The sequence below is a fragment of the Citrobacter sp. Cf118 genome (assembly GCF_030334095.1).
GTDB classification, from domain to species: domain Bacteria; phylum Pseudomonadota; class Gammaproteobacteria; order Enterobacterales; family Enterobacteriaceae; genus Citrobacter; species Citrobacter freundii.
Genome location: NZ_JAOWES010000083.1, coordinates 61,681 through 119,351, shown reverse-complemented (window position 1 = coordinate 119,351; position 57,671 = coordinate 61,681). Strand labels below are relative to the sequence as shown.

Here is a 57,671-nt window from a genome sequence, read left to right as displayed (position 1 = left end):
GAAAAGAATTACGGTCCCAGTACTAATATGGGCATAGGTATTGGCAGTGCTCAATATAGGCAACAGCAAAGATGGTATGATGAGAGGTAACGCCCACCATCTATCTCTCATACAAATATAATTTTTATTGAGTTTCATAGATGCTCAGTAGAATCCCGCACATCCTGCAGGGGGTATTCAGACAGGCATCCCACCTGACTCTAAAACGATGAAGTTAAATACATTACTATGTCTCATCGATTTTAGTTATCAGTAAAGGGTGACGTTTGATATATATCAAAAAAAAAGCCCCTCATTAATCAATTATTACTATTTTCATCGTTTCTTATCGTTAATTCATTATTAATGCAAATAATAATATTAATTTTCATAACATATGAGGATAAAACAACTGAAGCAATTTTACATAACGAAAAATTGACCATTGCCTCACAGTATGCCTTAATGTGAGTATCGCCCTCAGTTGGGTACACTACAAGGAACCTTTTGTGAGCCAGGTTACCAGCCTACGCAAACGACACCGATTTAATAGTCGCATGATCCGGATCGTACTGCTTATCAGCTTTCTCTTCTTCTTCGGACGCTTCGTCTACTCCGCTATAGGTGCGTGGCACCACCACCAGAACAAAAAAGACTCTCAGCAGATCACCCAGCCGCAACAGGCATCTCCTGCTCAAACCGACGTGCGCTGATCGCTCGCGCCTGTAATATCTCAGCATTAAGATTCCTTACCGGATGGCTAATCGCCTGACATTTAACCATCCGGTAAGGGATTTGAGTGATGAAACAATACGCTGCCTTACCCACCACACGCACGGATTTATCCGATAATAGACCGTGTTTTTCGCACAAATTCACAATCTTTTAATCCCACTTCACTGCACCATTCGCGCTCATTTTTACGTTCCGATTTACTGGGTATAAAAAGACACACTGTGTTCAAATAGACGTCAATTAATATCACCAGAAAATATCACAGATGAAAGCATTAATATTGTTTATGAAATTAAATGCTTATTTGAATCATTACCATTTTAAATTCTACAGGGTAATACCATGAGTGGTTTTTCATTATTTCCGAAAATAAGCAGCGGTCTTGAATGGATCGCTGGACACAGCGATGCGGTTATTCAATTCGGCTGGAATATCGTTGCCGCCGTAATTTTACTGTTTGTCGGTAAATTTGTCTCTCGCCTGATCTCCAGTGGTCTGGAAAAATTACTGTTAAAACGTAAAGTTGACCGAACCATTATCCAGTTCTTCACCGCGCTGGTACGTTACATTACCCTCGCCTTTGCCGTTGTTGCCGCATTGGGTCGCGTCGGTATCGAAACATCCTCCATTATTGCCGTCATTGGTGCCGCCGGGTTGGCCATTGGACTCGCGCTACAAGGATCACTTTCCAACTTTGCCGCTGGCGTATTATTGGTCTCCCTGCGTCCATTCCGCGCCGGAGAAGTGGTACAAATTGGGGCAGTTACCGGAACGGTGGAAAAGGTGCATATTTTCTCCACCACCTTGCTCACCGCCGACAGCAAAGAAGTGGTCATTCCAAACGGTAAGATCATCGCTGACAATATCATTAACTATTCCCGCCACCCTTTCCGCCGTATCGATCTGGTGATTGGCGTCGGCTATCAGAGCCGGATAGCCGACGTTAAGCGCGTGATTAACCATATTATCGAGCAGGATACCCGCATCGATAAGCAACGTGGGGTAACCGTTCGTCTGGGCGAACTGGGCGCTTCAGCATTGAATTTTTACGTCCGCGTATGGGTGCCCAACATCGAATACTGGAATACCTATTACGATCTGCTGGAAAACATTAAAGAAGCCCTGGACGCCAACCATATCTCCCTGCCGTATCCGCAGATGGATATTCGCGTTGAGAACGTAGCCCCCCAATCTCAACCCCAGCTACAGTTGGTTGATTAATTCACAGCGCTTCGGTATGAGCGCAATAAAAAACCCTCTATAAAAAGAGGGTTTTTTTACATATTACCGGTTCAGAAACCGCTAACAGAAAGGGCTATTATTCCCACTCAATGGTAGCCGGCGGCTTACCGCTGATGTCATACACCACGCGGGAAATGCCGTTCACTTCGTTAATGATGCGGTTAGAGACACGGCCTAAGAAATCATACGGCAGGTGTGCCCAGTGCGCGGTCATAAAGTCGATGGTTTCTACTGCACGCAGGGAAACGACCCAGTCGTACTTACGACCATCGCCCATGACGCCAACGGAACGTACCGGCAGGAACACGGTGAACGCCTGGCTGACTTTGTTGTACAGGTCAGCTTTGTGCAGTTCTTCAATGAAGATAGCATCCGCGCGACGCAGCAGGTCGCAGTACTCTTTCTTAACTTCGCCAAGCACACGTACGCCCAGCCCCGGTCCCGGGAACGGGTGACGGTACAGCATATCGTACGGCAGGCCCAGTTCCAGACCAATCTTACGCACTTCGTCTTTGAACAGCTCACGCAGCGGCTCAACCAGACCCATCTTCATCTCTTTCGGCAAACCGCCCACGTTGTGGTGAGATTTGATGACGTGCGCTTTACCGGTGGCGGAAGCGGCAGATTCGATCACGTCAGGGTAGATGGTGCCCTGTGCCAGCCACTTAACGTCTTCCAGCTTCAGCGCTTCTTCGTCGAACACTTCAACGAATACGCGGCCGATGATCTTACGTTTCGCTTCCGGGTCGTTCTCGCCTTTCAGCGCGTCGAGGAAACGCTGTTCGCCTTCAACATGAACGATGTTCAGGCCAAAATGGTCACCAAACATATCCATTACCTGCTGGGCTTCGTTCAGGCGCAGCAGACCGTTGTCGACGAACACGCAGGTCAGGTTTTTTCCGATTGCACGGTGCAGCAGCATCGCAGTCACAGAGGAGTCAACGCCACCGGACAGACCGAGGATAACTTTGTCATTGCCAACCTGCTCACGAATGCGGGCAACGGCGTCATCGATAATTTTTGCCGGCGTCCACAGCGCTTCACACTGGCAGATATCGCGCACAAAACGCTCCAGCATGCGCATGCCCTGACGGGTGTGGGTAACTTCCGGGTGGAACTGCACGCCGTAGAAGCGTTTTTCTTCGTGCGCCATGATAGCAAACGGGCAGCTGTCGGTGCTGGCAACAGTCACGAAACCTTCCGGAATGGCAGTCACTTTGTCGCCGTGGCTCATCCACACATCCAGCAACGGTTTGCCGTCTGCGGTCAGGGAGTCTTCAATACCGCGGACAAGCGCGCTGTCGGTCTGCACTTCAACCTGCGCATAGCCAAATTCACGTTCGTTAGAACCTTCAACATGACCACCGAGCTGCATTGCCATGGTCTGCATGCCGTAGCACACGCCGAACACCGGCACGCCCGCATTGAAAACGTATTCCGGCGCACGCGGGCTGTTTTCTTCGGTGGTACTTTCCGGGCCACCGGAAAGAATAATACCGCTTGGGTTGAATTCGCGAATTTGTGCTTCCGTAACATCCCATGCCCACAGTTCACAGTAGACGCCCAGTTCACGTACGCGACGTGCAACCAGCTGAGTGTACTGCGAGCCGAAATCGAGGATGAGAATGCGATGTTTATGAATATTGTCTGTCATTGACGCTAATTCCGAGGCAAGTGAAACAAATTCGCCCGGCATATAGCCGGGCGCGGAAACTTATCAGGAGCCCATGCGGTAGTTAGGGGACTCTTTGGTGATGGTCACATCGTGGACGTGACTTTCCTGAATACCCGCACCGCTGATGCGTACAAACTCTGCTTTCGTTCGCAGCGCGTCGATAGTACCACAGCCGGTCAGCCCCATACAGGAGCGCAGGCCGCCCATCTGCTGGTGAATGATCTCTTTCAGGCGACCTTTATAGGCTACGCGGCCTTCGATACCTTCCGGGACCAGTTTGTCAGCGGCGTTATCGCTCTGGAAGTAACGGTCAGAAGACCCTTTGGACATCGCGCCCAGAGAACCCATACCGCGGTAAGATTTGTAAGAACGGCCCTGGTACAGTTCGATTTCGCCAGGGGATTCTTCAGTACCCGCCAGCATGGAACCAACCATCACTGCGGCAGCACCAGCGGCAATCGCTTTAGCGATGTCGCCGGAGAAACGAATACCGCCATCGGCGATAACTGGAATACCGGTGCCTTCCAACGCTTCAACGGCATCAGAAACGGCGGTGATCTGCGGAACACCGACGCCGGTCACGATACGGGTAGTACAGATGGAACCAGGGCCGATACCCACTTTAACAGCGCTGCAGCCAGCTTCAGCCAACGCGCGAGCACCTGCGCCCGTAGCAACGTTACCGCCGATAATCTGCAGATCAGGATATTTAGCACGAGTTTCACGAATACGCTGCAGTACGCCTTCAGAGTGGCCGTGAGAGGAGTCAATCAGCAGTACGTCAACGCCCGCGGCAACCAGCGCGTCAACACGCTCTTCGTTACCAGCACCTGCGCCTACAGCTGCACCAACGCGCAGACGACCATGCTCGTCTTTACAGGCGTTAGGTTTACGTTCAGCTTTCTGGAAATCTTTAACGGTGATCATACCGAGCAGATGGAAGCTGTCATCAACAACCAGCGCTTTCTCAACGCGTTTTTCGTGCATTTTGGCGAAAACGACATCGCGCGCTTCGCCTTCACGAACGGTCACCAGACGCTCTTTTGGCGTCATATATACGCTAACCGGCTGGTTCAGGTCAGTCACAAAACGCACGTCACGGCCGGTGATGATACCGACCAGTTCGTTATCTTCAGTCACCACCGGGTAGCCTGCAAAGCCGTTACGCTCGGTCAGTTCTTTCACTTCGCGCAGAGTAGTGGTTGGCAGTACGGTCTGTGGGTCAGTTACCACGCCAGATTCGTGTTTCTTCACGCGGCGAACTTCTTCAGCCTGACGCTCGATGGACATGTTTTTGTGGATAAAACCGATGCCGCCTTCCTGGGCCAGGGCAATTGCCAGGCGCGCTTCCGTCACGGTGTCCATTGCTGCGGAGAGCATAGGAATGTTCAGGCGAATGGTTTTCGTCAACTGGGTGCTGAGGTCAGCAGTATTCGGCAGAACGGTAGAATGAGCGGGAACGAGGAGGACGTCGTCAAACGTCAGGGCTTCTTTTGCGATACGTAGCATGGGCAATATCTCACCTGGGAGGTTATTAAATATTGCCGCGGCATTATACAGAGCGTAACCGATTGCATCCACACTTTTTTGCAAAAAAACCTTGCGCTCCTCTGTGAGCATGTTACTTTCGACTGAATAACCTGCTGATTTAGAATTTGATCCCGCTCACATGTTATCCTCTCAGACCACCTCAATTTTTACCGTAAGCCGCCTGAATCAGACGGTTCGTTTGCTGCTTGAGCAGGAAATGGGGCAAGTGTGGATCAGCGGTGAAATCTCCAATTTCACTCAGCCGTCCTCGGGTCATTGGTACTTCACGCTCAAAGATGACACCGCTCAGGTTCGCTGCGCGATGTTTCGCAACAGCAACCGCCGGGTAACGTTCCGCCCGCAGCACGGGCAACAGGTGCTGGTGCGCGCCAACATTACATTGTATGAGCCGCGTGGGGACTACCAGATAATTGTTGAGAGCATGCAGCCTGCGGGTGAAGGTCTGTTGCAACAGAAGTATGAGCAACTGAAGGCCAAACTACAGGCTGAAGGGCTGTTCGATCAGCAGTTCAAAAAAACGCTGCCCTCACCGGCCCACTGCATCGGGGTGATCACCTCGAAAACCGGGGCAGCGCTACACGATATTCTCCACGTGCTGAAGCGTCGTGACCCTTCCCTGCCCGTTATTATCTATCCAACCGCTGTCCAGGGCGACGATGCGCCGGGGCAGATTGTGCGCGCTATTGAGCTGGCAAACGCCCGCGGCGAGTGTGACGTATTAATCGTCGGGCGCGGCGGCGGCTCGCTGGAAGATTTGTGGAGCTTTAACGACGAGCGCGTAGCACGGGCGATATTTGCCAGCCGTATTCCGGTGGTGAGTGCCGTCGGCCATGAAACCGATGTGACCATTGCCGATTTTGTCGGCGACCTGCGCGCGCCAACGCCGTCGGCGGCCGCAGAAATTGTCAGCCGCAATCAGCTCGAACTGCTGCGTCAAATTCAGCATGGTCAGCAACGTCTGGAAATGGCGATGGATTACTATCTCGCCAACCGAACTCGCCGATTTACCCAGCTTAATCACCGCTTGCAACAGCAGCATCCGCAGCTGCGTCTGGCCCGCCAGCAGACCGTGCTGGAACGACTGCGTCAGAGAATGAACTTCGCACTTGAGAATAAAATTAAACAGGCCAATCAGCGTCAGCAGCGCATGCTGCAGCGGCTGAACCAGCAGAATCCGCAGCCGCGCATTCATCGCGCGCAGTCACGGGTGCAGCAACTGGAATATCGACTGGCGGAAAATATCCGCGCGCGGCTAAGCGAGCAGCGCGAGCGTTTCGGCAACGCGGTCACGCATCTGGAAGCCGTCAGCCCGCTGGCAACGTTAGCGCGCGGCTATAGCGTCACGACAACAATCGATGGCGCAGTGCTAAAGAAAACCAAACAGGCCAGACCCGGCGACCTGCTCACCACCCGACTGAACGACGGCTGGGTGGAAAGCGAGATAAAAACGGTAACGGCTGCCGGGAAAAAGCGCCAGCCAAAAGCTAAGTAGCCCGCTGCCGCTTGCCTATTCGCATCTATCGCGGGGGAGATACCGTCATCATCGCAGCGGAAGCGTGCGGGTTCGCCAGGCAAACCAGTGCCTGATTATCGCTTGCCGTTTTCGTTGCATTCACATAGCCGCTGGTAAGATCGATGGTCTGGTAATTCTTGCCCACTCGGTCGGAAACCCACCAGGAAAAAGTAGAGCGATCGATCGGCCAGCCAAACCGTTCCCCTATCTGACCGCCAGGGTAGTCACTATACAGCTTTTGCAACTCACTCAATGTCGGCTGATAGTTTTCGGGGCAATCCGATTTACTCGCCATCCCCGCACCGTTATGGTTAAACAGCGCCCAGGTTTCATCACCTATAACGATAGGACCAAAGGTGTTATCATGTAACGGTGCCTCCCTGTCCAGCTGTGGTCGCTTAAAGACTACGCCATCACTGCTGGTCACCGTTTCCGGCATATGCCCCCAGTATTTAGCCTTGTCGCTATCCGGGCTGGTCACTACGGTAAAGATCACGTTAAGCGAAGAGGTCAAATTAGGGTAATCATCCATCTTCGCCGTGATAGCTGTTTTCAGCCCCATCGCAGTGTCCTGACGCAGGCTAAATGTCGCTTTACCGTCCGTCCCCGTTACGCCATGATAGGCATCAAAATAATCATCCAGTAGCACCGTTGTCGCCACTGGTGTCAGTTCCTGCAAAGAAAGATCGTCCGTCACGCCGCCGTTCCCGGTGGTTTTCGCTTCCCCCAGGCGAGACAGACCTTGACTACGCGAAATCGTAAATGCCGCATTCGCAGACGGATTGCCGCTGCTGTCTATCATGGTGACGGTGAGCGGGATCTCTTCGCCTTTTTTGACTTTCACCGCATCGCTTACCGTATCGAGGGCAATACTGGAAGTCAGTTCAATCGTCGCAGGTACCGGCGAATGCGGGTCGACCAGGCAAACCTGCGCCCCTGTATTACTCGCAGAACTGCTTGACGATACGTTCCCCACATCCAGCCGCATAGACTGATAGTTCCCGGTATTCGCCGCGCGATCTACCGCAAACCAGTACCATTTTTCATTCACCGGCCAACCATAACGTTCAAACAACGCTCCGCTGGGATTATCTGCATACAATGTTTGCAGATCGCTTAATAAAGGCTGATATGCCTCGCCACAGTTGGACTTCCCTGCCGTCAGCGTGGTGGATTGATTCCAGTTCGGCCAGCGTTCATTGCCGCTGTTGACGCTGAAAGCGTAACCCGACGTCTCCGCTGCCAGATACGGGCGATGGAATGTAACGCCAGCGCTGTTCGTCACCGTTTCCGGCATATGGCCCCACATGGCGGCCTTATCGCTGTCCGGGCTGGTGAGAACGGAAAAGATCACGTTTTTACTCACCGTGGCTAAACTGTCTCCCTCCACCGTGGCGGTTACCGTCGTTTTCAGGCCGCTCGAATTGTCCTGCGCTAACGTCAATTGCGCTTTACCATCAGCATCCGTCATTCCATACCATTTCGACGAACCGGAATTGAAACTCGTCGCACTCCCCTCAGGCGTAACGGGCGTCAAAGTCATGTAAGCCGGGTTGTTTGATATCACCGTACTGGCGCGCGTGGTCGATGAAGAACGCCCCAGCACCACCACGGTATTGGCCTGTGGGATGCCGGCAGCATTTTTTACGCTAACCGTTAGCGGTAACGTTTCGCCTTTCTTACCCATAAAGCTTGCGTACGCCTCATTCCATGGCGTGGAAGAGTCAAGCGTAATGACATACTCACGTTTTGCCGTCAGACACAGCTGCGTTACGTTGGTCGGGGACGAAGATGTCGTTGTTTTCATGACACCATTACGAAAATTAATGTATTGATATAATGACGTTTGCCCGCTTAGCGTCTTATCACCCGCCCACCACCCATATGAGGCGATCATCGGAAGACCGTAATCAGCGGTTAATGCGCCATCTGGGTGATCGTTATACAGCGACGTTAAATCGGCCGCCGTCGGCATTTGGCTCATCGTGCAGGCCCCGCGTCCGCTATTCACATTTTTCACCGTGTACCACATTTCATTGTTTTGTATGACCGACTCCGTATCCGTGGTTGAATTCAGCTCATACCTCAACCTTGGGCGCATAAATTCCGCGCCGTTGCTGGCGGTGAAAGTCTCCGGCATATGCCCCCACATCTGGGCTTTACTGCTGTCTGGACTGGTGAGTACGGTAAACACTGTCGACAGCGACGAGGTTGCCGCTGGGGTTTTATACAAGCTGGCGTTCAACACCGTTTTCAACCCCGGCCCAGTATCTTCACCTACATCAAGAGACAGCGTGCCGTCCGGGCCGGTGACCCCATAATAGGTGCCGTTATAAAGCCAGGTCTGTGGTGCCTGTCCGGTCAGCACCAGCTCCATGGTTGGTATGGTCCAGGAAGTAAGCGCACTGCTGCCGCGTATCGAACCTCGGTCTCGCGTCAGGGTAAACGCAGCGTTCCCTACCGGGTTACCGGCAGCATCCGTGGTTGTGATCGTTAACGGCACTCTTTCACCCGTCTTCACTTTCACCGCTTGTGCAGTTTCGTCTATTGCCACCGTCGAGGTCAGCGCGATCGTCGTGGCCTGTGCAGCCCCCGTACTCGTACAAATCTGGTACTGCATGGCGCTGGTATCCGTCGCCGACACCGAATGACGACTGCCATCATCCAGATCAACGACATAAAAATCGATGGGCGCTTCAGAAGAAAACTTACTCACATAGCTGCCACTCCAGTAGGAGTAGTCTATCGGCCAGCCCTGTGCCGTCTTGATGCTTCTGTCCGGGTACTGGCGATAAAGCGCGTCCAGAGCGTCGATGGCAGGGTAATACCCGGCCGCGCACATCTCTGCATTGTTCTTGCGGCCATCAGGGCCGTAAAAACGGGACCACGCCTCGTTATCTTCCGTATAGCTCATCACATTGAGGGTATTACTCAGCTCCGCGTACAGCAGCGGCCGGTGGTAGCTCGTACCGTCTGCCGCCGTCAGCGTGTCCGTCATATGCCCCCACAGCGTCGCCTTGTCCGAGTCGGGGCTGGTGACCACCGTAAAGATGGTGTCGAGACTGGCACTCACGCTGGCATTGCCGTACAGCGCCGCCGTTATCGCCACTTTAGTGCCGTGCGTATCCGGGCGGGTCACATTGACGATTTTGCTGCCGTCCACGCCCGTCAGGCCGCCGATTTTCGTCGCCGTATCGTTAACAGATTCGCCGTCAATGACCACCGGCGACACAATACCATCACCGCTGCCAGCGGCATGTTTAACATTCTGTCGGGTAAAACCATCACCACGGCTCATGACAAAAGGTGCTTGCGGCACAGGGTTTCCATTGGCGTCTTTCACCGTGACCTTCAGTTGTAGCGTCTCGCCTTTCTTCACTCTTACCGCATGTACGCTATTAACGTTGTTGTCATACTACTGCGACGCATCCACCGGTTCAATGGTGATGGACGCCGCCGCCGGGTTATCGCTGGTCAGGCAACTGACGTAATCCGAAACATCGCCCCCCGCCGTCACCTCACCACCCAACAACGATATCTGCTGCCAGCTGGACTGGCTGGCGTACGTGACGGACCAGTAGTCAAGCCCCACAGGCCATCCGGCAACCGTATGTATCTCTCCGCCATTGTTGGCATTGTACAAAGTGGTAAGCTGGTCGATACGCGGCAGACGATTAAGTGCACATCCCCCGGCTGCGGTATTTCCCAGCGCATCGGCATGTGTGAGGCGAGCCCAGGTTTCATTCGCTTCATCCTGGGTTCGGGTTGCCCCTGACTCTGCCGCCAGTTTCGGGCGTTCAAACGTGAGATTATCCACTGTTACGGCGTCCGCCATATGCCCCCACATATGGGCTTTTGGCGTATCCGGGCTTGTCGGAACGGTAAACTTCACGCTACGCGAGATAGGCGAGTTCAGCAGTGAATCAATCGGTACTACGCTTAGCGGTGTGATTAACCCCACGCCGCGTGGCTGCTCAAGAATAATTTGCGCGTCACCGTTTGCATCCGTCATCCCCTCATACGTCATTGAAGATGTACCCGCGCCATAGGCAACGCTGTCAAACAGCAATTCCCCCTGGCTTGGGTCAGTAAAGCCGGTGGTCATCCCGCTGCGATTTTTGCCGAGCCCCATGGTGACTGAAAACTTCACATTCGCTATCGTTGCTCCGTTCAACGCATTTTGTGAATGGACGTTCATTTTTATTTGCTCGCCAACTTTGGCGACGGGCAGGCGTAACGAGACATCGTCATTGAAATAGACGCTCAGTTGAGCAACCATTTCATTGGCTGAACAGGTCAGATAATGGGCCACTCCGCCGATACCTTTACTGCCATCGCCCAGATTGAAATACGCCATCTGCATGGCATCATCGGCCATATAAGCATCAGACGCCGTCGGCCAGCCGTGTTCTGTCAGGATTTTATTATCAGGATGTGCACTGTAGAGCGTTTCAAGAGAACCCGTATCAGGTACCTGCCCTGCGCCGCACTGCGCGGTGGCGGAGATCAACGCGTCGAAGGTGGCCCACTCTTCGTTGTTTTCAGTTTGCTGACCGGTTTTATGACTGGTTTCTGACGCCAGCAGCGGGCGCTTATAGAGGTTACCGGACTCCACGATGCCCCGCGCCATATGACCATACATCCTGGCGCTGTCGACGTCCGGGCTGGTTATCACCGTAAAAATCACGTTAAACGGCAATGTGACGCTTGCGCCTTCGTCATCCATCATCACGATACGGATCGGTGTTTCCACCCCCATCCCGCTGTCGTGACTGAATGACAGATGCACCTGCCCGTTCGCGTCCGTTACCCCGGTATAGTGTTCCGGGGACGATGCACGCATATCATCACTACGGACAACGACCCGCAGATTATCCCACTCATCTTTATGCTCCCCTTTACGGTTAGAGGCGGGGTCGACAAACAGTTCAAGATAACGATAAGGCAACGGTTTATTGGTATTCCGGTCAACCACGCTGGCTATCACATCCATCGTCTCGCCGACTTCCGCCTTGTATGGCGCATCGGGAGAAAGCGTGATTTGTGGATACGCTAAAGGCAGCGCTTTATCCACGCAGCTCACCAGTAAAGCCGTACTGTTGCTTTCTCGTATCACCGCCCCGCTCCCCATACTGGTGGCGTAGTGATAAATATCGAGCTGATCTTTCGTGGACGACCAGTAGGTATCAATTGGCCAACCGGGATAGGCCGCCGCGGTGCTGTGGGCGGCCCGCAGCGCCACCAGCTGTTCGGCATCCGGCAAAATGGCACAGTGGTTATCCGCGCTATCCCAGGTCAACTGCGCCCAGCTTTCATTGTTGGCAGCAAAAGTAGCACTAGTGCCACTGGTTTCTGCCGCCAGTTTTGGACGCGTGAAGGTATAGGTGACGCCATCGACGTTTGCCGTAGCGCTTTCTTCCATATGCCCCCACATCGCCGCTTTGTCGCTGTCCGGGCTGGTCAGGGTGGTGAAAATAACATCGAGGCTGTCTTTTAGCGCCGTATTGTTTGCCTGCATCACCGTCAGGGTAGTTTTTACGCCAGGGCCGTTTGCCTGGGTGACGGTTACTGTCGCTTTGCCGTCAGCGCCCGTAACACCGTGGTATTCCGTCGCCGTGGTGGTCAGTTCCGTATCACCAACGTGTACCGGTGCATTATTGTTGACGATGTTCTGGCGGTTAAGCGCATCGCTGCGGGTAATAATAAATGCGGTATTGCCCACCACGTTACCGGCGCAATCGCGGGTGGTAACGGTCAGCGTGATACTTTCCCCTGCTTTGACCTTGGCTGCTTTTAACGTGTCGTCCATCGGCACGGCGCTGAGTGACAGTGGCTCGCCCACGGCGGCAGCTACGTCAATCGCCACTTTTTGTTCGGTTAAAGCAACCGTATTGCTGTTCGGTGTTCCCGTCGACGTAATGAGGTAAAGCGCGGGTAGCGCACTGCTATCTTCCAGCTGCGGCCAGACCACGTAATGCCCGCCGGCCATATTCTGCGCACAGAACGTTTTATTGGCGACCGGCTGCGGGTTAAGCGGTTCATCCGGTGTGGCCGCATCTGCCCAGACTAAACTGATAGCGGGCGCCTGTTCGCTTTCCCAGCGCAGCGGGGGTATGGCGAACAGATCGCCCTCGGTATCGAGCGGATTAGCCAGCTGCAGTGCGCTGGCTGAATCGTCAATGCTGAAGTCGCGGGGCATCGCGCTGAAGGCCACAGCGTGCGCTTCACCGGGAGAGAGCACAACGCTGCCCTGATAAACCGGAACGAACGCGCTGTCCGCCGTCGGCGGGGTGCCGTTTATCGCATCCGTAGCTGTGCGCAGCTCCTGCCATGCCCCACTTTTTAGTGCAGAAAGTACCGGCACTGCACCCATTAACAGAGCTAACGCCAGTAAAGAGCGATTAACTTTATTCACCTGCCAGATCCCCCATCCTTGAGCAGTCACTACCCATTTATTCTGTGTTCGCGTTTCAACACACTTTGCTTAACCCCGAGCTAAACAAAGGGCGCGGAAAAACCGCTCCCCAAGGAAGCGGTCTTGCACGGTTTTATTTACGTTGGTAGTCGATAGACAAGCCATATCCCTGGACGCCATCGTTGCCGAGGGTAACGCCATCGGCATTATCGAAGGCAGCCTTCGCTTCGGCGTTGGTAAGCGGAATAACCAGATCGCTGTTGTTGTAGGTAGCGTTGACAATCCCGCCAGCAGCGCCCAGCTGCAGGCTGGTACCGGTGAATTTCCAGCGGTAGTTATACTTGCTGGTAACATCCTCGCCGGCATCATAAGTACCGTTGGCGTTCGTATCTTTCCACAGCAACACTTTATAGGTGGTGTTGGTTTTAAGTTTGGTGCTCGTGCCCAACAGATTGGTTGTTGTACCCGCTTCGTAAATGACAACGTGGACATTTTCATCGACCACCGGACCTTCCGGAATGTCATCGTCGTCAGAACCACCGCCTGCATTGGTCGACAGATCGTTTAGCAGCAATTCTGTGGCAACATTCGGATCGCCGGTAGTTGTGGTAGGCGTGATTTTAATACCGATGTAGCGATCGGCATCCGCAGCCTGAATTTCATAGGTGTCGCTGCCTTTTGTACCTATCTCTTGTGCATCGCCGCCATTCTGATCGCTATAGCTCATCCACTGCACAGTCGCTTTGGTCGCCGTGTTATCCGCATCCAGGTCACCTTCCGTATCGCCGATAGCCCAGTTGACCGTCACTTTGTCGCCCGCGTGAAACTGCCGGTCACCTTCAGTTGCCACGGTTCGACTACCACGGTCAATCGTCACCGTGACATGTGCTTTATCCGTTTCCGCCGTTTTATCTGCAGCCCGTGTAATCCACGGGATAGTCCCTTGAATAGTACCGGTACTTTCTGTCGCGCTTTGCCACTGACCGGCTTTCAGATTCCCATTAGCCGCGACTGCAGGCACAGCACAATACCCTGCCACAGCCAACGCCAGTGCGACCTTCGTCAGCTGCCGTTTTAATACTAATTGCATCAAGACTCTCCTTTTTCTTCAACATTCAGCGACTGGCTGGTCAGCCACTACGCTGACACTATTTCTGGCTATACACCACGCGTATGCCATAGCCCTGAATACCATCCTGCTCATGAGCAGCGAATTTTTGCGCAGCCTCTCTATTTGTTGCTGGCAACACCAGATCTTCATTGCGGGTATTGGCTTGTGCTCCGGTATTTCCCGTCACGCTTTGCCCGGTAAATTCCCATTGATAGTCATAAAGCGCCATTTCATCTTCTGTCAGTTGTTCTGACATCTGGAAAACGCCGTCTTTATTGGCATCTCGCCACAGTACAAATCGATAGGTATTATTGACGACAGGATGCCTATCTTGTTTGCCGCTCAAATTAACGGGAGAAGATGTGTTCATTTGATAAATGAGCGCATTCAACGCATCAAGCGCATCACCGGTAAACGTCACGTCAACATAGTTACTGTCGCCGTAGGCGTCTTCCTTCGCTTTCCAGCGAAACGTACCAGGAAGCGTACTGGAGAGCGTGACGGTTCCCGCCTTTTTGTCACGGCTGGCAATGAAGACGCAGGGCAATTCGGCGGTACAAGTGGTGGAGGAAAGCGACACCTTTTTGTCATTGCTGTCATAGAGTTCAGGCGTCATAGCCTCATCCACCAGCGCTTTACCGTTACGATCGGTCGTATCCCCAAATGAATCGGTCAGCACCAGGTCCATCACAACACCATCGACGCCATCCGCCAAAGCGCTGGCCTCATGGCTATGATCGGTACGATCGGCGTCGGCGACGTTATCGACAATCAATTCGATTTTACGATCCTGCTGGACGGTAATTTCCACAGCACCCGAGTTTTGCTTATTCCCCTTTTCATCTTCCAGGGTCATGCGCACTTTCCAGGTATTTAACTCTGTACGCTGTGCTTCTGTATCCGCATTGACCCACGCAGGGAGGACCAGATTCCAGCGATTATTATTCCCTTCAGTGAGGGCATCAGCTTTTACCACTGGCATAACTAATGTGCGATTGGCATTATTTTTTGCCTGCCAGGAGGCGGAGATGATTTTGTAGTGATGAGAGAAAAGCGCATTGATCGTCCACTTACATTTCTCCAGTCCCACCGCAGACTCAGGCGTGTCTTCAATTACGCATTCAGGATGGACATTGGTCGCATCGGCTTTGAGCCATAACGCAACATCAAGGGGATCCTTTTCACGGTATTCAAGAACGATAAAATTATTACGCTCGACAAAATCGGTTCGACTGCCCATTAAAGAGCGCTGAATTTTTACGTTTTCCGGATCAAGTTGAGCCGCCAGGGGCGTACCTAACTGATAAGTGACGGTTGCGTTGATGCTAAGGTCGGCGTTTTCTCCAGTGCCGGCTTTGTAATCTGCACCCAACGTGACCATTGGCACAGGCATGTAATTGAGACCAACAGTTACCGCATGGGGATTTTTTTGTAAATTGTCGGTGCCAAATAACGCCACTTCATCGCCATAGTACTGCTCGTAGACTAATTTCCCACCGATCTGTGGATAAAATGACAGCCAGCTTTCCGCCCGAATATCCCATCCCCGGGCGGGGCGCTCTTCATAAAACTCGAAATCCTCAGACTCCTTCCAGTCAGAAAGTGGATGGTAATAGTTGCCAGAGAGCTTCAGATAATCTGTCCATGCCTCAGTGCCCAAACCTAAGCGACGGTGCCCACGGGTAAAATCGTAGTCATAAAAAGCGTTGCCGCCGAGTAACCAATCCCCCACATTTTGACGCAAGCCAAAACCGATATTTCCAATGGTCCTGTCCTCTTTACGCTGCGCGGAGATTTGGCTAAAAATCAATGAATATTGGTTGTCGTATAAGGGAACAAAATAGTCGAGAGAGCTACCATCAAGATCGCCCCCTTCGCCAACAGATAAACTGGTCCGTACTTTTCCGTACGGTGACATTAACCCTTCTATATACGATTGCGTGGAGGAGGTAATTTGATTTTGCAAATAGCTTTGCGCCTGCGATTTCAACGCGTCAGGCGTCAGGTTTTCAAAGCCTTGTGTCGCAGAGTTAATAAAATAGTCGGCACCTTTCTCTTTAATGGATTGTTCTTCGTTATTATGCTGTTCTTTTTGTACCGACTCACTGCCGAGATCGGGCAACGTAGACTCGCTTATGTTATTGGTTGCTGCAGGCGCAACAATATTGTCCCCGGCAATAACTGCGCCAGAAACGAATAGCACAAGCAAGATAACAAAGCGCGCCCTTCGGGCCATAACATGTTCCTGTATTAACAAAGTTGCTGTACAACAGGAACATTATATTTATGATTCACCCTAATGAATGCCTTTATAACCTAAATATAATCCTAAAAAATCAGCTAGATTATCAAAGCAAGATGAAATATTTGTAATAATAATGATTAAAGCTGATTAGCATTCATAATAAATATTAATCAGCAAAAGTTATTCATAATGTAATTTATATTATGACATTATATTCAACGCGTTTCTTCGAAATAAGGCCATGGCCGTTCTGACAGAAATAATCCACCGCTCCGCAGGCTTTTAATACTTGCAGTGGCAGATGGCATTCCGGACAACGCGCTTCCAGTTGAATATCTTTGTGACAATTTTCGCAGTGCGCCACACCATTTTGCGGCTCCAGCTCTGCATGACAATCCGGGCAGGTAATCGACATATCGTGTCCTTATACAGAAAATGTATTGCTGATTTTATTTTAACACCATGCGCTTAATGTGGCCCACGTAACTGCTGCTGCAATGTTAACAGGCACTCCACTTCTTCCAGCCTGCGCTGTGTCGTTTGTCTCACCTCCTGCGGACAACGTTCAAACAAACTTTGCGCTCCCAGAATTTGCTCAGCGAGACAATGGGCGTAAATCGTATCGGTAATGCTCCAGCGTTGTACCGCCTCGCCGTCAATCACTTCCAGTACATCTTCTGTACCGCGTCGGTCATGGCTGATAATACGTCCGTCACGCAGATAAAGCCGTAGACCTTTTTGCCCACCAGTTGGCCCCGCATATTTGTTGAGCCAGATATCCAGTGGAATGCCGCTAATCTGCCCCTGAAGATGCGCCTCGCCTTCTGCCGTGGTCAGATCACTCTGGGAGATATCACGTCCCAGACGGTCTTTAGCACTCACTAACCGCAGCACCATCTCATTATTCCCTCCCAGATACCGTACCGTTTCCCGCAACATTGCTAACACGTGCGTACCGATATCCAGAATCACGCCATCCGGGTGGCGAAGTTCACGCGTGTCCGGTTCACCGGTGGCAAAGTTAAGTGCTATTGGCTCCCCTGCGGCGTTAACTCCACTTGGCTCCTGCAAAAAACCTTCGATTTTCACAATCTCGGCAAAAGTGCTGACCAACCCTCGTTTCACCGTTTCGATGCGCGCCATCCAGTGGTCGAGTGCCAGTACACGATCGGCAGCGCCTGGTTGAGCCAGCAGCATTTTCAGTTTTTCAATTTGGGAGAGCGTGGCGACAATAGGTTTTTCAACCACGATACGTGCGATGGGAGAGGCCAGGGCTTGTTCAAGCACCTCAAGGTGATGCAAGGATGCGGTCGTGATGAACAGGGTATCAAGAGGCTGAGTAAGCAGCTCTTCGAGCGACGTACAACGCGTCACGCCTGCTGGCTGTTTTGTGGGTTGAACATCAAACCCCACACAGCGTAATGAATCACCGAAGAGGCTACGTAATGCGGGCAAGTATGCCGTTTCAACGACTGCGCCCAGCCCAACAAACCCTAACAGCATGTTCTCACCTCAAAAGTTGAATTACCGGGGCATAACGTCTGCCCCGGCATCATCGAGGTGCTATCAGGCGCTAGTTGCCGGTTTAGTCTGTGTATTCTCCAGCATGCGACGAATCGGAACAATGAGAACGATCAGTATCGCGGCGCAGATAAGCAGCGCAATCGAGCAGCGCGCGAAGAGATCTGGCAGCATATCAAGCTGGTCGGCCTTCACATGACCACCAATCAGACCCGCGGCCAGGTTACCCAGCGCACTGGCGCAGAACCACAGACCCATCATCTGTCCACGCATTCTTTCCGGTGCCAACAGCGTCATGGTCGCCAGACCAATTGGGCTCAGACACAGCTCGCCGAGCGTAAGCATCAGGATACTGCCTACCAGCCAGAATGGAGAAACACCCGCGCCGCCATTTGCCAGCACGTCTTGCGCCGCCAGCATCATCACGCCAAAGCCCGCCGCTGCGCAGAGAATGCCGATGACAAACTTGGTGATACTGCTTGGGCGAATATTCATGCTCGCCAGTTTTGGCCACGCCCAGCTGAATACCGGGGCCAGCAGAATGATGAACAAAGCGTTAATCGACTGGAACCATACTGCCGGGATTTCAAAATCGCCGATCATACGGTTAGTGTAGTCGTTGGCGAACAGGTTGAACGAGGTAGGTTTCTGCTCAAAGGCTGACCAGAAGAACGCAGCGGACACCAGCAGGATAAAGCAAACCAGCAGCCTGGCGCGTTCTTTACGGTTCAGCCCCGCAAAGACGAACAGATAGATAAAGTAAAGCGCAACTGACGCGGCAATTACGTACACCAGCATGCTGGCAACCGCGACCGGGTTAATCACAATCACTCCCTGCGCAATCAGGGTAACAACAATTGCTACACCAACTGCCAGCGCCAGCAGCCACGCGCCCACACCATTACGTTTCACAACCGGGCTGTTCCAGGTCGAGTCCAGGCCCACTTCGCTATCGTAGCGTTTCATCGCCGGAACGGCAAAGATACGGAAGATGAGCAACGCCACCAACATTCCGATACCACCGATACCGAAACCCCAGTGCCAGCCGTGAGTTTTAATCAGCCAACCGGAGATCAATGGCGCGATGAAGGAACCCAGGTTGATACCCATGTAGAACAGCGAGAAACCGCCGTCACGGCGCGCATCGCCTTTTTTATACAGCGTACCCACCATCACCGAGATACAGGTTTTGAACAGGCCAGAACCGAGCACAATGAACATCAGGCCAATAAAAAACAGGTTGTCACCCATGATGGCCGAGAGTGCAATCGACAGGTGACCAAGTGCTATCAGGATGGAGCCATACCATACCGCTTTTTGTTGACCAAGCCAGTTATCCGCCAGCCAGCCACCTGGCAGCGCAGCAAGATACATGGTACCGGCAAAGATACCGACAATCGCCGAGGCATTTTCACGCGCCAGTCCCATGCCGCCGTCATAAACGGTAGCCGCCATAAACAGGATCAGTAACGGACGAATGCCATAAAACGAAAAACGCTCCCACATCTCAGTAAAGAACAATGAGCCGAGCGGATAAGGATGACCGAAGAAAGTTCGGCTTTCTTTTTGATTAACAGAGGATTGCATAATTCTCCCGAAAGTTATGTCGTCGTGCGTGTAAACACCGCGATGTACGCCGACCAGTTACGTAGCTGGTCGATTTTTTACATGCGGCGAAGATTTATTTAACCATTTGATAACCTGGCAGTAGTTTTGTCTAGTACCAACTGGGGGACTTTAAGATGAAAACTCGACAATTGTCTACTTTCTTAGATTTATACTTGGTAAAAAACGAATAGTGATTGACATTGCACGGGCTGAGGTTGGCGTTGGAATAACGAAAAAAAACCCGCGACAAGCGCGGGTTTTCATCTGCATCAGCAACGATTACTTGCTTTTTTTAATGTGTTTAATCAAACGCTTACGTTTACGCATCTGAGTCGGAGTCAGCGTATTGCGTTTGTTGGCAAACGGGTTTTCCCCTTCTTTGAACTGAATACGGATCGGCGTCCCCATTACGTCCAGAGATTTGCGGAAATAGTTCATCAGATAACGCTTGTAGGAATCCGGCAGGTCTTTGACCTGGTTGCCGTGAATCACCACGATTGGCGGGTTATAACCGCCCGCGTGGGCGTATTTCAGCTTCACACGACGACCACGCACCAGTGGCGGCTGATGATCTTCTACTGCCATGGTCATAATGCGCGTCAGCATCGCGGTGCTCACGCGACGGGTGGAGCTGTCATAAGCTTCACGGACCGATTCAAACAGATTACCCACACCGCTGCCGTGCAGCGCAGAGATAAAGTGTACGCGTGCAAAATCAATAAAGCCCAGACGGAAGTCCAGCGTCTCTTTGACCTGCTCTTTTACTTCCTGCGTCAGACCATCCCACTTGTTCACAACGATAACAAGTGAGCGCCCACTGTTGAGGATAAAGCCCAGCAACGACAGGTCCTGATCGGAAATCCCTTCGCGCGCGTCAATCACCAGCATCACCACGTTGGCATCTTCAATCGCCTGCAGCGTTTTGATAACTGAGAATTTTTCTACCGCTTCGGTAATTTTGCCGCGCTTACGCACGCCCGCGGTATCGATAAGCACATATTCGCGCTCATCGCGCTGCATCGGAATATAGATACTGTCACGCGTGGTCCCCGGCATGTCGTAAACCACCACACGATCTTCGCCAAGAATACGGTTAGTAAGTGTGGACTTACCTACGTTCGGGCGACCCACGATCGCCAGTTTGATCGGCAAATCCTGCGGATTGAAATCATCTTCAGGCTCTTCTTCGCCATTTTCTTTGGCTTCCAGCTGCGCCCAGTATTCCGCGTCTTCGTCCACTTCTTCCTGCGGAGCAACGTCATCCATCCACGGCAGCAGAACATGCTCCAGCAGGCTGAGAACTCCACGACCATGGGACGCCGCGATCGGATAAATTTCACCCAGACCCAGAGAGTAGAAATCAACAACCGCCTGGTCAGGATCGAGTCCGTCAGTTTTGTTGGCTACCAGGAACGTCGGTTTCTGGCGCGAGCGCAGATGTTTCGCAATAGCTGCATCCGCTGGCATCAGGCCAGCACGCGCGTCCACCATGAACAGTACAACGTCCGCTTCTTCGATAGCCAACAGCGACTGTTCCGCCATACGGGTTTCAACACCGTCTTCGGTGCCATCAATACCGCCGGTATCAATACAGATAAACTCGCGGCCTTCAATTTCCGCACGACCGTACTTACGGTCACGAGTCAGACCCGGGAAATCCGCAACCAGCGCATCTCGGGTGCGAGTTAGACGGTTAAATAACGTGGATTTGCCAACGTTAGGGCGCCCGACAAGCGCGACCACAGGTACCATGTTTAAAGCCTCATTTAAAAAATCATCAGACAACGGGCACATTTTTGCTCCGTTGTTAAAAACAGTAAAACGGCCCCTGCACCAGGAGCCGTTTTTCAAAGCGAGCGGCCGCGACGATTAACGCGTAATAGAGTACAGCGTACCGTCTTTCGCCTGGATCAGCAGTTTACCATCAGCAGAGACCGGCTCGGTCAGGAAACCTGAGCTGTCAACTTTCTGCTGGGCAACAAAACGGCCATCGTCAACGTTAATCCAGTGCAGGTAGCCTTCGCTATCACCGACGACCAGATTGCCGTTATACAATACCGGGGACGTCAGCAGACGGTGCAGCAGATCGCTTTGCGTCCACAGCGTCACGCCGCCATCGGTGGTCAGTGCCAGCACGCGGTCATTCTGGTCAACCAGGTAGATACGGTTACCGTCGACGATGAAATCATTCACCGAGCCCAGTTCGCGTTTCCACATGATCTGACCACTGCGCAGATCCAACGCCGTCAGGTTACCATTATAAGCCAGCGCGTAAACAACGCCATTGACGATAACCGGCGTGGTATCAACGTCGCTCAGACGATCGATTTCCGTTGGGCCTGTCGCCTGAGAGATACGCTGCTGCCAAATCATCTGGCCCTGTTGCATCAGCACGGCGCTTACGCGACCGTTATCACCGCCAACAATAGCTGCGCCAAAGGCGGTTGCCGGAGCGGATTCGCCACGCAGAGACAGAGAAGGCATGTCGAGGTTAACGGTCCATTTGATGGCGCCGTCGGCTTCGTTTAAGGCCTGCAACTGACCGTTGCTGGTGTGGATCAATACCACGCCATCGCTCACAACAGGACGAGACAGCGCTTCACCAGCGACTTTCGTCTGCCATGCGGTAGTACCGTCACTGGTGTTCAGCGCATAAACCTGTGCTTTTTCACTGCCGATATAAACATGACCGCCGGACACGGTGACACCGCCAGAAAGCTGTGCAGATGCACGGGAGAACCAGCCGTCTTTCTCTCCCAGATTCACAGACCAGACTTCTTTGCCGTCGCCTGCGTTCAACGCTTTCACTACACCGGCGCGAGAGGCAGCATAGACAACGTTATCCGCCAGCGCAGGATGAAGATTGGAATAGAAATCACCAATACCGTTTCCTACAGAGGTGCTCCATTCCGTAGACGGAGTAAACTGGTTTTCAACCACCGGTAATGGGGACATCTTAACGACATCTTCTTCGCCACTAAACAGTGAACAGCCGCTCAATAGGGTAACGGAAAGCAGCCCTGGCAGAAGTAATTTACGCAATTGCATCGGGTCCCTCTCAGATGGACAAATTATTGATTTTCATCTGCATCATTTCGCTCAGAGCAGGAGAGGCATCGCTTTTCACACCCGCTTCCCATGCGCTACGCGCACCTTGTTTGTCGCCTTTACTCAGCAACGCTTCACCACGCAGATCGGCAACAATGGCCGCCCACCCTTCACCTTTAATGGTTTCGAGTGTTTTCAGCGCGGTATCAGCCTGTTTAAGCTGAACCTGAACACGAGCCAGACGCAGGTTGATCACTGCTTTGAGATTTTCATCGCTGGTCGCAGCCAAGCCTTGTTGCAGCTGGCTTGCGGCTTTCTCAAGTTCATTTTGGTCAACAAACTGCTGCGCCAGTTCCAGTGAAGCCAGCGCGCCATAGGTATTTTTATTCTCTGCAGCAAATTTCTCAGCGGCAGGAATGCTGTCCGGTTTACCCGCGCTAACCGCAGTCACCGTATTTTGATACGCCAGAGAAGCAGAGCGTGCGGACTCCGTCTGATGGCTGGTCCAGTAACGCCAACCAACCAGCGCGCCAACCCCTAAAATGATCCCAACAGCCAGCGCCTTGCCGTTTTCAGCAAAGAAGCGTTTTACCGCATCAACCTGGTCGTGTTCGTTCTCGTAAATTTCCACGCTGTCCTTCTCCTTAGCCCAGTAAAGTGCGCAAATGCGCGGCAACGCTATCCTGCGCTACTGCCGTTTGCTCACCAGAGCGCAAATCCTTCACTACAACAGTACCGTCAGCCACTTCGGACTCGCCCAGTACCAGTGCAACGCGGGCGCCCCACTTATCGGCACGGGCAAACTGTTTCTTAAAGTTGCCGCCACCGTGGTTTGTCATCAGTTTCACACCAGGAACTTCATCGCGCAGACGTTCTGCAAGCGTCATTGCTGCCGACTGCGTGTCCGCCCCTGAAGCGACCAGGTATATATCGACAACAGGATCTGCGTTAAATTCCGGATTAACTGCCTGAACTAACAAAACAAGTCGTTCCAGACCCATAGCAAAGCCCACGGCAGGCGTTGCACGACCGCCAAGTTGCTCTACCAGACCGTCGTAACGACCACCGGCACACACGGTACCCTGAGAGCCCAGGCTGCTGGTGACCCACTCAAATACGGTGCGGTTGTAGTAATCAAGACCACGAACCAGACGCTGATTGACGGTGTAGGCAATGCCTGCGGACTCCAGCAGTTTGCACAAACCCGCGAAGTGCTCGCGCGAGTCGTCATCCAGATAGTCGCCCAGTGCAGGCGCGTCGTTGAGCAGCGCCTGTACTTCCGGGTTTTTGGAGTCGAGAACGCGCAGCGGGTTGGTGTACATACGGCGCTTGCAGTCTTCGTCCAGTTTCTCTTTGTGCAGTTCCAGGTAGGCAACCAGCGCATCACGGTAGTTAGCGCGGGCTTCAAGCGAACCGATTGAGTTCAGCTCCAGGCTGACATGCTGAGAAATACCCAGCGCGCGCCACCAGCGAGCGGTCAGCATAATCAGTTCCGCATCGATGTCCGGGCCTTGCAGGCCAAACACTTCGACACCCAACTGATGGAATTGACGATAGCGTCCTTTCTGCGGACGTTCGTGGCGGAACATCGGCCCGATATACCACATACGCTGTTCCTGATTGTACAGGAGACCATGTTCGATGCCGGCGCGTACGCAGCCCGCAGTCCCTTCAGGACGCAACGTCAGACTGTCGCCATTACGGTCCTCAAAGGTATACATCTCTTTTTCAACCACGTCGGTGACTTCACCGATCGCGCGTTTGAATAACGGGGTCTGCTCTACAATCGGCAAGCGGATTTCACTGTAACCGTAGCTGCCGAGCACGTTTTTAAGAGTGCCTTCAATGCGCTGCCAGATGGCGGTTTCGCCAGGCAGATAATCGTTCATGCCGCGAATGGCTTGAATGTTTTTTGCCACGTTTATTCTCTTTATGAATATAAAAATGAACCCTCAGCGCTAACCCGAACAATGCGGGCGCCATGCGGGTTCAATCATACACGGGAAGCATGCCGCTTCCCATCACGTTGTTATTTTTCAAGCTGCTGCACGTCGATACGACGCGCTTCGTCCAGAATACTTGCTTTGGCACGAATGCGGGCTTCAAGCTGCGTAATCATGTCGTCGTTATCGAGTCTGTCCTTACGCACGCCGTCTTCATACAGGCCGCTTTTCTTGTTACCACCCGTCACGCCCAGCGTAGAAACCAGCGCTTCACCAGGGCCGTTTACTACGCAGCCGATGATCGAAACGTCCATTGGCGTAATGATATCCTCCAGGCGTTGCTCCAGCGCGTTAACCGTACCGATAACGTCAAACTCCTGACGCGAACAGGTTGGGCAAGCGATGAAGTTGATCCCGCGCGCGCGAATGCGCAACGATTTCAGGATATCGAATCCAACTTTGATCTCTTCCACCGGATCGGCCGCCAGAGAAACACGCAGCGTATCGCCGATCCCTTCAGATAACAGCAGGCCAAGGCCGATCGCGGACTTCACCGAACCACTACGCAGGCCACCAGCTTCGGTGATCCCCAGATGCAGCGGTTGATCGATCTGTTTCGCCAGCAGGCGATAGGATTCTACGGCGAGGAAAACGTCAGACGCTTTAACACTAACTTTGAATTGATCGAAGTTCAGACGATCGAGGTGATCCACGTGGCGCATAGCGGATTCCAGCAGCGCCTGAGGCGTCGGTTCACCGTATTTTTCCTGCAGATCTTTCTCCAGCGATCCGGCGTTGACGCCGATACGGATAGGAATATTTTTATCACGAGCGCAATCCACCACCATGCGAATACGCTCTTCACTGCCGATATTACCTGGGTTAATACGCAGGCAATCAACGCCGTATTCCGCCACCTTCAGTGCGATACGATAGTCGAAGTGTATATCGGCAACCAGCGGGACGTTAACCTGCTGTTTGATAAGCTTGAACGCTTCTGCGGCATCCATTGTCGGTACAGAGACACGAACAATGTCAGCGCCTACGCGTTCCAGCGCTTTAATCTGATTAACCGTCGCTTCCACGTCCGTGGTACGCGTATTAGTCATAGACTGTACGGCGATGGGCGCACCATCGCCGATCGGCACGTTCCCAACGTAAATGCGTGTCGATTTTCTACGTTGAATTGGAGCCTGGTTATGCATTAAAAAATCTCCCGCATTGCCGTCTGTTACTGAGCCGGTGATTGTTCGGCATTAACGGTCAGACGCGCAACCTGGTTAGTTCTGATAAAACGACTCAGATCGACAGGTTTACCCTGGAACTGAATCTGCACTGCCGCCGGAGCACCAATCTTCAGTTTGTACGGTGCCTGACCGGTCAAATTCAGATTGCCATCTTTACGCTGCATCCCGCTGAACAGTTTTTTACCGGTCGCATCGGTGACTTCCAGCCAGCAATCGGCGGTAAAGTTCATCACCAGCGCGTTAGGATCGGCTGCAGGTGTAGTCACACCTGCCTGATCGGTCGGCAGCGGTGCCGCGGTAGCTGGCGCTGCGGTTGCAGTATCGACGTTAGCCTGAGAAGGGGCAACGACGGCGTTTTGTTGCGCATCAGCAGCCGGGGCCTGAGCCGCTGCGGTATCTTGTTGCACTGGCGCTGAATCCGTTACCGCGCCATTTTCAGCAGCCGACGTGGTATCCGGGCTTGCTGCAGCGCTGGTATCTAACGGTACATTCTGCGCACCCTCTTTACCGGCATTCAACTCAGCGGAGGATTGATCGGCCATGGTGGTGATCTCTTCCTGCTGCGCTTTATGGTTCTGCCACCACCAGGCCCCAGTCAGTCCGACAACGACAAACAGTACCAGCCAGGTAAAGGTCATTAACCAGCCGTCGCGTTTCTTACGACGCTTACCGAGCGAGAAGCTCTGCATCGGTGCGACTTTGGCAGGACGAATCGGAGCCTGTTTTTCCAGCCCTGGCAACAGTTCTTCTTCAGGAATATGCACCAGACGCGCATAAGAACGGATATACCCGCGCAGGAATGTTGAAGCGAGATCGGCTGGCGCCTTATCTTCTTCAATATCGCGTACCGTGGAGACCTTCAGGCAAAGTCGCTCCGCGACTGCCTGCTGGCTGAATCCGAGTTGTTCACGGGCATTGCGCAGACGAATGCCGGTGGATAGTGTTTCATTTTTGTCGTGCGTGGCTTCAGTATTCATTCGCTACAGCTGCGTAATATTTGGGTTCTGATGCCGGCGAGCCACAATGCTCACCCACACCGCGAAACATCTGGTCAGTTAACCTTCGTCAGACAGTATAAAACGGTCAGACTATCAATGACAAAACGGCGTAAACCTGAGGGCTAAACACTTGTTACGCCGTTACATACTGCCTTAAAGTCGACAAAAACGCACCGTTATTATTGACCTGACGACGACAACAAAAAACCTCATATGGCTTACGTTGCACTACGGTACAAGAATTATACCGTAGTGCGCCAACATCAAACGGTCTTAATGTCGATAGCGTCGCCCTGCATACGCTTACGCAAAGTACGCTTGGTACGGTCGATAACGTCGCCCGCCAACTGACCACAGGCTGCATCGATGTCATCGCCACGTGTTTTACGCACAATGGTGGTGAAACCATAGCTCATCAACACTTTGGAGAAACGATCGATACGGCTGTTAGAACTACGGCCATACGGCGCGCCCGGGAACGGGTTCCACGGGATCAGGTTGATCTTACACGGCGTATCTTTCAGCAGTTCTGCCAGCTGATGCGCGTGTTCAGTGCCATCATTGATGTGATCTAACATCACATACTCAATGGTCACACGGCCCTGGTTAGCGTTGGATTTCTCCAGATAACGACGAACCGCGCCAAGGAATGTTTCGATATTGTACTTTTTGTTGATCGGTACAATTTCGTCACGAATTTCATCGTTCGGCGCATGCAGAGAAATCGCCAGCGCGACGTCAATCATTTCACCCAGCTTATCCAGCGCAGGGACAACGCCCGAGGTGGAGAGCGTGACGCGACGCTTGGACAACCCAAAACCGAAGTCATCCAGCATGATTTCCATCGCCGGCACCACGTTGGTCAGGTTGAGCAGCGGCTCACCCATCCCCATCATCACCACGTTGGTGATAGGACGCACGCCCGTTGCTTTGACCGCGCCGACGATTTTCGCCGCGCGCCAGACCTGACCAATGATCTCCGATACCCGCAGGTTACGGTTAAAGCCCTGTTGCGCCGTAGAGCAGAATTTACACTCTAATGCGCAACCGACCTGTGAAGAAACACACAGGGTCGCACGATCGTCTTCAGGGATATACACCGTTTCAACGCGCTGATCGCCAACCGCGATAGCCCATTTGATCGTACCGTCAGAAGAACGCTGCTCTTCCACCACTTCCGGGGCGCGAATTTCAGCCACTTCTTTCAGCTTGTTACGCAGCACCTTATTGATGTCAGTCATGTCATCAAAGTTGTCGCTGCAATAGTGGTACATCCACTTCATGACCTGATCGGCACGAAACGGTTTTTCGCCCATCTCTTTGAAGAATTCGCGCATTTGCTGACGGTTCAGATCCAGCAGGTTAATTTTTCCATTTTTATTTGGAACCGCAGGAATGACGACTTCAGAGGTGTTAACTAATTCAGACATAATTTTTTCCGGCCTCGTTGTTACACGTTGTGGCCCGTGGAGGGTTAAAAAGAAACGCCCCGGCAAGCGATCTGCTCTTCCGGGGCGTTGCATTGTACAAAGTCTGGCGCAGGGATGCCACGTTTGCACGAAGCATTAGCGAAAATAATATGTAAATCGCTAATTCATCTCCAAAGGATTTCGCGTCGCAGGAAGGCGGCAAGTTCAAGCATCCCCGGGAGCATAGAAAACTATGTGACCGGGGTAAACGAATGCAGCCAACGCATCTGCGACGTGAAAGACGCGGGAGATTAGCGAGTGCGCGGGCAAACCTCACCTTCACCAAAGAAATAGGCGATTTCGCGCGCCGCTGACTCAACGGAGTCGGAACCGTGAGTACCGTTCTCGGTGAAGCTGTCAGCATAGTCTGCACGCAGAGTACCGGCCAGCGCATTCGCCGGGTTGGTTGCGCCCAGCAGATCGCGATGACGCTGTACGGCATTTTCGCTTTCCAGAACAGAAACAACGATCGGACCGGAGGTCATGAATTCAACCAGACCGTCAAAGAACGGTTTGCCATCGTGCTCAGCATAGAAACCACGCGCCTGCTCAACGGTCAGGTGCAGCATTTTAGTCCCGACGATTTTGAACCCTGCTGCTTCAAAGCGCGCAAAGATGCTCCCAATAACGTTTTTTGCCACCGCGTTTGGTTTGATGATGGAAAAAGTACGTTCAATAGCCATGATAACCTCTGTAATGTGTTCTGTTGTTGTCTATATAGATGTACGACCTGGCGCGGATTATAAAGAGCATCCCGGCAATTGACTATTGACGAAGGTAACATTTCTTTAAAATAAGATGAATTTTAGCAACAAACAGTCACCAACTGGTCTACTGCATCGAAAATCTCACCGTCGCTACCTGGCCTGCATCATCCATCACCAGCAGTTGATAATCCCCTTTAGTCGCCAGCAGTAGCGTAAGACGACGTCCGCGTTCATCCAGCCTTTCACCGTTAAGAAACCACCAGCGTTCACCGCTCCCACCGCTGGTTTGCACCGGCAATGAGGCTTGAGCAGAACCGGGTAAACGCTTCACAATCGCGCCATCACGAATGCCTGTCAACTGCAACGGCTGCGAAGCGTCTTGTCCCAGCGGCGGACATGTGGCAGAAACTGGCGGTAATCTCGCCCCACGACGTTCTGATTCCGGTAGCCATGGCTCCAGCGGCAACGGCCAAACGATTAACGTTTGCTCGTGCGCCTGCGGGCAATCCGCCGCCACACGTTTGCCATCATCATCCAGCCAGACAGGAAAACGAATGCCATTAACCCCTTCCTGCTCGGGCAATAATAACGTTGGCGGCTGACTGCCATCCAGTAACCAGGTTGCCAGACGGCGACGGCAGTTGCTGTCACCGGGGGCAAGAGATTGCCCGCCCGGCCAGCACACCACACCACGACTCACGGATTCAGGGCGTGGATCTTCCGGCTGATTTGTCCCGCGAGAGAGCAAAAGATTGTTGACCTGATTGAGCAACGGCACGGCACTGGCGAAACCAAACTGACCCACCACTGGCGTACCATCGGGCCTGCCGGTCCAGATACCGATCACATAACGCGCATTAACGCCAATCGCCCAGGCATCGCGATAGCCATAGCTGGTGCCCGTTTTCCACGCCAGAGGGACCACTCTGCTCAGCGCGTTATCCGGCAGCGGTTGCGCTTCGTCAGCCATAATGCGGCGAATAATCCACGCCGCGCCCGCCGACATCAACGGACGTTCCAGTAGTGGATCACCCGGCTGCAGACGCAGTTTTCCCGCTTTTCCCTGGCGGGCAAAGGCGCTGTACGCTGCGGCCATATCTTCCAGCCTTGCCCCCGCGCCACCTAAAATCAGCGACAGATTCGGCGCAGCCCCTGCGGGCAGATACAGCGGTAAGCCGACGTTACGTAACGATGCGGCAAAACGCTTCGGGCCATAGGCTTCGAGTACCTGCACGGCGGGTAAATTCAGCGAGCGCACCAGCGCTTCGCTCATGCTCACCGGGCCATGAAAACCGCTGTCAAAATTCCCCGGTCGATAGTCCCCGGTTCGCCGCGGGACATCCTGCAATAACGAAGCGGGATGAATGAGTCCGTCATCCAGCGCCAGGCCATAAACAAACGGCTTCAGCACCGAGCCAGGCGAACGGATCGCATTCACCATATCCACATGACCAAAACGAGAGTCGTCATTCATATCTACCGACCCCACCCAGCCACGCACGCTCATATCGGTGTGATCGACCACGATCATCGCCAGCGAACTGCGCGCAGGTAAGCGCCCCTTCCAGTTTTGTGCCAGCTCTTCCAGTTGACGCTGCAATCCGGCATCAAGGGTAGTCACGATTTTATCGCTTCGGCTTTTTCCCAGCATCATGCGCGAGAATAACGGTGCTAACTGCGGCATTTGCCGGGGCGCCAGCCAGACCGGTTCTTCACTCGACTCCTGCACCTGTCTGGCAGGCCAAATGCCCTGGGTCGCCATACGTTCGAGCACTTTATTACGCGCCGCTTCAGCACGGTCCGGCCAGCGATCCGGACGCAGACGGCTCGGCGCCTGTGGCAAAACAGCCAGCAGCGCGGCATCGGAGTAACTCAATTGCGCGGGTGATTTACCAAGATAAGCCCAGCTTGCCGCCCCCACGCCCTGCAGCGTACCGCCAAACGGCGCGCGGTTGAGATACAGTGTCAGTATGTCGCGTTTGGAGAGATGCCATTCCAGCTGCAATGCGCGCCAGAGTTGGCGAAACTTGCCGCCAAAGGTTCGCGGATGGGGATCGAGTAATCGTGCGACTTGCATGGTGAGCGTACTGCCGCCAGAAACCACACGCCCAGAGGAGAGGTCTTGCCATGCCGCGCGCAGTACTGAAAACGGATTGACGCCGGGATGCTTCCAGAACCAGCGGTCTTCGTAGTTAATTAACGCCTCAAGGTAGCGGGGCGACACCTCATCAATCGTTACCGGATACCGCCAGATACCATCCGCATCGGCGAAGCGCCACAGCGGCGTACCATCATGAGCCACCACGACCCGCGCCGGATCGACTTCGTGCAGCGGCAGCGGCCAGATTTTATCTGCCGCCCAAACCGCCGCCACAAACAATAGTGCAACGGCTGCCAGCCAGAGCCAGCAGCCGCGTTTACCCAACCCGCGTATCATTTACGGTCTGACAATCAAAAGTCCCTCTGTCGCACCGGTCGCGCGCCACTGCGGAACATACATTGATTCCACCTGCGGGACAGGAACCTGGTAGGTCCCCGGCGTTACCGCCCGCGCCAGATACACCAGCGTAACTGGCTGTCCTTCGTTGACCGCCACCGCGGCGACAAAGCGATCGTCACGGAACTCAACGTGCTGGATATCTGCCTGCTGCATCTGATTAAGCAGATTCGCCACTTCGCTGCCGCTATCCTGCAGGCTGGCGCTGCCGTTGGCCAGATTCTGGTTTTCCAGTTCCAGTCCTGCTGGCAGTAAATCGACCACCAGCGCATCCGGCACGTTCTGGCTGGCTTTTACCTCCAGCCAGACCAGCACCAGTTCGCCGCTACGCAGCGAATCCAGCGATTTGCTATTTCCGTCAGTTCCCAGGATTTGCCGCTCAATATGCAGAACGTTGCTGGCAGGCGTCGGTGCGGTTTGTGGATAACCACTCACATCCAGACGCAACCACAGCGGTAGATTACCGGTATTGGTGACGCTCAGCGTAGACAGCGCATCGGCATCCAGATTGCGGGTTAGCGATTTATCCCCTTCTAATGATTGTTCCGAGAGTGACGTTTGCGCCTGCCACGTACCAGGCAAATCCTGTAACGTACGCGCGGCAAGGAACAACGCATTATTTTCCTGAGTCGAGAGCCAGCGCTGTCCAAAGGCCTGTTCTGACAACGTGTTCAGCAGCGTATTCTGCACGTCAGGTTTGATCTTGTTCTCTTCGAGCAAGGCCAGCATCAACGCGTTATCCCGTAAGGCACTGCCGTAATCCGCCATCCACTGTTGCGTATCGCGGCGCGGTGTATTCAGGGCCAGCGTCAACGCCTGTTCACTGCGGTTGGCATCGCCCATATTTTTCAGCGCGATCCCCAGTTGTAACAGCGGTAAACCAGAGGCTGCTTGCGCACGACGCTCCCAGATCTCACGCAATGCGCCAAGCGGAGCTTTTTGCTGATGTGCCAGAACCAACGCGGCGTAGGCTTGTACGGCAAACCGGCTTGCTGAAGAGTCATCGGTATAGCGAATCGACATCATGCCCGGATCCTGCAAATAGCGCAGTAGCCGCTCGTTGCCCCGGTTAATCACCTCTACCGGGACACTGTAGCCCTGTTCATTTGCCCGGACGAGGAAATCCATGACATACGCGGTCAGCCAGTACTCTTCCGACCCGTTTTTATCCCACAGCGCAAAACCGCCGTTATCACGCTGCATCTGCACTAAACGGGAAATCCCAATATCAACTGCCGCACGACGTTTTTCATCACTGTCGCCCACAATACCTAACGCCTTCAATTGCGCAGCGTTGGTGTATAAGGATGGGAACAACCCGCTCGCCGTTTGCTCCAGACAACCGTAAGGGTACGCTTTCAGCTCGCGGATATAGCGCGCCAGGTTTAGCGGCGGCTTACCGCTGAACAGCAGTTGCCCCTGCATCGTCACAGGGGAGAAATTGGTCAGTTCTTCGCCCGGAAGCTGCCAGGTCGCGCCCGGCTGAAGTGCGACACCGTTATTAACGGTTTGCGCCGGGAACGCCGGACGCACGCCAATCTTCCACTGTTTATGCTGAACAGGCAGCGTTTCACCTGGTAAAGTCAGACCGCTAATTTCTGCCTGAATTTCGCCATCGCCAAAACCCTCCCGCGCGCGCACCGGAATAAACAGCGTAGTCCTTACGCCTGGCGCCAGATTTACCGGCGCGGGATCTTGCCCCATCAGCTCCAGTAAACCATTGGCCGCGAGTTTAATATTCAGCGTTTGCGGTTTGTCAGTCAGGTTGGTCACGTCCAGCGTCAGGCGCGAGGTATCGCCTCCCGCCAGAAAACGCGGCATATTCAGTTCAGCAATTACTGGCGCGGCGACAATCACTTTGCTTTCGCTGCTGCCAAAGTCATCCGTCGTCCAGGCCTGCGCCATTACCCGCAGCTCGCCGTTGAAATCACCGATAGGTAACGTCACCGTACCTTCGCCCTGCTCGTTAAGCGTGACCGGCAGCGCCTGTTGCGCCACGATATTGACGTGATTAACCGGTGGCTTACCGCCGCGTTTTAATTCATCGCCATCACCACCAAAGCGCAGCGCCGCCAGGCGTCCTTGCCCTTCGATCACCTGGCCGTAAATATCATAAATATCCGCGCCATAGCGTTTTTGCCCGAAAAACGCCTGCCACGGATCCGGCGTGGCGTAATCGGTAATATTCAGCACCCCGCTATCAACGGCAGAGACCAGCACGTTAACCTGTTTTGGTACGTCGCCATTTTTGACGCTGGCTTTAATCTTGACGGTCAACGGCTGGTTTGGACGTATTTTCGCCGGGTTTTCCAGCGCCAGCGCCAGACGACGGTTTTCGTCACCTAACGGTAAATGCAGTAACCCGACCGCCCGTTTTGGCGTTGCCGAACGGGACTTGTCGCCAGGACGAACCACCAGCGCACTAAGATACAAATCGTGGCGATTCCAGGTTTTATCGATTGGGATGGAGATATCGAGACCATCCGCCGGTACGTCTATTTCTTGCCACCACAACGGGCCTTCGCTGGATTCCACCATCGCATAACCTTTGCCAGCAGCGGGAGCGGCAACGTGCAGCTTCATGGTATCACCGGGACGATAGCTGGGTTTGTCCAGTTTCAGCGTCACGCGATCGGGACGCACAGCCCCACTGCCGTCGCTGTTATCCTGCCAGCTATAACCGGCCCAGAAGCGTACGCTGCTCACCGCATCATTCGGAGCTTTCACTTCCAGACGATAGGCGCCCCACTCAACCGGGAAGCTGACTTTACCGGTTTCATCGGCCTTAAGATCCAGAGTCTGCTCACCTTCAACCAGATCCTTTTGATCGAACTGTGATTGCCAGCCCTCGCCTTCAGACCAGTTCCAGTAATAATCTCGTCGCTCGCGGATCAAACGCACCTGCAAACCGGACACCGCTTTTTTCTCGCCTTGCGCATCGGCATACACAATGTCGAAAGCGGCGTTGCTGTTTTCATCAACGATAGGCTGATTCACGGTAGTATCGGTGCGGTAGTCATAGACGGCTTTCGCTGCAAACTGCGGACGAATGCCCGGCAGCGTATCCGCAGGCCAGATGGCTTGCTCAGCCCGACGCGTCACCGGACGGCCCCCCGACTCCAGCAGACTGGCTTGCAAAACCACCTGTAACGGGGAATGCGTCTCCTGCCACTGGCTGTTGGTGGTCACTTCGCCGCGTCCGTGGTCATCCAGCGTGAGCTGAACTTCATCGAGGCTGCGGGAAAGATTTTCTTCGGCAATATTACCAAACTGGAACCCCGGCAATGCCTGCACCGCTTCGCGCAGCGGGCGCAGGAAAAGCAGCCCTTGCAGAGCATTGCCGTTAGCGGGCGCGCCGTACAGGTAGTAGCCCACTACCGAAAACTTCACGTCATCAGTTGGTGCCACCGGGATCTTATTGGCGGAGAGATTGAGCGCCATCCGCTCAGGCATAAAATCTTCGACGTGGAAATCCCACATCCGCGACTGGTTATCACCGGTATTAGCCCGAATATGCCACATACCCGTTGGCGCGTTGGTGTCCAGCGGCCAGCTAAAGCGGTACAGACCGTTCTCCGGCTGGCTAACCACCGAGCGTAACACTTGTCCGTCGGGCTTCACGACCTCCAGCTTCACCGGCTGGTCGGGCAACGTTTTGCCATCGCTGTCACGCAGTAATCCGTTGAGGATCACCGTTTCGCCAGGACGATAGAGATCGCGTGGGCCGAACATAAAGAACTGCTTGCTGTATCCCGGCGCACCGGCAATATCAAATTCAGCCAGATCCAACGCCGGGAGCTTCAGATCCAGCAGCGTGGTTTGCCCGTCTTTGCGTGCCAGCAATAAAGCCGCGTCTTTATCAGTCTCCAGTTTGACATGACCCTGAGCGTCGCTGGTAGCCTGCGCCAACGTCTGTCCTTTTTCATTGAGTAACGTGACCTCAATCCCCTGCTGCGCGGCGCCGTTTTCCAGACTCTGCGTAAAGACATCCAGTTGATTATGGTAACGGTGTACAGACACACCAATATCGCTGAGCGTGAACAGCGTAGCGGCATTACTGTAGTTGTATTGTCCAGCCTGATTCATCACCGCGATGTAAACACCTGCTTGCTGCAACGGCTTGATATCGCTCAGCGGCAACAGCAGCTTCTCACGGGTGTTGCGCGCAGGATTGAGGTCAAAGCGTCCGGTATACACCAGTTCCGCCATTTTCAGCAGATTGTCAGATTCCCAGTTAGTCAACGAATTGCGGTATTCCCACTGGCTGACAAACGCACCGAGCGACTCAGGCTTCACGCGAAAGAAGTTCACATCTACGCTATTAACGTTAAGGGCCATCACCGGCAGCCCTTCAATCACTTTTCCCGGCAGCAGCGAGCCGCGACTGGCAAACCCTACGCTTGGCTGGACGTCGCGAGTGGTAATGTTTTTTTCATAATCAATAGCGAACGTCGCTTTATTCAGCGCCAGCAAATCACGCTCAATGGTAACAACCAGTTCCCGGTTAGGTTCCAGATGGCGTAAGCGTAGCTCTTTCAGATTTGGCGCCAGCTCCCAGGCACCATCCACTTTGCCGCTTTTTTTATCAACAACGTGCACGACGCGGGAAAAATCTTGTTCCGGATCGAGGGGAATGGAGAAGGTCAACACGAGCGTTGCCGCACCGTCGAGCTGGACCTCTGAGGCATCCAGCAACGTTAGCGACTTGCCCTGGCTTTGCTGCATCAGTTTTTGTAATTGAGCCTTATCTTTTGCTGGCGCTGTCTGTGGCGCAGGCGCATCAGGCTTCGCAGCCGTCGGTGATTTTTCGTTATTATTATCGCACCCGACCAGTGCCAGCATCAGCATGCAGGCCGCTACGCGTAAATGTTTCATTTTTCATCCCTGGCCGTAGTGGCCCGTTAGCTACGTAGAACAACTATTATGCGTCAGATTTCCGGCGGTGGAAGTCAGTAACTGAACAACGTTGTCTTAATTTTAGTGATTAATGTGGATTCACCTGACAAATCAGCCTGTTTTACTTGTCGCTTTACGGTAAACATCCGACAATTTGCCAAAACCTGGTAAAAATGGAGATGCCTATGACCACCGCCTTCTTTGTCGCTGCCGACTGGCTTGCCGAACACATTGACGACCCGGAAATACAAATTCTTGATGCCCGGATGGCACCTCCAGGACAGGAAGATCGCGATGTTGGCGAGGAGTATCGTGCGGGCCATATTCCTGGCGCAGTCTTTTTTGATATTGAAGCGCTTTCCGATCATACCTCACCGCTACCGCATATGATGCCGCGCCCGGAAGCTTTTGCCGTTGCGATGCGCGAACTGGGCGTTGATCAAGATAAGCATCTGGTTATCTACGATGACGGTAATCTGTTTTCCGCGCCACGCGCATGGTGGATGCTGCGGACATTTGGCGTCGAAAATGTCTCCATTCTGGCGGGCGGTCTGGCAGGCTGGAAGCGCGATGATCTAATGCTCAAGGAAGGCGATGAGGATTTACCTGAAGGTGAATTTAACGTGGCCTATACGCCTGACGCAGTAGTGCGCGTTACCGATGTACTGCTGGCCAGTCATGAAAAAACGGCGCAGATCGTCGATGCCCGTCCGGCTGCGCGTTTTAACGCAGAAGTTGACGAACCTCGCCCTGGCCTGAAGCGTGGTCATGTGCCCGGTGCGCTTAACGTACCGTGGACAGAATTGGTTCGTGACGGCGAGCTGAAAACTACCGACGAACTGGATGCTATTTTCTTCAGCCACGGCGTGAGCTTTGACCGCCCGATTATCGCCAGCTGCGGCTCCGGCGTAACGGCTGCCGTGGTGGTGCTGGCACTTGCCACGCTGGGCGTTTCTAACGTCGCATTGTATGACGGCGCATGGAGCGAGTGGGGAGCGCGTAACGATTTACCGGTAGAACCATCTGAGGCTAAATAAAATCTGATTTATTCATCTTTTTCGTCCACAAAAAAACCGCTCAAATGAGCGGTTTTTTTGTGCTGGTCCGGTTCGCGGCCTTTCCAGCAGGCTATGTCACCATAGCAATGCAAGCGTACATCAGTGGGCAAATAGTCCCTTTTAAGGGAGTGAATGTCAAGTTAATTAGCGGCGAAACTATTCACTATTTGAGGTATTATCTTTTCCGGCCCTTTTCGCCGCCTCGCAAGCGGGCACTGGTTTCAGGAAAGGATGTCCCATGGCCGTATATGCAAGCGTACATCAGTGCTTGCTATCACGGCATTATCGCCAGTGGTGCTGTCGTGATGCGGTCTCCGCATGGACCGCGCAATGAAGATACGATACTTCTGTATCGTGCTTGTTGTATCTGGTGCATTGTGTCTTCACGGTGATCGGAGTTACTCAGGTAATTCTGCACGCGTGACGTTCAGCGCCCAGAGCAAGTAAGCCAGGTAGCCGCCTTTCGGGGCGGCTTTCCTTCACTCAGATAATCCGATTCTGTTTAAAGTCGCGCAGGAAACCGCCCCAGCGACGTTCGTAGAACGGTGCGATATGCTCAGTGATAAAGTGGCTCACGCCCTTCTCACCTTTCCTCACCTGGCAGATGTCAATCGGTTCATCACCCGGTAACGTATCCGTTGCAACACTCCCCGTGGCATGAATAATCTCTTCAATATCGCCATCGGCTTCAATGCCAATCAGCAGGTTGGGTTGGGCATCCGGACTTTCTTTGATCGAGCAGAGAAACGCGCGTTTTACCGGCTTAATGGTTTTAAACAGCGTAGTCAGCGAGTCAATCATCTGCGCCGGAGGTTCAGCGACTTCAGAGAGGATCAGCGATTCACCGCCTTCCAGTACTTCCTGGGTGCTGAGCGGATTCCCCTCTTCCCCCATCAGCAGGCTGATTTCACGCGGCATAAATTCTTTGCCGGTCGGCAGTTTCGCGTTGAGAAACAGCGTTTCGCCGAGCGTCATTTCAAACAATGTACGCACCGGCATGACGACAAATGCCTGCTCATCTTCAACCGCCTGCTGCAGAGCTTCCAGGGAGGTGAAGAACGGGATCACGGTGGTGCCGTCTTCTTTTTCCCAGTGCTGAAGGTCGAGGGCGCTGTCTTCAACCACCGCCTCGCCTTCTGCGGCAGTACCCGGCACCCAGACGGTAGACTCCAGTAAAGTACGGAAAAATGCCGGACGATGCGCAGGCTCTGTCGCCGCTTGCTCAAGCAGGGTTTCTAATTCGTTTTTTGTTTCAGACATAAGAACCACAAATTGGATGAGTACGTGTAGGCCGAATGCGCAAAACGCTATCCGGCCATACAGTCATAAATTACGCGGTCAGCAGATTTGCAATCGTGCGCACACCCAGACCAGTTGCGCCCGCAGACCACTGCTCAACTGGCGCTTTGCGATAGGTTGCAGAGCAGTCGATGTGCAGCCAGCCTTGCTGATAGTTTTCCACGAAATGGGACAGGAAACCCGCCGCGGTGCTAGCACCCGCCGGATAGGCCGCACTGCCGGTATTATTCAGCTCGGCAAAGTTAGACGGCAGCTGGCTACGGTGGAACTCTGCCAACGGCAGACGCCAGAACGGCTCGTTTTCTTGCGCCGCGCTTGCCAGCAGACGGGCAGCCAGTTGATCGTCAAAGCTAAACAGCGCATGGTAATCGTTGCCCAGCGCAGTTTTCGCCGCGCCGGTCAGCGTGGCGGCATCAATGATCAATTCTGGTTTTTGCGCGCTGGCGTCGATCAGGCCATCGGCCAGTACCAGACGCCCTTCGGCATCGGTATTCATCACTTCAACTTTTTTACCGTTGCGATAGTGAATAATATCGCCGAGTTTAAAGGCGTTGCCGCTAATCAGGTTATCCGCGCAGCACAGATACAGCTTCACGCGCTTGTTCAGACCACGGGTGATGGCGAACGCCAGCGCGCCGATCACCGTTGCCGCGCCGCCCATATCAGACTTCATCGAGTCCATAAATGCGCTTTGCTTGATGCTGTAACCGCCGGAGTCAAAAGTAATTCCCTTACCCACCAGGCAGGCATAAACCGGGGCTTCTTTATCGCCAGTTGGATTGTAATCCAGCGCCAGCAGCACCGGAGGACGTTCGGAGCCACGACCTACGGTATGCAATCCCATGTAGTTCTGCTCGCGCAGATCTTCGCCTTTAGTGATGCGGTAAGAGACGTTATCGCAGGCAACAGAGCACAGCAGGTCTACTGCGCGTTGCGCCAGCTGTTCCGGGCCCAGCTCTTCTGCCGGGGCGTTAATGGTATCGCGCACCCAGTCAATAATTTTCAGGCGGTTATCCAGCTCTTTGCGCTGCGCCTCATCCAGAGCGGCCCACTCAACTTTGCGGGTGCCTTTTGGCCCTTTGTAGCCCTGCCAGAACGCCCAGCTACGTTCAGTATCCCAGCCTTCACCATCCAGTTGGACATGTTTAATACCCAGGCCGTCAATTTTACGGGCGGCGCGCTGGATAAGGCCGAGGTCATCTTTTCCGTTCAGGTGCAGGGTAATGCCATCATTATTAATGCTGTATGTCGCCTTTTCACCCCAGCGGGCATCAGCGGGTTGCGTGGAAAGCGTAATTTTCATGGCTTCTGTCATTTTATTTATCCTTATTTTCGCGCATACAGGAAAACGGGCCACCCGTGGGCAGCCCGTTGACTTATTCGGCTTCGTCCAGCCAGACCAGCAAAATGGCCTCAAGGATTTTTTCGTTCGATGCCTGAGGATCATCATCGAACTCTTCCAGGTCACAGATCCACTGGTGCAGATCGGTGAAACGAACGGTCTTGGGGTCGAGATCGGGGAACGCGTCGTACAGCGCCTCGCCGATTTCACGGCTATCGGTCCACTTCAGTCCCATACTACCCTCTGTTAATGCTCACGTGCATGATTGATTGTGTAACGTGGGATTTCGACCACTAAATCGTCCTCGGTGACACGTGCCTGACAGCTTAAACGGCTCTCCGGCTCCAGTCCCCAGGCTTTATCCAGCATGTCGTCTTCTTCTTCTGTGCTTTCCGGCAAAGAATCAAAACCTTCACGTACGATGCAGTGGCAGGTTGTGCAGGCACAGGATTTTTCACAGGCGTGTTCAATCTCGATACCGTTACGCAGGGCAACGTCAAGAATGGTTTCGCCGGTCTCAGCTTCCAGAACTGCGCCATCGGGACAGAGATCCTGATGAGGCAAAATAACAATCTTTGGCATATTAAACCTCGTCCACGGAATGGCCTTTCAGCGCGCTACGGACGGACTTGTCCATGCGGCGAGCGGCGAATTCCTGGGTTTGTTTGTCTACGTTTTTAGTGGCTTGTTCTATCGCGTCAACATCGTCACCCTGTGCAACCTCGCTCAAATGCGCGGCGGCGGTGTCGATAGCCTGACGTTCTGCGGCGCTTAACAGCGCGGCATCAGCGTTCAACGCACCGGATAAACTTTCCAGTACGCGTGCCGCTTCGACTTTCTGTTCTGCCAGCATACGGGCTTTAACGTCCTGCTCGGCAAAACTCATCGAATCCTGAATCATGGAGGCGATTTCACTGTCGGTCAGACCGTAGGACGGTTTGACCTGAATTGAGGACTCAACGCCGGTGGATTTTTCCATGGCGGTGACGCTCAGCAGGCCATCGGCATCCACCTGGAAGGTCACGCGGATGTGTGCGCCGCCAGCTGGCAATGCCGGGATGCCGCGCAGCGCAAAACGCGCCAGTGAACGGCAGTCCTGCACCAGCTCACGCTCGCCTTGCATTACGTGAATGGACATCGCGGTTTGGCCATCTTTAAAGGTGGTAAAGTCCTGCGCGCGCGCCACCGGGATAGTGGTGTTACGTGGGATCACTTTCTCCACCAGACCGCCCATGGTTTCCAGTCCCAGGGACAGCGGGATAACGTCCAGCAGCAGCATTTCGCTGTCTGGTTTATTTCCGACCAGAATATCTGCCTGGATTGCCGCACCAATAGCGACCACTTTGTCCGGGTCGATAGAAGTCAGCGGCGTACGGCCAAAAAATTCACCGACGCGTTCACGCACCAATGGCACGCGAGTTGAACCACCGACCATCACCACTTCCAGCACATCCTGCGGCTCCACGCCCGCATCTTTCAGCGCGCGACGGCAGGCCAGCAGCGTACGCTTGACCAGTGAGGAAATGAGTTCATTAAAGGTTTCACGGGTGATTTCACCCTGCCATCCCGCCACGTTAACCGTTACAGAATCAGCGTCGCTAAGCGCGATTTTCGCGGCAATCGCGGCATCCAGCAGTTCACGCTGTACGCGGTTATCGCTACGATCGGCCACGCCAGCCTGCTCGCGAATATAATCGGCCAGCAGATGGTCAAAATCGTCGCCGCCGAGCGCGGAATCACCGCCGGTCGCCAGCACTTCAAACACGCCGCGGCTCAGGCGCAGAATAGAAATATCAAAAGTACCGCCGCCAAGATCGTAGACCGCGATCACGCCTTCCTGACCGGAGTCCAGACCATAGGCAATCGCAGCTGCGGTCGGTTCGTTCAACAGACGCAATACGTGCAGGCCCGCCAGACGCGCGGCGTCTTTGGTCCCCTGACGCTGTGCATCGTCAAAGTAAGCCGGAACGGTGATTACCACGCCATCCAGTTCGCCGGACAGTGATTCGGTTGCCCGCGCGGCCAGCGCTTTCAGAATATCCGCGGAGACGCGCACCGGATTAAGCAATCCGGCAGCGGTTTCAATCATCGGCAAGCCGTTTTCGCTTGCCTGGAACGTATATGGCAGATGCGGGTAACGCGCCTGGATATCCGCCAGAGAGCGGCCCATCATGCGTTTTACCGAACTGACGGTGTTTGCCGTATCCAGCGCAGCATTGGCGCGGGCATCGTAACCGACAGAATAACCCTGCTGCTGATAGTGAACCACTGACGGCAACAGGTGGCGACCTTCATGGTCTGCCAACGTTTCGGCCTGGCCGCTGCGTACGGTCGCAACCAGGGAGTTGGTGGTGCCTAAATCGATACCTACCGCCAGACGACGCTGGTGCGGCGCGGCGCTCAGACCAGGCTCACTAATTTGTAATAAGGCCATTTTCGCTTCCGGAAATTAAAAATCGAGCAGTTTTTCTTCGAGTTGTTCTGCACTGCTTCGCAGTTTATCGAGAAAACGCAGCTTACGCACGGTATCTGCCGCTGCGTCCCACGTCTCGCTATCCAGCTGTTCCACCATCAGTTGATGACGAACGTTATACATTTCGCTGACGCGTTGCATAAACGCATCTAAACGTTGACTGTCTTTTGCCTGTTCAATTTCGTCCAGCTCTTCCCGCAGCTCCAGTTGTTCCATCAGAAACGCGGTATCGCGCACCGTGTGCTGCTCGCTACGGATGTCAAAGCCGTGTAAAGACAATATGTATTCGGCGCGCATCAAAGGATGACGCAGCGTTTGCCAGGCCTGGTTGATAGTGGCGGACTGCGAAACCGCAGCAAGTTGTTCCGCCTGGGAACCGCTGGCAAATTTATCAGGATGATACTGACGTTGTAGATCCTGAAAACGTAGGCTCAGCGCCTGAGTATCGAGCTGATAACGGGCCGGTAAGCCAAAGAGGGTGAAGTAGTCCATAACATTCTCAGGGCATCGATTCTCTGTTGTTCACGGGAGCAAAACCAGAGAGTCAGGTAAAACAAACCCCACGCGCAGGCGACCACGGTGGGGTTATCGGTAAGCGCGTTACACGTGGAAGCTTTCGCCGCATCCACATTCGTCTTTCACGTTCGGGTTAGTAAACTTAAACCCTTCGTTCAGACCTTCTTTGACGAAGTCTAACTGCGTACCGTCGAGGAATTGCAGGCTCTTACCGTCGACCACAACTTTAACGCCTTTGTCTTCAAACACGGTATCTTCAGCCGCCGGCTCGTCAACAAATTCCAGTACATAGGCCATACCTGAGCAGCCGGAGGTTCTCACGCCCAGACGCAGACCAAACCCTTTACCGCGGTTTGCCAGGAAGGTATTTACACGCGCTGCTGCACTGTCGCTTAAGGTAATCGACATAATAAAACCTCAACTCTTAATTATTTTGCTTCACGTTTGCTTTTGTAATCCGCAATCGCGGCTTTAATCGCGTCTTCAGCCAGAATAGAGCAGTGAATTTTCACCGGTGGCAGTTCAAGCTCGTCGGCGATATCGGTGTTTTTAATCGCCTGTGCTTCGTCCAGAGATTTCCCTTTTACCCATTCGGTAACCAGAGAGCTGGAAGCAATAGCGGAACCGCAGCCGTAAGTCTTGAAACGCGCGTCTTCAATGATACCCTCATTGTTGACTTTGATCTGCAACTTCATCACGTCGCCACAGGCCGGTGCACCCACCATGCCGCTGCCCACGTTCTCGTCGCTGTTGTCAAAAGAACCCACGTTACGTGGATTCTCGTAATGATCGATTACTTTTTCGCTGTAAGCCATGCTGAATTCTCCTTATCGGTACCGATTAGTGATGTGACCATTCAATGCTGTTCAGATCCACGCCCTGTTTGAACATTTCCCACAGCGGAGAAAGGTCACGCAGGCGGCCGATGGAGTTGCGAACCAGATTAATGGCGTAGTCAATCTCTTCTTCGGTAGTGAAACGACCTAAAGAGAAACGAATTGAGCTATGTGCCAGCTCGTCGGTCATCCCCAGCGCGCGCAGCACGTAGGATGGCTCCAGGCTTGCAGAAGTACATGCAGAACCGGAGGATACAGCCAGATCTTTCAGCGCCATAATCAGCGATTCGCCTTCAACATAGTTGAAGCTAACGTTGAGAATGTTCGGTGCACCCTGCTCGAGATCGCCGTTAAGATACACTTCTTCCATATCTTTCACGCCGTCCCACAGACGGTTACGCAGACTGCGCAGGCGCGCCATCTCGGTTTCCATCTCTTCTTTGGCAATGCGGTAGGCTTCACCCATGCCGACGATCTGGTGCACAGGCAGCGTACCGGAACGCATACCGCGCTCGTGACCGCCGCCGTGCATCTGCGCTTCAATACGAATACGCGGTTTACGACGCACGTACAGCGCACCGATACCTTTCGGACCATAGATTTTGTGGCCGGAGAAGGACATCAGATCAACTTTCAGTTGGCTCAGATCGATAGGCAGTTTGCCCACGCTCTGGGTCGCATCAACGTGATAGATGATGCCGCGCGCACGGCACATTTCGCCGATAGTCGCGATATCCTGCACCACGCCGATTTCGTTATTCACGTGCATGATGGACACGAGGATGGTGTCGTCACGCATTGCCGCTTCAAGTTCTTTCAGGTCGATAATGCCGTTACGCTGCGGGGCGAGGTAGGTGACTTCAAACCCTTCGCGCTCCAGCTGACGACAGGTGTCCAGCACGGCTTTGTGTTCGGTTTTGCTGGTGATGATGTGCTTGCCTTTTTTCTGATAAAAGTTGGCTGCACCTTTAATCGCCAGGTTATCGGATTCAGTCGCACCGGAAGTAAAGACGATTTCACGCGGGTCAGCGCCCACGAGGTCAGCAATCTGGTTACGGGCGATATCTACCGCCTCTTCAGCCTGCCAGCCGAAACGGTGTGAACGAGACGCTGGGTTACCAAAGTTTCCGTCCAGGGTCAGACACTGCATCATTTTCTCGGCAACACGCGGGTCCACCGGCGTGGTTGCGGAGTAGTCGAGATAGATCGGTAATTTCATTGCTCTATAAACTCCGTACATCGCTTCAATGCAAGGAATCAGGCAACCGGCTGGATGTACGACCGTGTTAACGGGGTGTGTAACACCCCGGCCTGATTCTAAAATACTTTTATTATGCGCGTAACTTAACGTCGATCGCGTCTTGAGCACGATTAGTGCGTGGAGCGTCATGGGTATGCTGGCGATCAGACACATCCAGAACTTCCTGATTATTTACCAGTTCGCCCAACGTAATGTTGTTGAGGAAACCGGTCAGACGATCGCTCAAATCGCGCCACAGCGCGTGGGTCAGGCATTTATCGCCGCCCTGACAACCGCCTTTGCCCTGGCAACGGGTCGCATCTACAGACTCGTCCACAGCGCTGATTACTTCACCTACTGCGATGCTGCCGGCATCTTTACCCAGCAGATACCCGCCGCCTGGTCCACGTACGCTGGAAACCAGACCGTTTTTACGCAAACGGGAAAACAGCTGCTCCAGATATGACAGGGAAATTCCCTGACGTTCAGAAATATCAGCCAACGGTACCGGGCCCGTTTCGGAGTTGAGCGCAACGTCCAACATTGCGGTCACGGCATAACGCCCTTTTGATGTCAGTCTCATGTCTTACTTAGCCTCAAACTCGCCCCTGCCCGGGGTTTTTTATTGTAAAATGGGGGTATTGCATAGCAGGGGCAAGTCTGACATTCCCGACTAAATCAGTCAACTATTTACTTGACTAATTTAGTCAGGTATTTAACCTTCAGTGCCATTTTTACTTGCCGGAGGCGTTACGTTTACTTGCCTTTATTCTGTTGCTCAATTGAAGCTAAAATTCCGCGCAAAATGTTCAGCTCCTGGCTCTCAGGACGCGCACGCGTAAACAGACGGCGCAGCTTATTCATCACCTGTCCCGGATGCCCTTCGCGGATAAACCCGGTCGACAGCAGCGTTTGTTCCAGATGACCGTAAAAACGCTCTAAATCATCGACCAGCGGATACTCAGCTTCTTCGTATTCTGCGGTCTTCTCGCTTTCCTGCGTTGCCAGCCAGGCCATGCGCACTTCATAAGAGATGACCTGCACCGCCATCGCCAGGTTCAGCGAACTGTATTCCGGGTTCGCGGCAATAGCGACGTGGTAATGGCACTTCTGCAGTTCTTCATTCGTCAGGCCAACACGTTCACGGCCAAACACCAGCGCCACCGGCGAATTCGTCGCTTCAGAGACGCTTTTTAAACCGCATTCACGCGGATCCAGCATCGGCCACGGTAGCGTACGGGAGCGCGCGCTGGTGCCAACTACCAGGCTGCAACCTGCCAACGCTTCATCAAGAGTATCGACGATCTGCGCGCTGCCGATTACATCACTCGCACCTGCCGCCAGAGCGATGGCCTGAGAGTCCGGTTTAACCAGTGGATTTACCAGCCACAGATTGGTTAAACCCATGGTTTTCATTGCGCGGGCTACAGAGCCCATGTTGCCAGTGTGAGAGGTTTCCACCAGCACGATTCGAATATTTTGCAGCATTGTATTTCTTCGGCTAAAGATTATTCGGGCATATTATCATAAAACGAAGACATATTCCGAACTCGCTGCTATACTCTGCGCCGTTTTCCCGTTCTTTAACATCCAGTGAGAGAGACCGATGCATCCGATGCTGACCATCGCCGTGCGCGCAGCGCGCAAGGCGGGTAATGTAATTGCCAAACACTACGAAACCCCAGACTCTGTAGAAACCAGCCAGAAAGGCAGCAATGATTTCGTGACTAACGTCGATAAAGCCGCCGAAGCGATTATTATCGAAACTATTCGCAAATCTTACCCACAGCACACCATCATCACCGAAGAAAGCGGTGAGCACGCAGGTGAAGATCAGGATGTTCAATGGGTTATCGATCCACTGGATGGTACTACCAACTTCGTAAAACGTCTGCCGCACTTCGCGGTATCTATCGCAGTACGCATTAAAGGCCGTACTGAAGTCGCCGTTGTTTACGATCCAATGCGTAACGAACTGTTCACCGCCACTCGCGGCCAGGGCGCACAGCTGAACGGTTATCGTCTGCGTGGCAGCACCGCCCGCGATCTGGACGGCACCATCATCGCCACCGGTTTCCCGTTCAAAGCGAAGCAGCACGCCGCTTCTTACATGAAAATTCTTGGCAAAATGTTTACCGAGTGCGCTGACTTCCGCCGCACAGGTTCTGCTGCGCTGGATCTGGCTTACGTTGCCGCTGCGCGCGTTGACGGTTACTTCGAAATCGGTCTGAAACCATGGGATTTCGCAGCAGGTGAGCTGATTGCGCGTGAAGCTGGCGCACTGGTTTGCGACTTCACCGGTGGTCATAACTACCTGGCAACCGGCAACATCGTTGCAGGTAACCCGCGCGTTGTTAAAGCCATGCTGGCTAACATGCGTGACGAACTGAGCGATGCGCTGAAGCGTTAATCTGCTGTGGTGCCGGATGCGACGCTTTCGCGTCTTATCCGGCCTACAAGTCATACCATTCCGCTCACTAACCTAAAACGGTCTTATCCCTCGCCCTACCGGCACCGCGCTCATCCACATCACTACCGCAGCAACAATAAGCACCGCACCACCAGCTAACGCCAGCGTCGTCCAGCCAATCTGTCGCCACAGCACCGGCGCTTTATGCCCGCTAATTTTCACCGCCAATGAGCGAAAGCTATGTACCAGCAAAGCCAGTGACGTAATCGTCAAAGAGGTTCCTGCCGCCATCGCCAACGCCGACGCCATACCCCAGCTAAAGACGCCAACCACTTTACTGAACAGCAGCACCATAATTGCGCCAGAGCAGGGACGCATGCCCATAGAGAGAATAATCATCAACCGGGCGCGCCAGTCATCGCCGCTTTGCAGTTGTTCCGGCTTGGGCAAATGCTGATGCCCGCAGCCGCAGCCCTCGTGATGCACATGGCGCGGCGTAAAGGCGGTGAATTTCGGGCGCATCAGCAGCTGGCGCAATTTCTTCAGCGCACGGACACACAATAAAACGCCCAACACGCCAACCAGCGCATAACTTCCTTTCTCCAGCCAGAAACTGCTCATATGCAGCTGTCGGGCAGGCAGTTGCAGCACCGTGAGCACTACAACCACCAGTCCTATTGCCACCAGCCCCTGCAATAGGGAAGACGCCAGCGTCAGCCCAATGCTCGACTTGAGCTTCGACGGATGCGTCGCCAGCCAGGTCGTGATGACGATTTTGCCGTGCCCCGGCCCCAATGCGTGCAATACCCCATATATAAAGCTAAACAACAGCAGAGATCCGCCCGCACGTGTGGGGTTCGCGGCAACCGCTTTCAGCAACCCGCTCATCTGCTGGTTAACATCGCGCTGCCAGACAACAGTTTGCATCATTACCTGAGGCCAGGCCTGCCACAACCACAGCACCCCGCCTGTCGCCAGCAACAAAAAGACCGCCAGTGGCCATAGCGTGAGCCAACGGCGTCTGGCTGCGCGTTGTTGATAAACTACTGACATTGCAGCGTCACCGTCTGTGCAAACTGTTTACCCAACTCCATATCCTCCGGCGGAGCGTCTTCTTTATCCAGCGACTGCGCAAAACTCAACATGTTTTCATTCGGCGTCGGCGTATGCATTGAAATATGGCATTGCTGGCTTATGGTCTGCGAAAGCCGGGCGTCGCTGTCTTTGTCATAGCTCATATCGACGTAGTAGGTCGGATCGAAGGTTGAAATAGTATATTTTTGACCGCTCAGTGGTTGAGCTTCGGCCAGCGGCAGAACGAACGTCAGCACCGCCTGGTGTTCTTCACGCGCCATGCCATATTCCGTCGGTCTGTTTTTAAACTTTACCTTTTTCCCATCGTGCCACACTTCGGTGAAATAGTGCTGCCCGAGAACGTTGGCCATCATTTCCGCCGCCAGTTTTTTCCAAATTTCATCACCAGGTTTAGCATCCCCCGCGTCGTAAAGCAGATCCGCCGACGTGATTTCATCCATCGTCCAGCGCATTTTTAGCGCGACGAACCGATCATTTTCGCTCACAACTTCGGTTTTCAGATGAATAAAGCTGTGGGGATGCGCACCTGCGCCAAAAGACAGGACAGCGAGAAACAACGTCATAAAGATACGTTTAACGCCTTGCATGAGTTCTCCACGATAAAAATCAACACCGCCACAAATAATGATGCCGTATTTGGCGCAAGTGTGCCGAGGATATCATTGAACGAAAAAAAGTTGAGCACCCTTTTCCGGTATCGATTCAGTTCTCAATTTCGATAATTTCTTCTTCGGGAAATTCCACCCAAACACCTTTTCGGCGTTAAATCTTAAGTTAAATGATAACAAAATGTTAATTAAAAGTTTTATTTTAATGTTTTATTAACACTTAATTTGAATGTCTGAATCTAAAATCATGTTAATTTAACCAATTATTAACCAATTCATTTCCATAAATTAACAATAATGGGCATATATCACATTCTCCAAACTTATGATTCATTCCCTCTTCCATTCGTTGTTAACTTCACGCCGTGACATGTCCTGCCCCCTACGAAAGGTACAACTATGAAATTCAAACTCGCATTACTCAGTGCAACCCTGGTTTCTGCATGCATGTTGTCCGGCACGTCCTTTGCGGCGGAAAAATATGAAATTGCTGTGGTTGCCAAAGTCACTGGTATTCCCTGGTTTAACCGCATGGAAACCGGTGTTAACGAAGCAGCAAAAAAACTGGATGTGAACGCTTACCAGACCGGTCCGTCTACGCCGGACCCGGCACAGCAGGTCAAAGTGATTGAGGATCTGATCGCCAAAAACGTCAACGCAATCATCGTGGTACCAAACGATGCCAAGGTTCTTGAGCCGGTACTGAAAAAAGCGCGCGATAAAGGCATTGTGGTCCTGACGCACGAATCCCCGGACGAGCAAATCGGTCAGTGGGATATCGAAACCATCGATAGTGAAAAATACGCACAAGCCAACGTCGATGAGTTAGCGAAAAATATGGGCGGCAAAGGCGGGTATGCAATCTATGTTGGTTCGCTGACGGTCCCACTGCATAACGCGTGGGCGGATTATGCAATTAAGTACCAGAAAGAAAAATATCCGGAAATGTTCGAGGTCACTTCCCGCCTGCCGGTCGCGGAAAGCATTGATAAATCTTACGCCACCACGCTGGATCTGATGAAAACCTATCCGCAGATGAAGGGCATTATCGGCTTCGGCTCACTGGGTCCAATTGGTGCGGGTCAGGCTGTGCAGAAAAAACGCGCCAAAGATAAAATTGCCGTTGTCGGGATCGCCATGCCAGCGCAGGCTGCGCCTTACCTGATGCGTGGAGATATCAAAAAAGCGCTGCTGTGGGATCCAAAAGATGCGGGCTATGCGCTGGTAACGGTTGCCGATCAGCTGTTGCAGGGCAAAGAAGTCAATGCAGATCTGAGTATCGACGGTTTAGGGAAAGCCGATATCGACACGGAGAAGAAAGTGATCCGCTTTAACAAGATCCTCGAAGTCACCAAAGACAACGCACAATCACTCGGTTTCTAAGGCTTTTGCCAACACCAGGGAAACCATAACGCCGACCGTCTGGTCGGCGCTATCAACCAAACTAACACTCAGCGTCCGTCAGGGCGCTCGCAGGGGTATTGTCCATGGCAGACACCACCGCATTTATCACTCTTGAGAATATCAGCAAACAATTCCCGGGCGTGCTGGCGCTGGATAACGTGAATCTGACGCTGAGAAAAGGCGAAGTTCACTGTCTGGCGGGTCAAAACGGCTGTGGTAAAAGTACCATTATTAAAGTGATCTCCGGGGTTTATCACCCGGAAAAAGGCGCGCAGATTTTACTCGACGGAAAATTGTTCCATCACCTGACGCCGCAGCTCTCTTCCCATTATGGCATTCAGGTTATTTATCAGGATCTGTCGTTGTTCCCCAACTTTAGCGTCGCAGAAAATATCGCGGTCAACCGCTATCTGCCAGGCGGTGATATCTGGGTGCGTCGTGGTGCTATGAAACAGCAGGCGCTGGCAGCCATGAAACGTATCGGAGTGAATATCGATCCCGATAAAAAAGTAGAAAAACTCTCGATTGCCGACCGACAGTTGGTCGCTATTTGCCGGGCAATTGCCGCAGATGCGCGTCTGGTGATTATGGACGAGCCCACCGCCTCGCTAACCCGCCAGGAGGTCAATGGCCTGCTGAAGGTGGTTAACGAACTGAAAGCGGCCGGCATTTGCGTGGTGTTTGTCAGCCATCGTCTGGATGAAGTAATGGAAGTGGCAGACCGTATCAGCGTCATGCGCGACGGCAAACTGGTGGGTACATATCCTGCCAGCGAACTGGACAGTCACGAGCTGGCTTTCCTGATGACCGGACAACGCTTCCACTACAGCCCGCTGCCGGAGAAATCATTCGACGATCGAGAACCCCTGCTGGAGCTGCGCAACCTCAGCCGCAGAGGCAAATACCAGAACATTAATCTGTCGCTGCATGGCGGCGAGATTGTCTCGATTGTCGGCCTGTTGGGCGCCGGGCGTACCGAGCTTTGTTTGAGCCTGTTTGGCATGACGCACCCGGAAAGCGGCGAGATGCGTATTAACGGTCAGCCGGTCACGCTTCGTAATAACCACGACGCCATTAAGCACGGGATCGGCTACGTCTCAGAAGATCGCCTGACGCAGGGGCTGATCATGGAGCAGTCGATTTACGACAACACCATCGTCACGGTGTTTGATCAACTGCACACCGGTAGCGGCTTGCTCGATCATCGTAAAGCGCAAAAGCTGGTCGCCGATTTAATCCGCGAACTGAATATCAAAGTGTCCGATCCGCACCTGCCGGTCAAAACGCTTTCCGGCGGCAATGCCCAGCGTATCGCCATTGCCAAATGGGTGGCGACCAATCCCCGCATCCTGATCCTCGACTCGCCTACCGTCGGCGTGGATATCGCCAACAAAGAGGGCATTTACCAGATAGCCCGCGATTTGGCGGAACAAGGTATGGCGGTGCTGATGATTTGCGATGAAATTCCGGAAGCATATTACAACAGCCACCGCGTGCTGGTGATGCGTCGCGGCAGACTGGTGGCGGAATTTAATCCTCATCACTGCCGTGAAGAGGAGATTGCTGAAGTGGTCGAGGTAATCAATGAATAAGATGCATCTGTCCCGTTTAATCGGACAACATGAATTCTGGCTGGGCCTGCTGGTCGTAGCGCTCGCGGTTGGGCTAAGTGTCAGCACCGATGAGTTCCTCTCGCTCGGCAATCTGACAGATGTGGCCACCAGCTACGCGATTCTCGGCATTCTTGCCTGCGGGTTGTTTGTGGTGCTGATTTCCGGTGGGATCGATATCTCCTTTCCGGCGATGACCGCGATTGCCCAGTATGCGATGGCCAGTTGGGTGATCGGCCACGGCGGCAACTTCGCACTGGCGTTAACCATTGCGATTGCGGTGGGCCTGCTGCTTGGGCTCATTAATGGCTTCCTGGTCTACTGGCTGCGCGTTCCGGCAATCATCATTACCATCGCCACGCTGAACGTCTACTACGGCCTTCTGGTTTACGCCACCAAAGGCACCTGGCTGTACGGTTTCCCTGACTGGTTTATGAACGGCATTAACTGGTTCTCCTTCACCGCGGCAGATGGCTACGACTACGGCCTGACCCTGCCCCTGCTGTGCCTGGCGGCGGTGATCGTCTTTACCGCAGTGCTGATGAACTATACCCGTCTTGGCCGTCAGGTTTACGCCATGGGCGGCAACCGCGACGCGGCCTCACGCCTGGGGCTGAATCTGCTGAAACTGCATTTCTACGTCTATGGCTATATGGGCATTCTGGCAGGTGTTGCCGCCGTGGTTCAGGCGCAAATCACCCAGTCAGTTGCACCCAATTCGCTGCTCGGCTTTGAGCTGACGGTGCTGGCGGCGGTCGTGCTCGGCGGAACCAGCATGAGCGGCGGGCGCGGTACGTTGACCGGAACCCTGCTCGGCGTTGTCTTGCTCGCCTTCTTACAAAATGGTCTGACGCTACTCAGCGTCTCCTCTTACTGGCACACCGTATTCAGCGGCGCCATTATCCTGGTCAGCATCAGTGCCACGGCCTGGAACGAAAAACGCAAACTGGCAAGGGAGCTTTGAGATGAAAACAATCGCCAGATTTTTACCCGGTGATGCCATCATTCGTCTGCAATGCGTGATTATTGTGGTCGTCGCCCTGGTTTTCTCAGCCCTGCTTGGCAGCCGTTTTTTTAGCGTCGCTAACTTCCAGTCGATAGGCTCACAGTTACCGATCCTCGGCATGCTGGCCCTCGGGATGGGTATGACCATGCTGACCGGCGGCATTAACCTGTCAATTATTGCCGGGGCGAACGCCTGCTCGCTGGTAATGGCAGCGATTATCGTTACCCATCCGGATAACCCGCTGTTTCTGGTGCTGGCGCTGCTGGCAGGGGCTGCCGTGGCGGTGGCTATCGGTACGCTCAACGGCGCGCTGATTGCCTGGGTCGGCGTCTCACCGATTCTCGCCACCCTCGGCACGATGACACTTATCTCCGGGCTGAATATTCTGCTCTCCAACGGGACGGTGATTTCGGGTTTCCCGACCGCCATTCAGTACCTTGGCAACGCCACGATTGCGGGTATTCCGGTGGCGCTGTTGCTCTTTTTCCTGGTGGCAATCCTGCTATGGGTACTGCTGGAGCACACCACGCTGGGGCGCAGTCTTTATCTCGTCGGCTCCAATGAACAGGCTACCCGCTACAGTGGTGTGAATACCGTACGGGTACAAATTTCCGTGTACGTGATTTCAGCCCTGCTCGGCTGGGTCGCCGCCATTCTGATGATGGCGAAATTCAACTCGGCAAAAGCCGGATACGGTGAGTCCTACCTGCTGGTCACCATCCTTGCCTCCGTACTCGGTGGCATCAATCCGGATGGCGGCTTCGGACGCATTATCGGCCTGGTACTGGCGCTGATTGTGCTGCAAATGCTGGAAAGCGGCCTTAACTTGCTGGGGGTCAGCAGCTATCTGACGATGGCGCTGTGGGGCGCGGTGCTGATCCTCTTTATCGCATTACAGAATCGTAAAGCCTGATTTCAGGAGAAAAAATTATGGCAAGTTACTTTATTGGTGTGGATGTCGGAACCGGAAGCGCCCGTGCTGGCGTGTTTGATCTCAACGGCAGAATGGTCGGCCAGGCCAGTCGGGCCATCGAGATTTACCGTCCGCAGGCCGATTTTGTTGAGCAGTCTTCCGATAACATCTGGCAGGCGGTGTGTAACGCGGTTCGCGATGCGATTAACCAGTCGGATATCAACCCTATCCAGGTGAAAGGTCTGGGCTTTGACGCGACCTGTTCACTGGTGGTGTTGGATAAAGAAGGTAAACCGCTGACCATTAGCCCGTCCGGGCGCAGCGAACAGAATATCATTGTGTGGATGGATCACCGCGCCATTACTCAGGCTGAGCGCATTAACGCCCTGCATCATCGGGTGCTGGACTACGTTGGCGGTATTATCTCCCCGGAAATGCAAACGCCCAAACTGCTGTGGTTGAAGCAACATATGCCCAACACCTGGGCCAATGCGGGATACTACTTTGACCTGCCCGATTTCCTGACCTGGCGCGCAACGGGCGATGACACACGCTCACTGTGCTCGACGGTGTGTAAATGGACCTATATGGGCCATGAAGACAAATGGGATGCCAGCTATTTCCGCCAGATTGGGCTGGAAGACTTGCTGGAACATGATGCCGCCAAAATTGGTCGCTACGTGAAAACCATGGGCGAACCGCTCGGTCATGGTCTTTCTGCGCGGGCCGCCAGCGAAATGGGGCTGATTCCGGGGACCGCTGTCAGCGTCTCGATCATCGATGCCCACGCCGGTACGCTCGGCACGCTCGGCGCGAGCGGTGTTTCCGGCGAGGTGGCGGATTTCGATCGCCGCGTCGCGCTGATTGGCGGCACCTCTACCGGACACATGGCGATTTCCAAAGAGCCGCGTTTTATCGGCGGCGTTTGGGGTCCTTACTACTCAGCAGTGCTGCCAGAATACTGGCTTAACGAAGGTGGGCAGTCGGCAACTGGGGCGTTAATCGACCACGTTATTCAGTCGCATCCTTGTTACGAAACCTTGTTGACCCAGGCGAAATCTCAAGGGCAGACCATTTATGAAGTGTTGAATGCGCTGCTGCGTAAAATGGCCGGTGAGCCGGAAGATATCGCATTTTTAACCCGCGATATGCACATCCTGCCCTATTTCCACGGCAACCGTTCACCGCGCGCCAACCCAACGCTCACAGGCGCTATCACTGGACTGAAGCTGTCGCGCACGCCGGAAGATATGGCGTTACAGTACCTCGCGACCATCCAGGCCATTGCACTGGGAACCCGTCATATCATTGAAACGATGAATCAAAGCGGCTACACCATCGATACCATTATGGCCAGCGGCGGCGGGACGAAAAACCCGATCTTCGTTCAGGAGCATGCCAACGCCACCGGCTGTGCGATGCTGCTGCCTGAAGAGAGCGAAGCCATGCTGCTGGGTGGCGCCATGATGGGAACTATCGCCGCAGGCGTGTTCGATACCTTCCCGGAAGCAATGTCAGCGATGAGCCGGATTGGTAAAACGGTTACCCCGCAGACTAATCGCATTAAGCAGTACTACGATCGCAAATATCGGGTATTCCACGAGATGTATCAGGATCATATGAAATACCGCCAGTTGATGCAGGAGGACGCATGAGTAACTCCTGGTCTCAGGCCAGCGGCGTATTCCAGCTCTATAGCGATGCCCTGGCGGGTCTGGGGCAGCATCTGACTGAACCTGTCTGGCAGTCGCTGATGGCGGAGCTGCGCGGTTGTCAGGGCAAAATCGTCGTCACCGGCGTCGGTACCTCTGGCATTGCAGCGCGTAAAGTCGCACATATGCTGGCTTGCGTGGAACGTCCGGCGATTTACCTCAACGCGACGGACGCAGCGCATGGCGATCTCGGTTTTTTACGCTCCGACGACCTGGTGATTATGCTGTCACGCGGGGGGAATTCGGACGAGCTCACCCGGCTGCTGCCCGGGTTGGCTGCGAGGAATGTGCCCATCCTGAGCGTGACTGAAAACGCCGATTCGGCCATTGCTAAAGCCTCGAGGCTAGTGATTTCCACCGGTGTACAGCGCGAGGCCGATCCGCTGAACATGTTGGCTACCACCTCTATTTTACTGGTGCTGGCTATCTTTGACGCCGCCTGTGCCTGTCTGATGAGCGAGAGCGGATACTCAAAGGAAACGCTGCTGGCGGTACATCCGGGCGGCGATGTGGGATTAACGCTGAGTCGTGAGAAGTAACGCCAGACAGCTGTTACGGAGGTAATGAATCTGTTGCCTCCGTCGTATTGCTACGTTCACTTTAGGTTTTTCACTTCTCTGAGATAGCATTTTCATACCTCCCTCCGCCAGCATTCCCCCCTCTGGCATTTTTTATATCTCAACAAAAAGATAAAACAGTGAAAAAACGGATTAACGCGCTGCGTTCCACTCCCGCTATCTGTTCCGCACGTTAAAAATTCTGTGACGCTCTCCAGCATTCCTGGTGGAAAGCATTCCATTCCTCAAATCTATGAGCAAACTTTAGCTATTCTTATCAAACATACTTACGGGAGACCCTACAGATGATGTCAACGCTTGCTCCGCCATCTGTACTTTCCGCTCCCCAGCGCCGTTGCCAGGTTCTGCTAACGCTTTTCCTGCCGGGGCAAATCGCGACTACACAAACCTTCAGCAGCCTCAACGGTGTCGATGATGCCACGGTTCAGGAAGATATTATTGGCGCAGGGCTCGAAATCCAGCGCTATCACCGGCTCACGATAGCCACCGCGCAGAATGGTGGCTATGCGATCGAAGGAACCCCGCTAAATCAGCGTCTGTGTCTGTTGCAGTGGCTGCGCCGAGGCCTGCGGATTTGCCCTACTTTTATCGCTCAGCATTTCACGCCCACTTTAAAAATTGCTCTTAAACAACAAGGTATCGCACGTACTCTGTATGACGACACCAATCTGCATGCGCTCATCAATCTGTGCTCCCGGCGCTTACAGAAGCCGTTTGAGTGTCGTGACATCCAGTTCCTGCGCTTGTATTTACAATATTGTCTGCTACAGCACCACGCGGGGATCACCCCGGAGTTTAATCCACTCCAGCAACGGTGGGCGCAATCCTGCGCGGAGTATCCGCTCGCCGAGGAAATTGGCCGCCACTGGCAGCGCCACGTCATGCAAAGTGCGCCGCTGGGCGAATCGCTGTTTATGGCGTTGTTATTCTCAATGATCCGCATCCCCGACCCGATCCGCGATAATCACCAGCAGGATCGCCGCCTGCGCCTTGCTATTGCGCGGCTGGTGTTGCGTTTTCGCGAGTATGGCAACGTGCGCTTCAGCGACGAGCAAGGGCTGAATGACCAGTTGTATATCCACCTGGCCCAGGCACTGAACCGCAGCGTATTTGCCATCGGCATTGATAACACGCTACCGGAGGAGTTCAGCCGACTTTATCCCCGGCTGGT

General features: G+C 53.6%; 44 protein-coding genes and 1 pseudogene (2 of these 45 only partly in view). 13 read left to right on the top strand and 32 right to left on the bottom strand.

Annotated features, from left to right (window positions below):
• Window positions 1-138, bottom strand: the 5' end (the start) of a protein-coding gene (locus tag OGX67_RS11005; protein ID WP_071697599.1) for a bifunctional diguanylate cyclase/phosphodiesterase. Its footprint begins 2,133 nt before the window's first position; 138 of the gene's 2,271 nt are visible here — the first part of the coding sequence; its start codon is at window positions 136-138; the stop codon falls past the left edge of the window.
• A gap of 350 nt (window positions 139-488) precedes the next feature.
• Here OGX67_RS11005 and OGX67_RS11000 point away from each other — a divergent pair, with 350 nt between their 5' ends.
• Window positions 489-692 carry a YfgG family protein gene (locus OGX67_RS11000; RefSeq protein ID WP_071524479.1) on the top strand — a complete coding sequence of 68 codons (204 nt, stop codon included), beginning with the start codon at window positions 489-491 and terminating at the stop codon, window positions 690-692.
• Window positions 693-1,056: 364 nt separating this feature from the next.
• The gene (gene mscS / locus OGX67_RS10995; RefSeq protein WP_032937867.1) at window positions 1,057-1,935 is read left to right on the top strand and encodes a small-conductance mechanosensitive channel MscS; all 879 of its coding nucleotides are present in this window, start codon (window positions 1,057-1,059) and stop codon (window positions 1,933-1,935) included.
• Between the two features lie 97 nt (window positions 1,936-2,032).
• On the opposite strand, the gene guaA is transcribed toward mscS, so the two are convergent.
• Together guaA and guaB are read right to left on the bottom strand one after the other, a co-directional pair.
• Window positions 2,033-3,610, bottom strand: a complete 1,578-nt coding sequence (gene guaA, locus OGX67_RS10990; RefSeq protein ID WP_003037760.1) for a glutamine-hydrolyzing GMP synthase — start codon at window positions 3,608-3,610, stop codon at window positions 2,033-2,035.
• Window positions 3,611-3,673: 63 nt separating this feature from the next.
• Complete coding sequence (guaB, locus tag OGX67_RS10985) at window positions 3,674-5,140, bottom strand: IMP dehydrogenase (protein ID WP_003037756.1); 1,467 nt, start codon at window positions 5,138-5,140, stop codon at window positions 3,674-3,676.
• A gap of 160 nt (window positions 5,141-5,300) precedes the next feature.
• Between guaB and xseA the strand changes: the two genes are divergently transcribed.
• Window positions 5,301-6,674, top strand: coding sequence for an exodeoxyribonuclease VII large subunit (xseA, locus tag OGX67_RS10980; protein WP_257651545.1), 1,374 nt, complete (start codon window positions 5,301-5,303; stop codon window positions 6,672-6,674).
• 25 nt (window positions 6,675-6,699) lie between these two features.
• Here xseA and OGX67_RS26960 read toward each other — a convergent pair.
• From OGX67_RS26960 to OGX67_RS10895, 16 genes and pseudogenes are all read right to left on the bottom strand, one after another.
• Window positions 6,700-13,110 (bottom strand): annotated as a pseudogene (locus tag OGX67_RS26960) (adhesion domain-containing protein).
• Between the two features lie 133 nt (window positions 13,111-13,243).
• Entirely contained in the window at window positions 13,244-14,200 is a 957-nt protein-coding gene (locus OGX67_RS10965) for a SinI family autotransporter-associated protein (protein WP_032949773.1), read from the bottom strand.
• Between the two features lie 58 nt (window positions 14,201-14,258).
• The gene (sinH, locus tag OGX67_RS10960) at window positions 14,259-16,457 is read right to left on the bottom strand and encodes an intimin-like inverse autotransporter SinH (protein WP_204583369.1); all 2,199 of its coding nucleotides are present in this window, start codon (window positions 16,455-16,457) and stop codon (window positions 14,259-14,261) included.
• Between the two features lie 205 nt (window positions 16,458-16,662).
• On the bottom strand, window positions 16,663-16,881 hold the full coding sequence (locus tag OGX67_RS10955) for a zinc ribbon domain-containing protein (RefSeq protein WP_071697602.1): 219 nt from the start codon (window positions 16,879-16,881) through the stop codon (window positions 16,663-16,665).
• Window positions 16,882-16,934: 53 nt separating this feature from the next.
• Entirely contained in the window at window positions 16,935-17,969 is a 1,035-nt protein-coding gene (locus tag OGX67_RS10950; protein WP_257651547.1) for a Gfo/Idh/MocA family oxidoreductase, read from the bottom strand.
• A gap of 63 nt (window positions 17,970-18,032) precedes the next feature.
• The gene (locus tag OGX67_RS10945) at window positions 18,033-19,574 is read right to left on the bottom strand and encodes a peptide MFS transporter (protein WP_257651548.1); all 1,542 of its coding nucleotides are present in this window, start codon (window positions 19,572-19,574) and stop codon (window positions 18,033-18,035) included.
• 300 nt (window positions 19,575-19,874) lie between these two features.
• Window positions 19,875-21,347: a ribosome biogenesis GTPase Der gene (gene der / locus OGX67_RS10940; protein WP_003037733.1), complete on the bottom strand. Its 1,473-nt coding sequence runs from the start codon at window positions 21,345-21,347 to the stop codon at window positions 19,875-19,877.
• A 117-nt stretch (window positions 21,348-21,464) separates the two neighbouring features.
• Window positions 21,465-22,643 (bottom strand): outer membrane protein assembly factor BamB, encoded by a 1,179-nt coding sequence (bamB, locus tag OGX67_RS10935; RefSeq protein WP_003037730.1) that lies wholly within the window; start codon window positions 22,641-22,643, stop codon window positions 21,465-21,467.
• 10 nt (window positions 22,644-22,653) lie between these two features.
• Entirely contained in the window at window positions 22,654-23,274 is a 621-nt protein-coding gene (locus OGX67_RS10930) for a YfgM family protein (RefSeq protein WP_003037727.1), read from the bottom strand.
• Window positions 23,275-23,287: 13 nt separating this feature from the next.
• Window positions 23,288-24,562 carry a histidine--tRNA ligase gene (hisS, locus tag OGX67_RS10925; RefSeq protein ID WP_257651549.1) on the bottom strand — a complete coding sequence of 425 codons (1,275 nt, stop codon included), beginning with the start codon at window positions 24,560-24,562 and terminating at the stop codon, window positions 23,288-23,290.
• 110 nt (window positions 24,563-24,672) lie between these two features.
• Window positions 24,673-25,791 carry a flavodoxin-dependent (E)-4-hydroxy-3-methylbut-2-enyl-diphosphate synthase gene (gene ispG / locus OGX67_RS10920; RefSeq protein ID WP_003037720.1) on the bottom strand — a complete coding sequence of 373 codons (1,119 nt, stop codon included), beginning with the start codon at window positions 25,789-25,791 and terminating at the stop codon, window positions 24,673-24,675.
• Between the two features lie 26 nt (window positions 25,792-25,817).
• On the bottom strand, window positions 25,818-26,810 hold the full coding sequence (gene rodZ / locus OGX67_RS10915) for a cytoskeleton protein RodZ (RefSeq protein ID WP_032937882.1): 993 nt from the start codon (window positions 26,808-26,810) through the stop codon (window positions 25,818-25,820).
• Window positions 26,811-27,094: 284 nt separating this feature from the next.
• A complete protein-coding gene (rlmN, locus tag OGX67_RS10910) occupies window positions 27,095-28,261 on the bottom strand; it encodes a dual-specificity RNA methyltransferase RlmN (protein ID WP_257651550.1) in 1,167 nt (388 codons plus the stop codon).
• 290 nt (window positions 28,262-28,551) lie between these two features.
• On the bottom strand, window positions 28,552-28,983 hold the full coding sequence (gene ndk / locus OGX67_RS10905; RefSeq protein ID WP_003037710.1) for a nucleoside-diphosphate kinase: 432 nt from the start codon (window positions 28,981-28,983) through the stop codon (window positions 28,552-28,554).
• Window positions 28,984-29,131: 148 nt separating this feature from the next.
• Window positions 29,132-31,444, bottom strand: a complete 2,313-nt coding sequence (pbpC, locus tag OGX67_RS10900; RefSeq protein ID WP_257651551.1) for a peptidoglycan glycosyltransferase PbpC — start codon at window positions 31,442-31,444, stop codon at window positions 29,132-29,134.
• On the bottom strand, window positions 31,445-36,379 hold the full coding sequence (locus OGX67_RS10895) for an alpha-2-macroglobulin family protein (protein WP_257651552.1): 4,935 nt from the start codon (window positions 36,377-36,379) through the stop codon (window positions 31,445-31,447).
• Window positions 36,380-36,585: 206 nt separating this feature from the next.
• Here OGX67_RS10895 and sseA point away from each other — a divergent pair, with 206 nt between their 5' ends.
• Entirely contained in the window at window positions 36,586-37,437 is an 852-nt protein-coding gene (gene sseA / locus OGX67_RS10890; protein ID WP_257651553.1) for a 3-mercaptopyruvate sulfurtransferase, read from the top strand.
• Between the two features lie 339 nt (window positions 37,438-37,776).
• Window positions 37,777-37,905 carry a small toxic inner membrane protein TimP gene (gene timP, locus OGX67_RS10885; RefSeq protein WP_316282185.1) on the top strand — a complete coding sequence of 43 codons (129 nt, stop codon included), beginning with the start codon at window positions 37,777-37,779 and terminating at the stop codon, window positions 37,903-37,905.
• Between the two features lie 36 nt (window positions 37,906-37,941).
• Here timP and sseB read toward each other — a convergent pair whose 3' ends face one another.
• The 11 genes from sseB to trmJ form a co-directional block, all read right to left on the bottom strand.
• Window positions 37,942-38,718 (bottom strand): enhanced serine sensitivity protein SseB, encoded by a 777-nt coding sequence (gene sseB, locus OGX67_RS10880; protein WP_032937889.1) that lies wholly within the window; start codon window positions 38,716-38,718, stop codon window positions 37,942-37,944.
• Between the two features lie 70 nt (window positions 38,719-38,788).
• Window positions 38,789-40,072 (bottom strand): aminopeptidase PepB, encoded by a 1,284-nt coding sequence (gene pepB, locus OGX67_RS10875; RefSeq protein ID WP_286526481.1) that lies wholly within the window; start codon window positions 40,070-40,072, stop codon window positions 38,789-38,791.
• 61 nt (window positions 40,073-40,133) lie between these two features.
• Window positions 40,134-40,334 (bottom strand): Fe-S cluster assembly protein IscX, encoded by a 201-nt coding sequence (gene iscX / locus OGX67_RS10870; protein ID WP_003037694.1) that lies wholly within the window; start codon window positions 40,332-40,334, stop codon window positions 40,134-40,136.
• An 11-nt stretch (window positions 40,335-40,345) separates the two neighbouring features.
• Window positions 40,346-40,681 (bottom strand): ISC system 2Fe-2S type ferredoxin, encoded by a 336-nt coding sequence (fdx, locus tag OGX67_RS10865; RefSeq protein ID WP_003037690.1) that lies wholly within the window; start codon window positions 40,679-40,681, stop codon window positions 40,346-40,348.
• A gap of 1 nt (window position 40,682) precedes the next feature.
• Window positions 40,683-42,533 (bottom strand): Fe-S protein assembly chaperone HscA, encoded by a 1,851-nt coding sequence (gene hscA, locus OGX67_RS10860; RefSeq protein ID WP_286526480.1) that lies wholly within the window; start codon window positions 42,531-42,533, stop codon window positions 40,683-40,685.
• 15 nt (window positions 42,534-42,548) lie between these two features.
• Entirely contained in the window at window positions 42,549-43,064 is a 516-nt protein-coding gene (gene hscB / locus OGX67_RS10855; RefSeq protein WP_257651554.1) for a co-chaperone HscB, read from the bottom strand.
• Window positions 43,065-43,172: 108 nt separating this feature from the next.
• Complete coding sequence (gene iscA, locus OGX67_RS10850) at window positions 43,173-43,496, bottom strand: iron-sulfur cluster assembly protein IscA (protein WP_003037681.1); 324 nt, start codon at window positions 43,494-43,496, stop codon at window positions 43,173-43,175.
• A gap of 20 nt (window positions 43,497-43,516) precedes the next feature.
• Window positions 43,517-43,903 carry a Fe-S cluster assembly scaffold IscU gene (gene iscU / locus OGX67_RS10845; protein ID WP_002913991.1) on the bottom strand — a complete coding sequence of 129 codons (387 nt, stop codon included), beginning with the start codon at window positions 43,901-43,903 and terminating at the stop codon, window positions 43,517-43,519.
• Window positions 43,904-43,928: 25 nt separating this feature from the next.
• Window positions 43,929-45,143, bottom strand: coding sequence for a cysteine desulfurase (gene iscS, locus OGX67_RS10840; RefSeq protein ID WP_003037677.1), 1,215 nt, complete (start codon window positions 45,141-45,143; stop codon window positions 43,929-43,931).
• Window positions 45,144-45,255: 112 nt separating this feature from the next.
• The gene (iscR, locus tag OGX67_RS10835; RefSeq protein WP_257651555.1) at window positions 45,256-45,747 is read right to left on the bottom strand and encodes a Fe-S cluster assembly transcriptional regulator IscR; all 492 of its coding nucleotides are present in this window, start codon (window positions 45,745-45,747) and stop codon (window positions 45,256-45,258) included.
• Between the two features lie 173 nt (window positions 45,748-45,920).
• Complete coding sequence (gene trmJ, locus OGX67_RS10830) at window positions 45,921-46,652, bottom strand: tRNA (cytosine(32)/uridine(32)-2'-O)-methyltransferase TrmJ (RefSeq protein WP_003838431.1); 732 nt, start codon at window positions 46,650-46,652, stop codon at window positions 45,921-45,923.
• A gap of 118 nt (window positions 46,653-46,770) precedes the next feature.
• On the opposite strand from trmJ, the gene suhB reads away from it, so the two are divergent.
• Window positions 46,771-47,574: an inositol-1-monophosphatase gene (gene suhB / locus OGX67_RS10825; RefSeq protein ID WP_003037670.1), complete on the top strand. Its 804-nt coding sequence runs from the start codon at window positions 46,771-46,773 to the stop codon at window positions 47,572-47,574.
• 72 nt (window positions 47,575-47,646) lie between these two features.
• Here the strand turns inward: suhB and OGX67_RS10820 are convergent, their stop codons facing one another.
• Both OGX67_RS10820 and OGX67_RS10815 read right to left on the bottom strand, forming a co-directional pair.
• The gene (locus tag OGX67_RS10820; protein WP_257651556.1) at window positions 47,647-48,627 is read right to left on the bottom strand and encodes a nickel/cobalt transporter; all 981 of its coding nucleotides are present in this window, start codon (window positions 48,625-48,627) and stop codon (window positions 47,647-47,649) included.
• Window positions 48,618-49,256 carry a DUF1007 family protein gene (locus OGX67_RS10815; protein WP_286526477.1) on the bottom strand — a complete coding sequence of 213 codons (639 nt, stop codon included), beginning with the start codon at window positions 49,254-49,256 and terminating at the stop codon, window positions 48,618-48,620. The genes OGX67_RS10820 and OGX67_RS10815 overlap by 10 nt, the downstream gene beginning before the upstream one ends.
• Window positions 49,257-49,676: 420 nt before the next feature.
• Here OGX67_RS10815 and OGX67_RS10810 point away from each other — a divergent pair, with 420 nt between their 5' ends.
• From OGX67_RS10810 to csiE, 7 genes are all read left to right on the top strand, one after another.
• The gene (locus OGX67_RS10810) at window positions 49,677-50,660 is read left to right on the top strand and encodes an autoinducer 2 ABC transporter substrate-binding protein (RefSeq protein WP_003037665.1); all 984 of its coding nucleotides are present in this window, start codon (window positions 49,677-49,679) and stop codon (window positions 50,658-50,660) included.
• A gap of 104 nt (window positions 50,661-50,764) precedes the next feature.
• Window positions 50,765-52,273, top strand: a complete 1,509-nt coding sequence (locus OGX67_RS10805) for a sugar ABC transporter ATP-binding protein (protein WP_016150762.1) — start codon at window positions 50,765-50,767, stop codon at window positions 52,271-52,273.
• Window positions 52,266-53,255, top strand: coding sequence for an ABC transporter permease (locus tag OGX67_RS10800; RefSeq protein ID WP_003037661.1), 990 nt, complete (start codon window positions 52,266-52,268; stop codon window positions 53,253-53,255). Before OGX67_RS10805 ends, OGX67_RS10800 begins: the two co-directional genes overlap by 8 nt.
• Before the next feature lies 1 nt (window position 53,256).
• On the top strand, window positions 53,257-54,210 hold the full coding sequence (locus OGX67_RS10795) for an ABC transporter permease (RefSeq protein ID WP_003037658.1): 954 nt from the start codon (window positions 53,257-53,259) through the stop codon (window positions 54,208-54,210).
• 17 nt (window positions 54,211-54,227) lie between these two features.
• On the top strand, window positions 54,228-55,865 hold the full coding sequence (locus tag OGX67_RS10790) for an FGGY-family carbohydrate kinase (RefSeq protein WP_003847100.1): 1,638 nt from the start codon (window positions 54,228-54,230) through the stop codon (window positions 55,863-55,865).
• Window positions 55,862-56,461, top strand: a complete 600-nt coding sequence (locus OGX67_RS10785) for a KpsF/GutQ family sugar-phosphate isomerase (protein WP_044701989.1) — start codon at window positions 55,862-55,864, stop codon at window positions 56,459-56,461. The genes OGX67_RS10790 and OGX67_RS10785 overlap by 4 nt, the downstream gene beginning before the upstream one ends.
• Before the next feature lie 323 nt (window positions 56,462-56,784).
• Window positions 56,785-57,671, top strand: the 5' portion of a protein-coding gene (gene csiE / locus OGX67_RS10780) for a stationary phase inducible protein CsiE (RefSeq protein WP_003037652.1). 391 nt of this gene lie beyond the right edge of the window; 887 of the gene's 1,278 nt are visible here — the first part of the coding sequence; the start codon lies at window positions 56,785-56,787; the stop codon falls past the right edge of the window.

Excerpts from the sequence above, each read along its gene's own strand:
- mscS (WP_032937867.1), top strand. The coding sequence starts at position 1,057 with ATGAGTGGTTTTTCATTATTTCCGAAAATAAGCAGCGGTCTTGAATGG.
- guaA (WP_003037760.1), bottom strand. The coding sequence starts at position 3,610 with ATGACAGACAATATTCATAAACATCGCATTCTCATCCTCGATTTCGGC.
- guaB (WP_003037756.1), bottom strand. The coding sequence starts at position 5,140 with ATGCTACGTATCGCAAAAGAAGCCCTGACGTTTGACGACGTCCTCCTC.
- xseA (WP_257651545.1), top strand. The coding sequence starts at position 5,301 with ATGTTATCCTCTCAGACCACCTCAATTTTTACCGTAAGCCGCCTGAAT.
- OGX67_RS10965 (WP_032949773.1), bottom strand. The coding sequence starts at position 14,200 with ATGCAATTAGTATTAAAACGGCAGCTGACGAAGGTCGCACTGGCGTTG.
- sinH (WP_204583369.1), bottom strand. The coding sequence starts at position 16,457 with ATGGCCCGAAGGGCGCGCTTTGTTATCTTGCTTGTGCTATTCGTTTCT.
- OGX67_RS10955 (WP_071697602.1), bottom strand. The coding sequence starts at position 16,881 with ATGTCGATTACCTGCCCGGATTGTCATGCAGAGCTGGAGCCGCAAAAT.
- OGX67_RS10950 (WP_257651547.1), bottom strand. The coding sequence starts at position 17,969 with ATGCTGTTAGGGTTTGTTGGGCTGGGCGCAGTCGTTGAAACGGCATAC.
- OGX67_RS10945 (WP_257651548.1), bottom strand. The coding sequence starts at position 19,574 with ATGCAATCCTCTGTTAATCAAAAAGAAAGCCGAACTTTCTTCGGTCAT.
- der (WP_003037733.1), bottom strand. The coding sequence starts at position 21,347 with ATGGTACCTGTGGTCGCGCTTGTCGGGCGCCCTAACGTTGGCAAATCC.
- bamB (WP_003037730.1), bottom strand. The coding sequence starts at position 22,643 with ATGCAATTGCGTAAATTACTTCTGCCAGGGCTGCTTTCCGTTACCCTA.
- ispG (WP_003037720.1), bottom strand. The coding sequence starts at position 25,791 with ATGCATAACCAGGCTCCAATTCAACGTAGAAAATCGACACGCATTTAC.
- rodZ (WP_032937882.1), bottom strand. The coding sequence starts at position 26,810 with ATGAATACTGAAGCCACGCACGACAAAAATGAAACACTATCCACCGGC.
- rlmN (WP_257651550.1), bottom strand. The coding sequence starts at position 28,261 with ATGTCTGAATTAGTTAACACCTCTGAAGTCGTCATTCCTGCGGTTCCA.
- ndk (WP_003037710.1), bottom strand. The coding sequence starts at position 28,983 with ATGGCTATTGAACGTACTTTTTCCATCATCAAACCAAACGCGGTGGCA.
- pbpC (WP_257651551.1), bottom strand. The coding sequence starts at position 31,444 with ATGATACGCGGGTTGGGTAAACGCGGCTGCTGGCTCTGGCTGGCAGCC.
- OGX67_RS10895 (WP_257651552.1), bottom strand. The coding sequence starts at position 36,379 with ATGAAACATTTACGCGTAGCGGCCTGCATGCTGATGCTGGCACTGGTC.
- sseA (WP_257651553.1), top strand. The coding sequence starts at position 36,586 with ATGACCACCGCCTTCTTTGTCGCTGCCGACTGGCTTGCCGAACACATT.
- timP (WP_316282185.1), top strand. The coding sequence starts at position 37,777 with ATGGACCGCGCAATGAAGATACGATACTTCTGTATCGTGCTTGTTGTA.
- sseB (WP_032937889.1), bottom strand. The coding sequence starts at position 38,718 with ATGTCTGAAACAAAAAACGAATTAGAAACCCTGCTTGAGCAAGCGGCG.
- pepB (WP_286526481.1), bottom strand. The coding sequence starts at position 40,072 with ATGACAGAAGCCATGAAAATTACGCTTTCCACGCAACCCGCTGATGCC.
- iscX (WP_003037694.1), bottom strand. The coding sequence starts at position 40,334 with ATGGGACTGAAGTGGACCGATAGCCGTGAAATCGGCGAGGCGCTGTAC.
- fdx (WP_003037690.1), bottom strand. The coding sequence starts at position 40,681 with ATGCCAAAGATTGTTATTTTGCCTCATCAGGATCTCTGTCCCGATGGC.
- hscA (WP_286526480.1), bottom strand. The coding sequence starts at position 42,533 with ATGGCCTTATTACAAATTAGTGAGCCTGGTCTGAGCGCCGCGCCGCAC.
- hscB (WP_257651554.1), bottom strand. The coding sequence starts at position 43,064 with ATGGACTACTTCACCCTCTTTGGCTTACCGGCCCGTTATCAGCTCGAT.
- iscA (WP_003037681.1), bottom strand. The coding sequence starts at position 43,496 with ATGTCGATTACCTTAAGCGACAGTGCAGCAGCGCGTGTAAATACCTTC.
- iscU (WP_002913991.1), bottom strand. The coding sequence starts at position 43,903 with ATGGCTTACAGCGAAAAAGTAATCGATCATTACGAGAATCCACGTAAC.
- iscS (WP_003037677.1), bottom strand. The coding sequence starts at position 45,143 with ATGAAATTACCGATCTATCTCGACTACTCCGCAACCACGCCGGTGGAC.
- iscR (WP_257651555.1), bottom strand. The coding sequence starts at position 45,747 with ATGAGACTGACATCAAAAGGGCGTTATGCCGTGACCGCAATGTTGGAC.
- trmJ (WP_003838431.1), bottom strand. The coding sequence starts at position 46,652 with ATGCTGCAAAATATTCGAATCGTGCTGGTGGAAACCTCTCACACTGGC.
- suhB (WP_003037670.1), top strand. The coding sequence starts at position 46,771 with ATGCATCCGATGCTGACCATCGCCGTGCGCGCAGCGCGCAAGGCGGGT.
- OGX67_RS10820 (WP_257651556.1), bottom strand. The coding sequence starts at position 48,627 with ATGTCAGTAGTTTATCAACAACGCGCAGCCAGACGCCGTTGGCTCACG.
- OGX67_RS10815 (WP_286526477.1), bottom strand. The coding sequence starts at position 49,256 with ATGCAAGGCGTTAAACGTATCTTTATGACGTTGTTTCTCGCTGTCCTG.
- OGX67_RS10810 (WP_003037665.1), top strand. The coding sequence starts at position 49,677 with ATGAAATTCAAACTCGCATTACTCAGTGCAACCCTGGTTTCTGCATGC.
- OGX67_RS10805 (WP_016150762.1), top strand. The coding sequence starts at position 50,765 with ATGGCAGACACCACCGCATTTATCACTCTTGAGAATATCAGCAAACAA.
- OGX67_RS10800 (WP_003037661.1), top strand. The coding sequence starts at position 52,266 with ATGAATAAGATGCATCTGTCCCGTTTAATCGGACAACATGAATTCTGG.
- OGX67_RS10795 (WP_003037658.1), top strand. The coding sequence starts at position 53,257 with ATGAAAACAATCGCCAGATTTTTACCCGGTGATGCCATCATTCGTCTG.
- OGX67_RS10790 (WP_003847100.1), top strand. The coding sequence starts at position 54,228 with ATGGCAAGTTACTTTATTGGTGTGGATGTCGGAACCGGAAGCGCCCGT.
- OGX67_RS10785 (WP_044701989.1), top strand. The coding sequence starts at position 55,862 with ATGAGTAACTCCTGGTCTCAGGCCAGCGGCGTATTCCAGCTCTATAGC.